General features: G+C 38.1%; 56 protein-coding genes (1 of these 56 running past the window's edge). 28 read left to right on the top strand and 28 right to left on the bottom strand.

The window, feature by feature from the left end:
- Window positions 1-210 (bottom strand): IS3 family transposase (locus F564_RS0109065; RefSeq protein ID WP_028122365.1); only part of this gene is annotated, 210 nt, incomplete at its 3' end.
- Window positions 211-355: 145 nt separating this feature from the next.
- On the opposite strand from F564_RS0109065, the gene F564_RS0109070 reads away from it, so the two are divergent.
- From F564_RS0109070 to F564_RS0109085, 4 genes are read left to right on the top strand one after another with little or no spacing between them, the layout of a single operon-like run.
- The gene (locus tag F564_RS0109070) at window positions 356-685 is read left to right on the top strand and encodes a hypothetical protein (RefSeq protein WP_028122366.1); all 330 of its coding nucleotides are present in this window, start codon (window positions 356-358) and stop codon (window positions 683-685) included.
- Between the two features lie 5 nt (window positions 686-690).
- Window positions 691-1,773: a hypothetical protein gene (locus tag F564_RS0109075; RefSeq protein WP_028122367.1), complete on the top strand. Its 1,083-nt coding sequence runs from the start codon at window positions 691-693 to the stop codon at window positions 1,771-1,773.
- The gene (locus tag F564_RS19000; RefSeq protein ID WP_034981198.1) at window positions 1,770-2,255 is read left to right on the top strand and encodes a thermonuclease family protein; all 486 of its coding nucleotides are present in this window, start codon (window positions 1,770-1,772) and stop codon (window positions 2,253-2,255) included. The genes F564_RS0109075 and F564_RS19000 overlap by 4 nt, the downstream gene beginning before the upstream one ends.
- Window positions 2,256-2,257: 2 nt before the next feature.
- Window positions 2,258-2,491, top strand: coding sequence for a DUF6804 family protein (locus F564_RS0109085; protein WP_316928795.1), 234 nt, complete (start codon window positions 2,258-2,260; stop codon window positions 2,489-2,491).
- 9 nt (window positions 2,492-2,500) lie between these two features.
- On the opposite strand, the gene F564_RS0109090 is transcribed toward F564_RS0109085, so the two are convergent.
- Together F564_RS0109090 and F564_RS0109095 are read right to left on the bottom strand one after the other, a co-directional pair.
- Complete coding sequence (locus F564_RS0109090; RefSeq protein WP_028122369.1) at window positions 2,501-3,979, bottom strand: lipopolysaccharide biosynthesis protein; 1,479 nt, start codon at window positions 3,977-3,979, stop codon at window positions 2,501-2,503.
- 88 nt (window positions 3,980-4,067) lie between these two features.
- Window positions 4,068-4,901: an FkbM family methyltransferase gene (locus tag F564_RS0109095; RefSeq protein WP_028122370.1), complete on the bottom strand. Its 834-nt coding sequence runs from the start codon at window positions 4,899-4,901 to the stop codon at window positions 4,068-4,070.
- Between the two features lie 150 nt (window positions 4,902-5,051).
- Here F564_RS0109095 and F564_RS0109100 point away from each other — a divergent pair, with 150 nt between their 5' ends.
- Complete coding sequence (locus F564_RS0109100; RefSeq protein ID WP_028122371.1) at window positions 5,052-5,585, top strand: glutathione peroxidase; 534 nt, start codon at window positions 5,052-5,054, stop codon at window positions 5,583-5,585.
- A 110-nt stretch (window positions 5,586-5,695) separates the two neighbouring features.
- Here the strand turns inward: F564_RS0109100 and gcvT are convergent, their stop codons facing one another.
- Entirely contained in the window at window positions 5,696-6,775 is a 1,080-nt protein-coding gene (gene gcvT / locus F564_RS0109105; RefSeq protein ID WP_028122372.1) for a glycine cleavage system aminomethyltransferase GcvT, read from the bottom strand.
- A gap of 148 nt (window positions 6,776-6,923) precedes the next feature.
- On the opposite strand from gcvT, the gene F564_RS0109110 reads away from it, so the two are divergent.
- Entirely contained in the window at window positions 6,924-7,256 is a 333-nt protein-coding gene (locus F564_RS0109110) for a zinc ribbon domain-containing protein YjdM (RefSeq protein WP_028122373.1), read from the top strand.
- A 257-nt stretch (window positions 7,257-7,513) separates the two neighbouring features.
- Here F564_RS0109110 and F564_RS0109115 read toward each other — a convergent pair whose 3' ends face one another.
- A complete protein-coding gene (locus tag F564_RS0109115; protein WP_028122374.1) occupies window positions 7,514-8,446 on the bottom strand; it encodes a sulfate/molybdate ABC transporter ATP-binding protein in 933 nt (310 codons plus the stop codon).
- A gap of 85 nt (window positions 8,447-8,531) precedes the next feature.
- On the opposite strand from F564_RS0109115, the gene F564_RS0109120 reads away from it, so the two are divergent.
- From F564_RS0109120 to F564_RS0109160, 9 genes are all read left to right on the top strand, one after another.
- Window positions 8,532-9,191 carry a YceI family protein gene (locus F564_RS0109120; RefSeq protein WP_028122375.1) on the top strand — a complete coding sequence of 220 codons (660 nt, stop codon included), beginning with the start codon at window positions 8,532-8,534 and terminating at the stop codon, window positions 9,189-9,191.
- Between the two features lie 119 nt (window positions 9,192-9,310).
- Complete coding sequence (gene pheS, locus F564_RS0109125) at window positions 9,311-10,321, top strand: phenylalanine--tRNA ligase subunit alpha (protein WP_028122376.1); 1,011 nt, start codon at window positions 9,311-9,313, stop codon at window positions 10,319-10,321.
- Window positions 10,322-10,541: 220 nt separating this feature from the next.
- Window positions 10,542-12,287, top strand: a complete 1,746-nt coding sequence (locus F564_RS0109130; RefSeq protein WP_028122377.1) for a sensor histidine kinase — start codon at window positions 10,542-10,544, stop codon at window positions 12,285-12,287.
- Window positions 12,284-12,928 carry a response regulator gene (locus tag F564_RS0109135; protein ID WP_028122378.1) on the top strand — a complete coding sequence of 215 codons (645 nt, stop codon included), beginning with the start codon at window positions 12,284-12,286 and terminating at the stop codon, window positions 12,926-12,928. The genes F564_RS0109130 and F564_RS0109135 overlap by 4 nt, the downstream gene beginning before the upstream one ends.
- Before the next feature lie 612 nt (window positions 12,929-13,540).
- Complete coding sequence (locus F564_RS0109140) at window positions 13,541-14,017, top strand: hypothetical protein (RefSeq protein WP_028122379.1); 477 nt, start codon at window positions 13,541-13,543, stop codon at window positions 14,015-14,017.
- A 177-nt stretch (window positions 14,018-14,194) separates the two neighbouring features.
- On the top strand, window positions 14,195-14,722 hold the full coding sequence (locus F564_RS0109145; protein WP_028122380.1) for an NADPH-dependent FMN reductase: 528 nt from the start codon (window positions 14,195-14,197) through the stop codon (window positions 14,720-14,722).
- Window positions 14,722-14,934, top strand: coding sequence for a (4Fe-4S)-binding protein (locus F564_RS0109150; protein WP_028122381.1), 213 nt, complete (start codon window positions 14,722-14,724; stop codon window positions 14,932-14,934). Before F564_RS0109145 ends, F564_RS0109150 begins: the two co-directional genes overlap by 1 nt.
- Window positions 14,935-14,938: 4 nt before the next feature.
- A complete protein-coding gene (locus tag F564_RS0109155) occupies window positions 14,939-15,334 on the top strand; it encodes an OsmC family protein (RefSeq protein WP_028122382.1) in 396 nt (131 codons plus the stop codon).
- Window positions 15,335-15,341: 7 nt separating this feature from the next.
- On the top strand, window positions 15,342-15,620 hold the full coding sequence (locus F564_RS0109160; RefSeq protein WP_028122383.1) for a GNAT family N-acetyltransferase: 279 nt from the start codon (window positions 15,342-15,344) through the stop codon (window positions 15,618-15,620).
- 282 nt (window positions 15,621-15,902) lie between these two features.
- On the opposite strand, the gene F564_RS0109170 is transcribed toward F564_RS0109160, so the two are convergent.
- Both F564_RS0109170 and F564_RS0109175 read right to left on the bottom strand, forming a co-directional pair.
- Window positions 15,903-18,317, bottom strand: a complete 2,415-nt coding sequence (locus F564_RS0109170) for a DUF5916 domain-containing protein (RefSeq protein ID WP_028122384.1) — start codon at window positions 18,315-18,317, stop codon at window positions 15,903-15,905.
- 148 nt (window positions 18,318-18,465) lie between these two features.
- Window positions 18,466-20,139, bottom strand: a complete 1,674-nt coding sequence (locus F564_RS0109175) for a glutamine--tRNA ligase/YqeY domain fusion protein (protein ID WP_034981206.1) — start codon at window positions 20,137-20,139, stop codon at window positions 18,466-18,468.
- A 203-nt stretch (window positions 20,140-20,342) separates the two neighbouring features.
- On the opposite strand from F564_RS0109175, the gene F564_RS0109180 reads away from it, so the two are divergent.
- From F564_RS0109180 to F564_RS0109190, 3 genes are all read left to right on the top strand, one after another.
- Entirely contained in the window at window positions 20,343-21,020 is a 678-nt protein-coding gene (locus tag F564_RS0109180; protein WP_028122386.1) for a response regulator transcription factor, read from the top strand.
- 49 nt (window positions 21,021-21,069) lie between these two features.
- On the top strand, window positions 21,070-22,140 hold the full coding sequence (locus F564_RS19005; RefSeq protein WP_051259628.1) for a sensor histidine kinase: 1,071 nt from the start codon (window positions 21,070-21,072) through the stop codon (window positions 22,138-22,140).
- Between the two features lie 131 nt (window positions 22,141-22,271).
- A complete protein-coding gene (locus tag F564_RS0109190; RefSeq protein WP_028122387.1) occupies window positions 22,272-22,856 on the top strand; it encodes an IS1096 element passenger TnpR family protein in 585 nt (194 codons plus the stop codon).
- 100 nt (window positions 22,857-22,956) lie between these two features.
- Here the strand turns inward: F564_RS0109190 and F564_RS0109195 are convergent, their stop codons facing one another.
- The 4 genes from F564_RS0109195 to F564_RS0109210 form a co-directional block, all read right to left on the bottom strand.
- The gene (locus F564_RS0109195; RefSeq protein WP_028122388.1) at window positions 22,957-23,790 is read right to left on the bottom strand and encodes a GLPGLI family protein; all 834 of its coding nucleotides are present in this window, start codon (window positions 23,788-23,790) and stop codon (window positions 22,957-22,959) included.
- Window positions 23,791-24,010: 220 nt separating this feature from the next.
- A complete protein-coding gene (locus F564_RS0109200) occupies window positions 24,011-24,649 on the bottom strand; it encodes a hypothetical protein (protein ID WP_028122389.1) in 639 nt (212 codons plus the stop codon).
- A gap of 127 nt (window positions 24,650-24,776) precedes the next feature.
- Window positions 24,777-25,568, bottom strand: coding sequence for a glucose 1-dehydrogenase (locus F564_RS0109205; RefSeq protein WP_028122390.1), 792 nt, complete (start codon window positions 25,566-25,568; stop codon window positions 24,777-24,779).
- A 149-nt stretch (window positions 25,569-25,717) separates the two neighbouring features.
- The gene (locus tag F564_RS0109210; protein ID WP_028122391.1) at window positions 25,718-26,071 is read right to left on the bottom strand and encodes a hypothetical protein; all 354 of its coding nucleotides are present in this window, start codon (window positions 26,069-26,071) and stop codon (window positions 25,718-25,720) included.
- A gap of 107 nt (window positions 26,072-26,178) precedes the next feature.
- Between F564_RS0109210 and F564_RS0109215 the strand changes: the two genes are divergently transcribed.
- Window positions 26,179-27,522 carry an alpha-amylase family glycosyl hydrolase gene (locus F564_RS0109215; protein ID WP_028122392.1) on the top strand — a complete coding sequence of 448 codons (1,344 nt, stop codon included), beginning with the start codon at window positions 26,179-26,181 and terminating at the stop codon, window positions 27,520-27,522.
- A 258-nt stretch (window positions 27,523-27,780) separates the two neighbouring features.
- On the opposite strand, the gene F564_RS0109225 is transcribed toward F564_RS0109215, so the two are convergent.
- From F564_RS0109225 to F564_RS0109250, 6 genes are all read right to left on the bottom strand, one after another.
- On the bottom strand, window positions 27,781-28,431 hold the full coding sequence (locus F564_RS0109225) for an NAD(P)-dependent oxidoreductase (protein WP_028122393.1): 651 nt from the start codon (window positions 28,429-28,431) through the stop codon (window positions 27,781-27,783).
- A 58-nt stretch (window positions 28,432-28,489) separates the two neighbouring features.
- Window positions 28,490-28,900 (bottom strand): RrF2 family transcriptional regulator, encoded by a 411-nt coding sequence (locus tag F564_RS0109230; RefSeq protein ID WP_028122394.1) that lies wholly within the window; start codon window positions 28,898-28,900, stop codon window positions 28,490-28,492.
- Window positions 28,901-28,977: 77 nt separating this feature from the next.
- Entirely contained in the window at window positions 28,978-30,444 is a 1,467-nt protein-coding gene (locus tag F564_RS0109235; protein WP_028122395.1) for a serine hydrolase, read from the bottom strand.
- 86 nt (window positions 30,445-30,530) lie between these two features.
- Window positions 30,531-31,103, bottom strand: coding sequence for a helix-turn-helix domain-containing protein (locus F564_RS0109240; RefSeq protein ID WP_028122396.1), 573 nt, complete (start codon window positions 31,101-31,103; stop codon window positions 30,531-30,533).
- A gap of 82 nt (window positions 31,104-31,185) precedes the next feature.
- Window positions 31,186-31,551 (bottom strand): hypothetical protein, encoded by a 366-nt coding sequence (locus tag F564_RS0109245; protein ID WP_034981209.1) that lies wholly within the window; start codon window positions 31,549-31,551, stop codon window positions 31,186-31,188.
- 28 nt (window positions 31,552-31,579) lie between these two features.
- Window positions 31,580-32,722, bottom strand: coding sequence for an acyl-CoA dehydrogenase family protein (locus F564_RS0109250; protein ID WP_028122398.1), 1,143 nt, complete (start codon window positions 32,720-32,722; stop codon window positions 31,580-31,582).
- Window positions 32,723-32,869: 147 nt separating this feature from the next.
- Here F564_RS0109250 and F564_RS0109255 point away from each other — a divergent pair, with 147 nt between their 5' ends.
- From F564_RS0109255 to F564_RS0109265, 3 genes are all read left to right on the top strand, one after another.
- Window positions 32,870-34,636: an AMP-dependent synthetase/ligase gene (locus F564_RS0109255; RefSeq protein ID WP_028122399.1), complete on the top strand. Its 1,767-nt coding sequence runs from the start codon at window positions 32,870-32,872 to the stop codon at window positions 34,634-34,636.
- 98 nt (window positions 34,637-34,734) lie between these two features.
- On the top strand, window positions 34,735-36,492 hold the full coding sequence (locus tag F564_RS0109260; RefSeq protein ID WP_028122400.1) for an AMP-dependent synthetase/ligase: 1,758 nt from the start codon (window positions 34,735-34,737) through the stop codon (window positions 36,490-36,492).
- Window positions 36,493-36,644: 152 nt separating this feature from the next.
- Complete coding sequence (locus F564_RS0109265) at window positions 36,645-36,881, top strand: hypothetical protein (protein ID WP_028122401.1); 237 nt, start codon at window positions 36,645-36,647, stop codon at window positions 36,879-36,881.
- A gap of 33 nt (window positions 36,882-36,914) precedes the next feature.
- On the opposite strand, the gene F564_RS0109270 is transcribed toward F564_RS0109265, so the two are convergent.
- From F564_RS0109270 to F564_RS19010, 7 genes are all read right to left on the bottom strand, one after another.
- Complete coding sequence (locus F564_RS0109270; protein WP_028122402.1) at window positions 36,915-37,109, bottom strand: hypothetical protein; 195 nt, start codon at window positions 37,107-37,109, stop codon at window positions 36,915-36,917.
- A gap of 11 nt (window positions 37,110-37,120) precedes the next feature.
- Window positions 37,121-37,723, bottom strand: a complete 603-nt coding sequence (locus F564_RS0109275) for a MarC family protein (RefSeq protein WP_028122403.1) — start codon at window positions 37,721-37,723, stop codon at window positions 37,121-37,123.
- 51 nt (window positions 37,724-37,774) lie between these two features.
- Window positions 37,775-39,508, bottom strand: coding sequence for a BatD family protein (locus F564_RS0109280; protein WP_028122404.1), 1,734 nt, complete (start codon window positions 39,506-39,508; stop codon window positions 37,775-37,777).
- Window positions 39,509-40,243: a tetratricopeptide repeat protein gene (locus tag F564_RS0109285; protein WP_028122405.1), complete on the bottom strand. Its 735-nt coding sequence runs from the start codon at window positions 40,241-40,243 to the stop codon at window positions 39,509-39,511.
- Between the two features lie 262 nt (window positions 40,244-40,505).
- Entirely contained in the window at window positions 40,506-41,351 is an 846-nt protein-coding gene (locus F564_RS0109290) for an ABC transporter permease (protein ID WP_028122406.1), read from the bottom strand.
- Window positions 41,348-42,247, bottom strand: coding sequence for an ABC transporter ATP-binding protein (locus F564_RS0109295; RefSeq protein ID WP_028122407.1), 900 nt, complete (start codon window positions 42,245-42,247; stop codon window positions 41,348-41,350). The genes F564_RS0109290 and F564_RS0109295 overlap by 4 nt, the downstream gene beginning before the upstream one ends.
- A gap of 112 nt (window positions 42,248-42,359) precedes the next feature.
- Window positions 42,360-43,253 carry an SPFH domain-containing protein gene (locus F564_RS19010; RefSeq protein WP_034981212.1) on the bottom strand — a complete coding sequence of 298 codons (894 nt, stop codon included), beginning with the start codon at window positions 43,251-43,253 and terminating at the stop codon, window positions 42,360-42,362.
- Window positions 43,254-43,415: 162 nt separating this feature from the next.
- Between F564_RS19010 and F564_RS19930 the strand changes: the two genes are divergently transcribed.
- Window positions 43,416-45,062 (top strand): peptide-N-glycosidase F-related protein, encoded by a 1,647-nt coding sequence (locus F564_RS19930; protein ID WP_051259626.1) that lies wholly within the window; start codon window positions 43,416-43,418, stop codon window positions 45,060-45,062.
- 92 nt (window positions 45,063-45,154) lie between these two features.
- Window positions 45,155-46,018: a tyrosine-protein phosphatase gene (locus tag F564_RS0109310; protein ID WP_028122408.1), complete on the top strand. Its 864-nt coding sequence runs from the start codon at window positions 45,155-45,157 to the stop codon at window positions 46,016-46,018.
- A 63-nt stretch (window positions 46,019-46,081) separates the two neighbouring features.
- On the opposite strand, the gene ccsA is transcribed toward F564_RS0109310, so the two are convergent.
- The gene (ccsA, locus tag F564_RS0109315; protein ID WP_028122409.1) at window positions 46,082-49,324 is read right to left on the bottom strand and encodes a cytochrome c biogenesis protein CcsA; all 3,243 of its coding nucleotides are present in this window, start codon (window positions 49,322-49,324) and stop codon (window positions 46,082-46,084) included.
- 275 nt (window positions 49,325-49,599) lie between these two features.
- On the opposite strand from ccsA, the gene F564_RS0109320 reads away from it, so the two are divergent.
- Both F564_RS0109320 and F564_RS0109325 read left to right on the top strand, forming a co-directional pair.
- Window positions 49,600-52,080 carry an FtsK/SpoIIIE family DNA translocase gene (locus F564_RS0109320; RefSeq protein ID WP_028122410.1) on the top strand — a complete coding sequence of 827 codons (2,481 nt, stop codon included), beginning with the start codon at window positions 49,600-49,602 and terminating at the stop codon, window positions 52,078-52,080.
- A gap of 157 nt (window positions 52,081-52,237) precedes the next feature.
- Window positions 52,238-52,684 (top strand): phosphohydrolase, encoded by a 447-nt coding sequence (locus tag F564_RS0109325; protein WP_028122411.1) that lies wholly within the window; start codon window positions 52,238-52,240, stop codon window positions 52,682-52,684.
- 113 nt (window positions 52,685-52,797) lie between these two features.
- Here F564_RS0109325 and F564_RS0109330 read toward each other — a convergent pair whose 3' ends face one another.
- The 3 genes from F564_RS0109330 to pdhA all read right to left on the bottom strand — a co-directional run bounded on the left by F564_RS0109330 (window position 52,798) and on the right by pdhA (window position 56,437).
- Complete coding sequence (locus F564_RS0109330) at window positions 52,798-53,430, bottom strand: DUF2490 domain-containing protein (protein WP_084406803.1); 633 nt, start codon at window positions 53,428-53,430, stop codon at window positions 52,798-52,800.
- A gap of 355 nt (window positions 53,431-53,785) precedes the next feature.
- A complete protein-coding gene (locus F564_RS0109335) occupies window positions 53,786-55,417 on the bottom strand; it encodes a pyruvate dehydrogenase complex dihydrolipoamide acetyltransferase (RefSeq protein WP_028122413.1) in 1,632 nt (543 codons plus the stop codon).
- A 15-nt stretch (window positions 55,418-55,432) separates the two neighbouring features.
- Window positions 55,433-56,437 carry a pyruvate dehydrogenase (acetyl-transferring) E1 component subunit alpha gene (gene pdhA, locus F564_RS0109340; protein ID WP_028122414.1) on the bottom strand — a complete coding sequence of 335 codons (1,005 nt, stop codon included), beginning with the start codon at window positions 56,435-56,437 and terminating at the stop codon, window positions 55,433-55,435.
- 206 nt (window positions 56,438-56,643) lie between these two features.
- On the opposite strand from pdhA, the gene F564_RS0109345 reads away from it, so the two are divergent.
- Window positions 56,644-57,243: a phosphatase PAP2 family protein gene (locus F564_RS0109345; protein ID WP_028122415.1), complete on the top strand. Its 600-nt coding sequence runs from the start codon at window positions 56,644-56,646 to the stop codon at window positions 57,241-57,243.
- Between the two features lie 13 nt (window positions 57,244-57,256).
- Window positions 57,257-57,671, top strand: the 5' portion of a protein-coding gene (locus tag F564_RS19020) for a BlaI/MecI/CopY family transcriptional regulator (protein WP_051259627.1). The gene runs 74 nt beyond the window's last position; only the first 415 of its 489 coding nucleotides appear in the window; it begins with the start codon at window positions 57,257-57,259; the stop codon falls past the right edge of the window.

Here is a 57,671-nt window from a genome sequence, read left to right on the forward strand (position 1 = left end):
GATCTTTTCCTGTTCAGCGGTCAATTTCAATTTACCATTTCCGGGGAAGCTTCCGGCTCCAAACTCCTCAAATTCCTTTCGCCATTTGTATAGCAAAGTCACTTTAATACCGAGTTCTCTGGCTAATTCTGATATATTATTTCTCTCTTTGCTCAATTGAACTGCTTGGGTTTTGAAAGCAGGATCATAGATTTTTCGTTCTTGTTTCATATCTTAAAATTAAGGTTTTATGCTTAACTTTTACTGGACGTTAAATTAGTATATCCATTTTGTTGTTTACGTTGTTTGGGGCTTCTTACTAAACTTTGTTTTAAGTCATTCCTATTTAAAAACTGAAAACGAAAAAGTAAAATTAATGATTGAAAACTTGAACAATAAAATTACAGAAAGAAGAAAAGAATTATCAGACATCATTTCAAAAATTTACAAATTTGAAAGTGATATTAATACATGTGATAATAAAATTCAGGAAAAAGAAAAAGATATTATTGGCTTTGAAAACGGAGTAATCCCAATAAACATAGCATCTTTAAAAGGCTCAATTGGCGAATTTATGGGTGGTTGGCAAAACTATACACATGGTGCTTTTTCATCTGATATTGCACTGCCATTAAATGATGAAGCAATTAAAGCACAAAACATTTGGCTAACCGCTAAAATTCAAAACTTAAATTCAGACAATTAATAAACATGGAGAGAGTTCGAACAAAACAAAAGAAGAAAAAAGATAAGAAGCCATTATATATTTTAGTGGGTTTTCTTGTATTTTTTGGTGTCTTTATTTTCCTAATAACTAGACCTTCTAACCAAAGTAAAGCGATAAAAGAACTTGAAACAAGTTTCAATAAAAAAGATGTTGAAATGGTTTGGTCTAAATATAAATCAGATTTATACCAAGATGAAGAATTTTTATTAGAAACAAGAAAAAAATTATCAAGTTTTAATTTAAATGAAGAAGAAATAAAGGAATGTAGAGACTGGCTTCCACCAGCTCCAACTAGTATTAATTTGATTATTATTCCAGATTTATCACGACGAATTGTAGACACACTAAATAATCCTAATCAAATAAGCAACGACATTTTTGTCTTAGAAACCATCTGGAAATCATTTGTTAATTACTCAAAATTAAAACAAGACACAAAAGATAAATTAGTCATTGATGTCACCGACATAGATCAAGCTAAAGGACAGTTTGGAGCAGTTGCAAACAATTTACAGTTTGACTTATCTAATCATAAAGGAAAAAGTAATCGTCTGTATTTTACAAATGTAAAAGACAAGCAGTTTGAAACAAACATAAAAGAAATGTATAATTTAGCCAAAGACAAACCGCTTGGAGCTGATTATAAGTTTTACTTACGGCGATACCTTATAAATCATCTTAAAAAACCAACTCTTTTTGATAATTACATTAATAAAGTTGTAATCATAACAGATGGATATTTAGAAGCTGAAGGAAAATCTGCTGATACAAAAATTACTGGCTTTGAAAATAAATTACATCAAGCAGTTTCAATAGGAAATATACTTGAAGTTATTACCTCCAATGGTTTAAATATTCCAAAAGTAAATATTGACTTATCAAATACTGAAATTTTAGTTTGCGAAGTAAATGAACGTAAGACTGGAAAAGGTTATGATTTCGAGATTTTAAAGACCTATTGGGAAGATTGGTTTAAAAGAATGGATGCGAAAAAAATCGTTTTTATTCAAAGAGAACAAGCAAACGATTTGACTGCAAAAAGAATCGATGAGTTCATGACAAAATGAGAAAGCTAATCTTCCTATTCTTTCCAATCCTACTCTTTTCCCAAACCTATAAAGTCATCGGAGTAAAAGACGGCGACACGGTAGAACTCTTAATGAACGGAAAACCACAGGTCGTGAGATTATCAAATATTGATTGTCCAGAGAAAAAACAGCCTTTTGGTAATAATGCAAAACAGTTTGTTTCAGATTTATGTTTTGGAAAAATGGTGAGAATGTCAACAGACGGAAAAAAAGATAGAAACAAAAGATTAATTGCCGAAATTATTTTAAAAAATGGTAAAAACATTAACAAAGAACTCGTTAAGAACGGACTAGCGTGGCATTTTAAAAAATATTCTAAAGACAATAGCTATGATACTTTAGAAAAACAAGCAAGAAAACTTAAACTTGGTCTATGGAAAGACAAAAACCCGATAGCGCCCTGGGATTGGAGAAAATCACGAAACTCCTCCTCGCCACACTCCTTCTCCTCTGTCTTCTAAAAATGCCTTACGGATACTACCAACTCGTAAGATTCTTTGCATTCGCAGGATTTGGATATTTGGCAATTGACGCAAACAAAAAAAATGATGGAAAAATGATGTTTATCTTTATTGCATTGGCCATTTTATTTCAGCCATTTTTAAAAATTGCTCTCGGAAGATTCATCTGGAATGTTGTAGATGTTATTGTTGCGGGGTTTCTCTTATTTTTATTAATAAAAAAACAAGGAAGATAAGCATATCATTTAGAACTTGAACAAACTCCTGATGAAATCCCTATTCAGAAATTTGTCCAGCGGATAGATCTTTAAAAAGTGATTACCGATGAATAGCAACAGCAAAACCACGCCCGGCTTATAAAAAAGATTCAGGATGTTGAGTTTAAAATCCGGTAAAAGTATAGCGACATTGATGGAAAGAAATCCTAAAATCAGAGCGTAGATCATCTCGATGCCTAGTGGAAAAACTTTGAACTTGATGTAATTAAATACAATCTTGATGATATTAAATAATGATAGAGAAATGGCATAGGCTACTGCAATACCAAGAATACAAAGGTCTGTGTATCTCAGGAAGATCATATTGAGGCTGATGGTGAGAACTGCCAAAATCAACATCACCACAATATTGAACTTATAAAATCTTGATAATGATATGATATGGCCGTTGAAACCTGTCGCCAAGTCGAATAACATTGCAAATCCAAGCACCCAAAGCACAGGCTCGGAAGTACGAAGATCTTCGCCATTCTTCATAAAATCTGCCAGGTAAGGAAATCCGACAACGATGCAGCAGAACAAAACCAAACCAAGAAAAAACAGACTGAGTGAGGTTTTCTTGTGAAACCTATCCAATTCTTCGTGATCACCAGATGCGAGCACTTTATTAATAATGGGCGCAGAGAGATTGAACAATCCCATCTGCGGAACAGTTATTAAAGAAATGATGGAATAGATATTACTATAAATTCCGTTTTCCTCAAAGCTGATGAATTCGCCAATCATCAGGTTATCAATATTAATCGCAATGTAATTTCCGATATTTCCTAGAAAGCCAAATAGACTGTAAGTTAATATTTCACGGTAAAAACTGTCTTTTTTGAAATAACCCAAATCAAAATCCGGTCTGATCTTCTCTAGCCTGTTGGTGTAAAATCCATAACCTAAAAGTGATATCATAAACATCAAAAAGAAGAATCCATAAGCCGTTTTCTCACCAAATCCAATGAAGAAAAACAAACAAAATGCGCCGATATTGGCAATCTTCGGGATGAAATTCTCGAAGACATTCGGGACAACGATTCTTTTATAATTGGTCAAAAATTTGTTAAAAACAGAAGACAAAGCCAAGACTAAAACCAGTGGCAGAATCAGTTTTTTCATTTCCCAAAGCTTGGATTTTTGCAGATCTGGGAAGATGTAGTTGATCAGGAAATAGCCGCCAAGAAAGATCAAGAAATTAATCAGAATGGCTAGTAATGACAGCGACAACATATTGTGATGTTTGCCATCTTCCTTTACTTTTGAGAAAAATTTGACATTGGAAAAACTCAAACCAAAAACCACAATTGGAACCAAAATCTCTGCAGTCGGCAAGATATAACGGAGCTTTCCGTAAAACGCCATATCGTACGGAAAGATAAAAATAGACGCAAATGTCCCTAGCAAAAAGCCAAGATAGCCAATGATAGAATATTTTATGCCTTGTCTTGCAACGACGCTCATAGTTTCGGTTTAAAGTTCTAATTTTCTGGTTTAATCCCCTCCGTTTCCCCAACTCTAAAACAGAGCGAAGAAACATAATTTACACCCTCTAGGCTTGGGGAAATAAATTAATTTTTGTTGGTAAAAATATAATGTTATTGATGTAATCTTTGTAATTCTTCACATCATCCGGATTTTGCTGATTCAGAAATTCTTCAGTTAAAGTTTTCAGTTGCAAAGTTTCTCTATCCAGATAATTAACCGAATAACCCCAATCTGCAATCTCCAAAATCAAGGTCCAAAGATGGTCCTCGTGGTGGCGCTGCTCCATCTCTACCATCAGGATCGGCTGATATTTCAGAATTGTTTTTTTGGCGCCTCGGAGCGTCTGCATTTCATTTCCTTCCACATCAATTTTGATGAAATCGAGTTTCTTCAAATGAATCTTATCTCTTTGAGCGGCGTCAAAAACCAAGTGATCCAAGGGTTTCACTTCTACTTTTTGAAGCATTGTTTTTTCTTCGTTTTTCTCTTTGATAGAAGTTTGCAACGTACCTCTCGTGTGCACTTTCTCACCATTAATGACCGGAATTTTAAACTCAGCCACTGTAGAAACATCAGACAGTGCTACAGAAGACAGATTGACTTTTGGGAAAAGCCTCTCCAGCCTTTTGAACAATTGTGGATTGGGCTCAAATGCGAAGATGTGATCTGGTTTCAAATGATCTTCCAACAAGAAAAGGTAGGCACCAACATTGGCTCCAACATCCATAAAAACAGCATCTTCCGCGAGAACATTTTTGATCCAAAGAAACTCAGGCTCTACTTTTCTTTCCAAAAGGTTATGCGCATTCAAACCTTTCAACTTCTTGAAAAATCGGCTTTTGTAGAAAGATGGCGAAATATATTGTAGGTTCTCAGCAAGCTTACTGTAAATACTCATAGACCGGTTTGATAAGAAATGAACGGCAAAGAAAATGCTTTTATTTCAAAAATCATAAAATTTGTTAAATTTTATTGAACCGCGAAGTTTTCAAATTCTTGGATAACTTATTGATAAACTTGTTTTACATTTGATTCTTAAATTAACGTTATGAAATATTTATTAGTAATCATGTTTTCACTTTTCGGATTTTCAAAAAACAAAGCGCAGGCAAAATCAATACACAGTTTCAAAGTAGAAGCTCTGGATGGTTCCACCATTGATTTTTCAAAATTCAAAGGCAACAAAATATTGGTTGTGAATACGGCGTCGGAGTGTGGATTCACGTCGCAATATGCCGATCTCGAAAAATTATACGAGAAATACAAAAACAAACTGGTAGTCGTAGGTTTTCCTGCTAATAATTTTGGAGGGCAAGAACCTGGTGCCAATCACGAGATTGCGACTTTCTGCCAAAAAAATTATGGCGTGACATTTCCAATGGCTGCGAAAATATCTGTCAAAGGAGGCGACATTGCTCCCATCTACAAATTCTTGACAGACAAAAAAGAAAATGGCGTGAAAAACACCACGATCCTTTGGAACTTTACCAAGATCTTGCTGGATGAGAAAGGGCATGTGATCGACAGTTTCATAAGCACTACCAAGCCGACGAGTGACAGTATAACCAAATATCTGAAATAGATTTTCAGAATTTAGAGCTTTGAATTTAGACCTCACTCGATAGCAAAAAAAAGCGTTCAAAATTTGAACGCTTTTATATGATCTATTAATTTCGTATCTCAAGTTTAACTCTAAACAAAAGGGAGTTTCACCACTTTCGCAGGAATGTCCTTATTTCTAATTCTGATGAAAATCTCAGAATCTAATTTGAAGTTTGGCTGATCCACGTAAGCCAGTCCCAATCCTATTTTCTTCATAGGAGACATTGTGCCAGACGTTACTTTTCCGATGACGTTTCCTTCTGCATCTACCACTTCATAATCGTGTCTTGGGATTGCTTTTTCCTGCATTTCGAAACCGACTAATTTTTTGGTAATGCCTTCTGCTTTTTGATTTTCAAGAAATGCCTTGTTCACAAAATCTTTGTCAAATTTTGTAATCCAACCTAATCCTGCTTCTAGTGGAGAAGTGGTATCATCAATATCATTTCCGTAAAGGCAGAATCCCTTTTCCAATCTCAAAGTATCTCTGGCAGCCAATCCGCAAGGAATCAATCCCGATTCTCTCCCAGCTTCTGTCAACGCATCCCAAATATTTACAGCAGATGAATTATTAAAATAAATTTCGAAACCACCACTTCCCGTGTAACCTGTATTTGAAATGATGACATCAGAAAAACCAGCCACAGAACCCACTGTAAAATGATAGTAAGGAATTGCTGACAAATCCGTCTCCGTCAATTTCTGAAGAATCTCCGTTGCTTTTGGACCTTGGATGGCAATCAATGACATCTCATCTGACGCGTTGGTCATCTCCGCTCCGAATTTCTCATTGTATTTTGCAATGTGGTTCCAGTCTTTATCAATGTTTGAAGCATTTACAACGACGAAATATTTCTCGTCATCCATTTTATAAACGATCAAGTCATCCACAATGCCGCCTGTTTCGTTTGGCAAACAAGAATATTGTGCTTTTCCATTTTCCAATGCGTCTACATTATTAGAAGTGACAAACTGCAAAAGGTCTTTCGCGGCTGCACCTTTTATGAAAAATTGTCCCATATGAGAGACATCAAAGATCCCCGCTTTTTCGCGGACAGCAAAATGCTCATCTGTGATCCCTGAATATTGCACAGGCATTTCAAAACGTGCAAAAGGAACAATCTTAGCCCCTAAAGAAACGTGTTTATCGTATAAAGCGGTCTTTTTCATTTAGCTTATTTATTAAGTTATTTGTTGCTCGCAAATCTAAAAATTAATTATGAGTTTTTGGTAAAGAATGATAAGTTACATTTTGAAAATAATTTCACTTTTAGATTAATACAATAATGTTAACTTTGCCGCTCAAAACAAAAAAACTATGAGTGATACAATCGTTTGCCCAAAATGCCAGTCAGAATTTACTTACGAACAAGATAATCTGCAAGTTTGCTCCCAATGTTTCTACGAATGGGATCCGGCGGAGGTTTCTACGGAAGGGAAAATTTTCGATTCTCTTGGAAAAGAACTTCAAAACGGAGATGCTGTGATTGTGATCAAAGATCTTCCCGTGAAAGGTGCTCCGAAAGACATCAAGGCTGGGACGAAGGTAAAAAACATCAGACTGAGACCGGAAAGCGATCACAATATCGACTGCAAAATTGATGGTTTTGGATCCATGGCTTTGAAGTCCGAATTCGTGAGAAAAGCTTAATTCAATCCATCTTAAAATAAAGAAATCCCGTCAATCTGATGGGATTTTTTAATAAAAAAAAGGAAAAATTTGGCAGGGTCGACTTTCAAAGACTTTGATTGCATAGCGCTAATTTCGGTCCTTAGGGGCAGAAAGAGAATTAACCAAAAATTTCCTGATGTATTTTCGTTTAGCAAAATTAGAAATTATTTTCAATTCAACAAACTGGAAATCTATAAGTTATCCATATTTTATCCACAATATGGAGATTTGAAATATTAAAAAGACAAATTAACCTGTCCTTCCAAAAATTCTGAAGAATACACGATGATCGACTTTTCATTGACCAACAGTTTATTTCTGTAATGAGAACCAGCAAAGCGGCTGTCAGAAACCCTTGCTTCTACTCCATTATCAACAATTTTGATCTGATGCGGAAAATAATGGGTTTTTGTTAAATTCAACTGGGTTTTTTCCTGTTCTGTAAAAATATTGACCTCACCCAAAAGTTTCGCCACGTAATCATTGTAAGGATTTTCGTAAGTTTCTTTCGGCGGATCATTTTGGATCAACCGGCCTTCCTGCAAAACCACGATCTTGTCTGCCCAAGGCAAAACCTCCTCCAGATCATGTGTGGAGATCATCAGGCTGAGATTATTTTCCTTCACATAATTGAACAGTTTTTCCCTCAATTCGAATTTTCTGGAAAAATCCAGATTACTGAAAGGCTCATCCAGCAGAAGCATTTTCGGAAGAATCGCTAAAGCTCTTGCGATTGCCACTCTCTGCTGCTGTCCACCACTCAGGAATCTTGGTATCACTTTCGCAAAATCTGTAAGTCCTACGATGTCCAGTAACTCCTCTACTTTTTCTTTCTTAGATTTTAAATTGATGTTGGAAATGAATTTGCCCACGTTATCATAAACCGTTGCGTAAGGCATCAGATCGTAGTTTTGGGCTACGAATTTCATTTGAGCTTCACCGGGAACCAGATTGCCTTTGGGTCCGAAAAGCTTTTGACCTTCAAAGAGAATGTCGCCACCTTGCCAATCCATCAAACCATAGATCAGACTCAATAAAGTTGATTTCCCACAGCCACTTTCGCCCACCAGCGCAATGATCTGACCTTCATCCACATTGAGATTAAGATTTTGAAACAAAGGTTTATCGGTCTGATAATTGAAATAAAGATTTTTGACTTCCAGCAGCATTTGGTAAAATTATTAGTTTGAGATAAGGATAATTTTATTATTTTAGCAAAGAACGTAAAAGTAACTAATAATTTAAAATTTAAATATGAAAAAAGCAACTTTAATCTCCGCTTTTCTATTGATCTCTGCCTCAGTTCTCATCATTTCGTGTGGAAAGGACAAACCCGTAACCAGCGAAAGCAATGAGGTTCTGACAACGGCGGACGGACAGGTTTACGTGGTAGATACACTGAACAGTAAAGCAGAATGGAAAGGTTTCAAAGTTGTAAAATCTGATAACACAAGCCACATTGGACATTTGAAATTCGAAAGCGGTGAAGTGACGGTGAAAGATAAAAAACTGGAAAGCGGGCAATTTGTCATCGATATGAATTCTATCTCAAACGAAGATCTGAAAGAAGAAGAATCCAACGGAAAATTACTTGGACATCTGAAAAGTGCAGACTTTTTCGACACTGCCAAGTTCCCTACCGCTTCGTATGAAATCACAAAAGTGACGGAAGCTGCAGCCGGAAGTGATTACAACACAGTCCTTGATGGAAATCTAACGCTGAAAGGGATTACAAAACCTTTCACCTTCAACGCCAATGTAAAAGTGGCAGACGGAGAGTTGACCATCGCATCGGAACCAAAAGACATCAACAGGGATGAGTTTGGGATCAAGTTCCAGATGCCTGCCGCAGAAGGTTTGATCAAAAATGAGATCAATATCCAAATCAAAATAAAAGCGATCGAAAAGAAATAATAAAAGATTCTGGAAACAAGATCAAAGAATCAAGATTAAAAATTAAAATCTGCTTTATGAAAAGGCAGATTTTTTTATTTTAAAATCGTATTTTTGCAATCTATATTTTATATATAACAATGCTAGAGAAAATTGATGACCTACTGGTAGAAGTACAGAATTTCCAGTCTTCTGCCAAAGATGAGATAGAACAGTTCCGATTAAAATTCAATGGTAAAAAAGGGATCATGAATGATTTCTATGATGCTTTGAAACAAATCCCTAATGAGCAGAAGAAAGATTTTGGCCAGAAAATCAATGTCTTACGAAACACTGTGAACGAAAAGCTGGAAGAACTGAAATCTTCTACAGAAAGCAAGATCATTCTTGAAAAGGAAGACCTTAGCAGACCTGCTTTTCCTTTGGAACTGGGTTCCCGTCATCCCATCAATCTGGTGAAGAACAGAATCATCGAGATCTTCAAATCTATCGGATTTGCGGTTGCAGACGGACCAGAGATAGAAGATGACTGGCACAACTTCACCGCACTCAACCTGCCGGAATACCATCCTGCGAGAGACATGCAGGATACCTTTTTTATAGAGCAGAATCCTGATGTTCTTTTGAGAACGCATACTTCATCTGTTCAGATCCGTTATATGGAAGAGAATGAACCGCCAATGAGAATTTTGGCGCCAGGAAGGGTTTTCAGAAATGAAGCCGTTTCTTCCCGTTCGCACTGTATTTTCCATCAGATAGAAGGCCTTTATATTGATGAGAATGTAAGTTTTGCAGACCTTAAACAAACCATTCAGTTTTTCACGACAGAACTGTTCGGAAAATCGAAGATCAGAATGAGACCTTCGTATTTCCCTTTTACAGAGCCCAGTGCGGAAGTTGATGTTTATTGGGGTTTGAATTCTGAAACAGATTACAGAATCACAAAAGGCACCGGCTGGCTGGAAATCATGGGTTGCGGAATGGTAGATCCTGCGGTTCTTAAAAACGTGAACATAGACCCTGACAAATTCTCCGGATATGCTTTCGGAATGGGAATTGAGAGAATTGTAATGCTGCTTTATCAAATGAGTGATATCCGCATGTTCTTCGAAAATGACGTAAGAATGCTGGAGCAATTCAAGACGTTATAAATAATTTTTAAAATTTCTTAAAATATAAATCCTGTGAAAATATTCACAGGATTTTGAACTATGATACTATACTAATGCTTAATAAATTATTTTTTTTAGCGTTTAAGGATTGTTAATTGCAATGGATTGTTTAATTTTACACATATAGATTTATCATTTAATAATATTCAATTAAAAGAGAGAGAGAAAGATTATAAAAATAAGCTTAACAGCTCAAACCATGGAATCAAAAAAAGAACTATCAAAATCAACTAACTTCAAATCAAGAAAATTTGTTCATTATTCTCTTATCGTTTGTATTTTACTGATACAGATCATCATTGCAGGTGTTTTTTATAATGAATTCAGCAACAAAAAAAATCTGGCTTTTATAGAAAAACAGTTGAAAGAAGTCTATAATCTGGAAAACCTTACGGACAATTCACGAGAAGAACTTATCAATTCTCAGAATTATTTCCAGAAATACCTTATCACAAATGATACGAAATACCTGGATTCGTACTTCACATCTGTCAATACACTTACAAAAGGGCTTAATAACATCGATGATCTGAAAGAAAAAAATCCAAGATTAAGAGATATCCTCAATTCGCAAAAATCGGATTCAGCCGAAATAAAAAAAATAAAACTTTTAACAGACTCTACCTATCAGACGACTACAAAATCAAATATAAAATTGCGGGACATCACCCTACCTCAATTCAAAAAATTTGATTTCAATTATAACTTTGACAAGTTCGATATAAAAACAGAAACAAAATCTGATACTGTAAAGAAAAAAGGTCTGTTTGGAAGATTAGGAGATGCCATTGCAGGGAAAGAAAATGTACGCACACAAAGCACCATTATCACTGTAGAAAAAACTAAAAAAGACGGTCTGTCCAAAATGAAATCTGAGCTGGACAGCATTTTCAACTCTATGAATAACTACTATTCTACAGAAATACAAAAAATACAGATCAATGTCGTCAAGAATAAAAATATCGGTAGCAACAGAAATCAATTTTTTGAATCCTTCAATGATATTATGCTCTACAGCAACAAGCTGATGAATGTTTATGAATTTGCGGTGAAAAAGTCCAAATCTGATTTGGAAAAAGAATACATCAAGCAGAATTCTTCCACCAGCACAATCAGAATGTATCTGGTATTTGGCGCTATGATTCTCATGTTTATCGTGTCCATCTTGATCATGTATTTTACCAGAATCGCTTTCATCTATGAAAAGAGACTGAATGCTGCGAATAAGCAGATCAGGGAGAATCTAAATTTCAAAAACAGAATCCTGGGAATGCTGAGCCACGAACTGCGGTCACCACTGAAAATCATAGGAATATTCATCAAACGAATCAACAGTAAGACAACAGATGAAACGGTGAAGGATTATTTGAAATCCATCAGTTTCACCAATAATACATTATTGATGCAAGCCAATCAAATCCTGGAATACACCAAAAACCAACAAGTGGAGAATAAACTGGTGCAGAGTGACTTCAACCTCAACAAAGAAATAGACTCTATTTTATATTCTATAGAACCTTACATAGAAACGAGAAACAACAGATTTGTCATCCAGAAAAACATCAGTCCTGATATCAATGTCTATTCGGACTGTACCAAGATCAATCAAATCTTTATGAACATTCTTGGGAATGCCAATAAGTTTACAGAAAACGGACAGATAACGGTCATCACAAAAGCCGAACAGCAAGATGATGACACTATTGCTCTGACGACGCAAATAACGGATACAGGCGCTGGAATCTCACAATCAGACTTAGAAAAAATATTCGAGCCTTATTATCAGGGGATATTATCGGAGGATGTAGAAAATCTGGGAGCAGGCTTGGGTCTGAGTCTCTGCAAAGAACTTGTAGAACTGTATTCTGGAACCATCTCTGTAGCAAGCGAGATCAACAAAGGCACTACGGTTTCTTTCTCTCTTAATCTTAATATGAAGCGATGAACCATTCAGATCAGAAAATAGTTACTTTTTTGTTGGCAGATGATCACAGCCTTATAAGGCAAGGGATTGTATTTCTGCTGGAAGATATGGAATTGGAATGCAAGATCTTTCACGCTTCTACTTTACAGCAGACCTTGGAATCTGTCAAATCCAATCCCGTTGACCTCCTGATTATCGACGCCCATTTTCCTGATGGAAACAGTTTAACAATTTTACAGGAAATTAAAAATATAAGACCAGAAGTCAAAATTCTTATCTTTTCTGGAATAGAAGAAAATACACAGTCCCTAAAATTCATTAATGCAGGTGCAAATGGCTTTTTGAGCAAATTGAGCGAAGAAGATGACGTAAAACAAGCCATTCAAAAAATGCTGAATTCCGGTGAATATATTTCACCAGTAACACAAGCCCTGCTAATGAGTTCTATGCATAACCGCAGTCTCATAAACCCACTTTTTTCATTAACAGCAAGAGAGCTGGAAATCGCTAAAATGTATGCCGAAGGTCTTGGAAACCTAGAAATAGCGAACAATCTGAACATCAAACAAAACACGGTAAGCACGATCAAAAAACGAATATTTGACAAATTAAAAATCGATCATATCGTAGATCTGGTGAAAATCATTACAGATCATCAGTAAACGGTGATTGATTAATTTTTCCTGGAAAAATTCTATTGGGCTGATCTTAACTGATCAGCCCTTTTTTTGTAGATAAATATCTACAAAACCACCGATATATATCTAACTGTTTTTAAAAAATAATGTGGGTGAAGTGTATAAATTTGTACCAACAAAAAAACACAAACACAGTTGGAATTTGGTTCTGAAAACACAAATGATGAAAATCAGATAAAACACAAATGATGAATTAAAAGTGTGACTTACGAACCCAGAGGATTTTGTGGGAAATACTTAAAATTCTAAAAACACAAATGATGAAATTTTGGTTCTGAAAACACCAATGATGAAGACCAGATGAAACACAAATGATGAATTAAAAGTATGACTGACGAACCGAAAGGATTTGTGAGAAAATACTTAAAATTCTAAAAACACAAATGATGAACTTGACTATCATAATTACAGATTCTCCGGATTCTGTAATTATGATTTTTTTAAATACAAAGCTATTTGCTTGTGCTATTTTCAGTCAGCAAGTTTTCATTATCAAAAGATTATAAGTTAAAATTAATCTCATTATTGCGTATAAATCGTTTTAATTGTTTAAATTTAGACAAACACAAATGAACAATGAAAATTAACAATCAAAAAGAAATCGCAACTGCGATGTACGGTTATTTCCTACTTATTTTGCTGGACATCCTATGTCTTCTATTTTTAAATAAATTTATCCCTATCAGTAAAACGACTCTCTACGGTTGTTTTTTTGGGATTTTAATATTTTCCATATGGAGACTTGTCAAGTTAAGACGCTTTTCTTTGGAAGTGACAGAGCATATTTTTTCAGTAAAATACACTCATCCACTGATGAAATCACGCCAACCGATATTAGAAGTACCCATACAAAAGATCATTTCTTTAAGAAGTGAAAAAGAAATCATTAATTATATTTTGATCGTAAGCATCAATACCAAAAGAGGAATCAGAAATTTCCACTATGACATCGGCCAACTTCCAGAAAATCAATTTGATAAATTTAAAAGTATTTCTGAATTTGTAAAGACTGTACATTTCAATGAAAAGGATGAACTCAATACGGTATATTAAAATCTAAGATTAATAAAAAATCAACTCTATCCTGCGAAACTTATTCGCAGGATTTTTTTTCTTCTAATCCAGATCGAACGAACATATCCTACATCAATTCCCGGCGTTTTTTGTTTTTATAATTTTGATTTAAATAATTACTACCTTTAAAAAGCTAAAATTTAAAAATCCCATCCTATGAAAATATTCGCCTTTGCAGGAAGCAACTCTTCCACTTCTATCAACAAAGAACTGGTCAAATTCGTACTGAAAAGCTTCCCCAATGAAGACATCCACCTGATCGACCTCAATGATTATCTGATGCCTGTTTTCTCTGTAGATCTTGAAAAAAAAGGATTTCCGGAAGAAGCGCACAGATTCCTGAAAAACATAGCTGATGCTGACGTCATCATCTGCTCTTTGGCAGAAAACAACCGCTCATACAGTGCTGCTTTTAAGAATATTTTCGATTGGGCATCCAGGATCAATGTGAAGGTTTTCCAGGACAAACCAATGTTTCTGATGACCACTTCGCCTGGCGGTTATGGCGGTGGCAATGTGATGGCAGAAGCTTCAAAATTCTTCCCAAATTTCGGTGCCGACATCAAAGAAACCTTTTCACTACCTAAGTTCTATGAAAACTTTGACTTAGAAAATGGCATTGTAGAACCGGAACTATTGCATTCACTACAATCTAAAATCGAAAATTTCAAAACTCAAATTTAATGGACACACACGAATACAATGCTGGTGAAATCACCGTTCTCTGGAAACCAAAAGTCTGCATACACGCAGCAGTTTGTGTAAAAATGCTTCCAAAAGTTTATAGTCCACAAGAAAAACCTTGGATAAAAACAGAAAATGCAACTGCAGAAGAACTGAAAAATCAGATCCATCATTGCCCGTCAGGTGCTTTGAGCTACAAAATAAATTCTTAATAAAATGGGAGTAAAAGTAAAAGCAACACTTGGAACAGAAAAATATTACACAGAGGTCATCGCCGGAGAAAACACACTGATCACAGACGAACCTGTTGACAAAGGCGGCGGAAACAAAGGTTTCAACCCTTTTGAGATCCTGGCTACATCTCTTGCAAGCTGTACTGCTGCAACATTACGGATGTACATCGACAGAAAAGGCTGGGATATTCCGGTCATCAATGTAGAAGTGGACCTGGAAAATTTTCCACAGACAAAAACGGCGCAGTTTTGCAGGGTCATAGACTTTGGAACAACCGCGATAAGTGAAGACATCAGGGACAAGCTTTCTAAAATTGCCGACGCCTGCCCCATCCACAAGATCCTTACCAATAACATAGATATCTTAACTAAAATCTAATAAAATGCTGGAAATAAAACAACATAATAAAGAAACAAAAGGAGAATTCGTAGCTTTTTCTGATGACCTACAAGCCGGACTGATGACCTACTCCTGGGCCGGACCGGACAAATTCATCATAGACCATACAGAAGTAGTAGCTGATTACAATGGCAAAGGTGTGGGAAAAGAATTGGTATACAAAGCTGTAGAATTTGCAAGAGCAAACAACCTGAAAATCATTCCGCTTTGCCCTTTTGCAACAGCAACTTTTAAAAAAAATGAAGAGATCAGAGATGTCCTTTGATGACAGATGATGATTGACATCAAGAAAGACTGACCGTCAGCATTATTTTTGTCATTCCGAAGGAATCTAAACGGCTTAGATTTCTACGAAATGACAAAAGTGATTTTAAAAAATGACCACAATTGGTATTCAATCTGCAGCCTACTTCGACAAGCTCATTATAAACTTTTTGAGTGGATTTCATTTTGTGGTTGGAAAAAGTGGAGGTAAAAAAAAAAAAACAACGTCGAACCACTTCTTTAAGTTTGGGAACGGAAGGCGGATAAAGTTGCCCAAAATATTTTAAAACCAATTTTTGACTCTGTTGTAATCCAGGAAGTAGGTGATCCTAAGGGAAACATTGTTGATCATCGGCTCATTGAAAAGTTCATTAAAATTATTTTTGAATCGCATTCTGGATACCTCCAGATAATTACTGGTTGCATTTCTGTAAAGCAAAGTCAACTGACTGCCCGGCGCAAACCACCACGAATAACGCAGATCTACGTTCCAGGAGTTGTAGGTCGTGGCTAGATTTGGGTTATAAGTCATATTATTTTCCAAGCTGCCGTCATCATTCAGACTGTAAAATTTTTTGTATGTGACATCGGAAAAATAATGACGGAAAGCGAGAGACAAAGACATCTTCTCATTGAAGGTGTATTGTCCTGTCACTGCATTCTCATAAGTATTCCGCTGGCGTTTCCCCATATAGATCTGACCGTTTTCTTTCCCTGCAAAACCCACTTCATTATTGCTGAAAACCGGGTTGAATTTCCAAATGAGATTCAGTTTGTCAGAAGCTCTGTAACGCAGATACAGCGACGGAATTACTTTGTTTCTGCCTTTCTCATCATAAGCGTAATAGTCGATATTGATATTGTACTGAAGCTTTTTTCGACTGTCACTCTCAAACCAAAGCCAACTGTCAAAATACCCGGGCACTTTCAAATACCGCCCGAAAGTCCTGGGTTCATAGATATCATTCTCGCCAAGGGGCGTGAACTCTACACCACCCCCAAAATTCTCAAAATTCTTGGTCGTAAACTGGTTGTTATGATTGAATCTCAATGTGCTGTACAGAAACGGCTCCAGACGGTGGTCATAATTAAGATTAAAATTTAGAAAGATATTATTAAAGTTCTTGGTAGGCTGCAAAATCCGGTAACCATACCAGGTAGAATAGGACGCATAATTGGTCTTTGTCGAGAATCCAAGATCATTGATATCCCAGTTTTTGTCGACATAATTCCCGACGATCTCGAAACGGTTTTTACCTGAATATTTTCCGATGCCCAGGTTACCTCTGTTTCCAAATTTGGTATCCCCATCTCTTACCCAACTCCCTTTGAAGTTCCCGAAGTAATTGTAAGTATTCTTCTTATTGGCGATGTTCCAAAGTAATCCTGTAGCATTAGCATCACGGAAATCCCCCATTCTCAAAGTACTGGTATTGACAAAGGTGACAGATGAATTCCCGCCAAACCTCTGATCGAAAACCAAAACATTATAGTTGGTCCACGGCTCCACGGTTTCTTTTCTGGTCGTGCCGGTTTCCGTATTTTGGATCGTGGCTTCCATTTTTTCTGTGACACCATTGAAGATCCCTATTCCCAAACCTTTCTTTGTTCTTCCAGAAATTTTAAAAGCGTTGAATAATTTCACTCTTCCAGGATATTCTCTGACGGTTTCATTTTCAGAAACCGTTGGATAAAGCGATGGTTCGCCACCTACTCTTCTGGAATAGAACATATCGCCCTTACTGAAGAGTTCTGTACCTTCCATAAAAAAAGATCGCTGTTCCGAAAACTGCTGTTCAAATGGGCTTAAATTTAAAATTGAATTATCAAAATTGGCCTGACCGAAATCCGGAACCAAGGTCATATCGAAGGTAAACGCATCATTGATGCCATATTTAAGATCCATTCCGCCGTTGACATTCATTTCGGTTTTGCCATCAAAACTGTTGACATACGTCGAGAAATAAGGAGTGAAAGAAAGTCTTGTTGGTGTTTTTATCTCCGTCACACCGCTCAGAACGCCATCGTACAAAGTATAATTTCCTTTTTGATTGTCAACGTGGTTCCAGTCGTACATCGTGTTGGTTCTTTTGATCTTTCTGATCATATTAAGACCAAATTCCTGTCTGTCTTTTTTAGGAAAACGAAGTTCAAAAAACGGAATTTTAATCTCCACTGCCCAACCTTTGTCATTAATCTTCACTGCGCTGTACCAGACAGCATTCCAGGACATATCTTCATTTTCAGTCGTCAGTTTTCCATCCACCTGAACGCCCGCAGCGGTTACTATAAATTCCAAGCTCTGCTGATGATCATTATAACCATTGATGATGATCCCGAAAAAATCGTCATTGGCAATGTTGTCCCGCTCTGTGAGTTCCTTTAGAATTTTTGAAGGATCCGGATCATACATCTGTGCTGCAATATACAATCCGGTATCGTCGTAGAGCAACTTCACTTCGGTCTTCAGGCTGTCGGCCTGTGGTTTTCCGTTGTTGGGCTGGCGTTCTACAAAGTTGGTTGCAACGGGAATGTTTTTCCAGATCTCATCATCCAGGATTCCGTCTATTTTCAGTGCCTGTTCCTTTTTGACTGCCTGGATATTTTTCCGCGTAATACTATCAGAAGCGGTCGTTTTCTGGGCAGAAACCTGTCCAAAACATAGGAGTAAAACAAGAATGCAAAAGTTCGTTTTCATAGTAAAGCTTATTCCTGAGATTAGACAAATCACAGAACAACTCTGTTACATCAAAACAAAAAAAATCAGACAAAAGCCTGATTTTCAATTTAATATAATTTAATATCCAAAATATACCTGGTACATTTTACAACTACTTTTTACAATTTTAAGGTTTGTAACCGTCTTTCAAAGTCACTGTTCTGTTGAACACCAAAGTCTCGTCAGAAGAGTCTCTGTCTTTTTTGTAATAACCAATTCTCTGGAACTGGAAGTGGTCTTCCAAAGTGGCTTCCTTCAGACTTGGCTCAGCAAATCCGTGAGTCACTCTCAGAGATTGAGGATTGATGAACTGTACAAAATCCACTTCTTTTTCCGCATCGGGCTGTTCCGTTGTGAACAGTCTTTCATAAGTTCTGATCTCGATTGGTAAAGCGTGTTTTGCAGAAACCCAATGCAACGTTCCTTTCACTTTTCTAAGACTCGCCTCTGTTCCGCTTCCCGATCTTGAATCTTCATCATAGGTGGCATAGATGGTCGTGATCTCGCCATTGGCATCCTTCTCAACACGTTCTGCTTTGATGATATATCCAGCTTTCAGCCTTACTTCTCCATCCAGTTTCAGACGGAAGAATTTTTTGTCTGCTTCTTCTTTAAAATCCTCTCTTTCAATATAGATTTCTCTGGAAAAAGGCACCTGTCTTGTTCCTGCATTGTCGTCCTCAGGGTTATTTTCCGTTTCCAACCATTCCTCTTTATCTTCGGGATAATTTTCGATGATCAGTTTTACTGGATTCACAACCGCCATTACACGTGTCGCCACTCTGTTAAGATCTTCTCTTACACAGAATTCCAATAACTGGATATCAATCAGATTCTCTCTTTTTGCAACACCTACTTTTTCAATGAAGTTTTTGATGGCAGTTGGTGTATAACCTTTTCTGCGCAGTCCGGAAATAGTCGGCATCCTGGGATCATCCCAGCCAGTAGTGATATTTTCCTGAACCAGTCTTTGCAGCTTTCTTTTGGAAGTCACCATATAGGAAACGTTCATCCTGGCAAATTCTCTCTGCTTTGGTGCCACGCTTTCTTTATCATAGACCTGATCCAGATACCATTCGTACAACGGACGGTGATTTTCGAATTCTAATGAACATAAAGAGTGCGAGATCTGTTCAATATAATCAGATTCTCCGTGCGCCCAATCGTACATTGGATAGATCTTCCATTTCTCACCCGTTCTGTGATGCGGTTTTTTCAGGATTCTGTACATCACAGGATCTCGCATATTCATATTCGGGGAAGCCATATCGATCTTTGCACGCAGACTCATCGCACCTTCTTCGAATTCTCCGTTTTTCATTTTCTCAAAAAGTGCCAGACTTTCTTCGGTAGGACGCTGACGGAAAGGCGAATCTACACCTTCCTCAAACGGATTTTTCCTCTGGGCCGTGATGTCTTCAGAAGATTGCTCATCCACATAAGCTTTGCCTTGTTTGATAAGTTCTACAGCCCAATTATAAAGCTGCTCAAAATAATCTGAGGTGTATAATTCCTGGTCGTATTTGAAACCCAGCCAATCGATGTCCGCTTTGATAGAATCTACAAATTCCTGCTCTTCTTTTGCGGGATTGGTATCATCAAAACGCAGGTTCACAGGCGCATTGTATTTTTGCCCCAAACCAAAGTTGATACAGATGGCCTTTGTATGACCAATGTGAAGATACCCGTTAGGCTCGGGTGGAAATCTGAAACGGAGCTTGGACGATTCCAAGCCACTTTCCAAATCATCTTCTATAATTTGCTCTATAAAATTGAGTGATTTTTTTTCTTCTTCTTCCATAATCTGAACGTGAAGTGCAAATTTAACTTAATTTCCTCAAAAAATAAAACGAATATCGTCTATAAAATTAGATGGTTTTCAATATAAAAAAAGCTTCCGTAAACCCCGTTTATTAGCTTTTAAATGTTAAATTTGTGTGAACTTTAAACATTTGGTCATATAGAGTTCATTTTTTTTTAATTTTGACATATTAATAAATCGAAATGAATCGTAAAAAAATCCTTTTAATTGATGATGAACAGGACATCCTGGAGATCATCTCTTATAATTTGGAAAAAGAAGGCTATCAGGTTTTCACCGCTGGTAACGGAAATGAAGGAATCGCAAAAGCAAAAGAGATTTTGCCGGATTTAATTTTATTGGACGTTATGATGCCCGAAAAAGACGGCATCGAAACCTGTCAGGATCTTCGCAAGATCAAAGAATTACAAAAAACCTTAATTGTATTTTTATCCGCAAGAAGCGAGGAATTTTCTCAATTAGCTGGCTATCAAGCCGGAGCCAATGATTACATTGTCAAATTGATCAAACCAAAAGTTCTGATCTCAAAAGTAGCCGCGCTGCTGCAGCTGGGTGCTAATTCTCAGGAAAACTCCAATTACATCGAGATCGGTGATCTGATCATTGATAAAGACAACTTCAAAGTGTCCAAAGCGAAAGAAGAATTTTTGCTTCCTAAGAAAGAATTTGATCTGCTTTATCTATTGGCTTCCAACACAGAGAAGGTCTTCAAAAGAGAAGAGATTCTTGAAAGAGTTTGGGGAAATGACGTGATCGTAGGCGAGAGAACGATTGATGTTCACATTAGGAGATTACGGGAAAAGCTGGGAATCAACACCATCCAGACCCTCAAAGGAATAGGTTATAAATTAGTAGTTTAAGATTTTCTTTTTAGAAAATCTTTTTTTTGAAATGAGATTTAGAAATTCGATCAAAATCAACTGGATATCGGCAGCCGCATCATTTTTACTGGTGGCTGTGGTTGGCGTTGTGGTTTTACTTTTTGAGTTTTACACGGACGACATTTACTTCAAAACCAGAGATTTCAATCTATTTCTGGCGTTTACCCTTTGGTTTCTGTTTGTTCTCAATTATTTCGTTCTGGAATTTCTGTTCAGTTTCTACAGCAAAAATCAGATCAGAAGAATCACGAATATATTGCCGGAAGACATCATCCACGATTACGATACCGATCTTGGCTTCAAAGAACTGGGTGAAAAGATGCACGAGATGAACCAGCGAAACGCTGAAATGGATCTGATGAAGGAAATGGAAGATTACCGTAAAGAATACATCGGCAACGTCTCCCACGAGCTGAAAACGCCACTGTTCTCTATCCAGGGTTACATAGAAACATTGCGCGATGGCGGTGTAGAAGATCTTAATATCCGGGACAAGTATCTCCAGCGGATAGACAGCTCTGTTGAGCGGTTGCTGAACATTGTGAAAGATCTGGATATGATCAACCGTTTCGAATCCGGACAGATCAATTTGAAGTACAGTACTTTTGACATCAATCATTTGGTCCAGGAGATATTTGACCTCCTGGAGATGGAAGCAGAAAGACAATCTATGACGATGCAGCTGCAGACCACCCAATCCCAATTGTTTGTGTTTGCAGACAAACAGAAGATCTCACAGGTCCTGATCAACCTAATTTCAAATGCTGTGAAATATGCCAACCGGGAAGAAGCACAGATCATCGTTTCTACGAGAGAAGGCACCAAGAGCATTCATATCTCCGTAGAAGACAACGGAATGGGCATCAAACCTGAAAATCTGCCAAGGATATTCGAACGTTTTTACCGTGTAGAATCCAGCCGGAACAGAAAAGAAGGTGGATCTGGTCTGGGTCTTGCCATCGTAAAACACATTATGGAAGCCCATAAACAGATGATCAGCGTGGAAAGTGTTTATCTTTCGGGAACCAAATTCAAGTTCAAACTGGGGAAAGCTGCTATAGAAAAAATCAAAAGAAACAGGGCCAATTTTAGCGAATAATCTGCAGTTTCAAAAACGCTGAATTTATAAAAAACTTTTTTGAAAAAAAATTTACTAGAAATTTTTATGGAATTTCATTTGTTTTATATTTGCATCATTAATCAAGCTAATAAAGTTAAAGTAAAACAACAATGGTTTATAAGATAAGAGTAATTCTAGACGCCAAAGAGACGATCTTCCGAGACGTAGAGGTCAAAGGGAAACAAACACTTTGGAATCTGCATCTGGGCATCAAAAGCGCCTTCAATTTACCTGGTGAAGAGTTGTCTTCTTTTTATTTTTCAGATGATGAATGGAATGAAGGCCGTGCGATTCCTTTGGAAGATATGAGTGATGACGGCGATGGTGAGATCATGTCTGACATCTATCTGCCGGAAGGTTTCCCTGCAGTGGGCGAGAAAATGAGATTCCAGTATGGTTTCATAGAGCTTTGGGACTTTTTCTGTGAACTTTTGGAGATCATAGATGAGAAACCGGCAGTTAATTACCCCATCACGGTTTACAGATTTGGGAACGTGCCTTTGAAAGCGCCAAGCAAAACAGGAACGAAGAACGGGAAAAGCAAAAATTCTGCATTACCGTTTATGGATGATGATTTTGGAGACTTCGAATCTGAGTTCAAAGCGACAAGCTTTGCTGATGAAGATGATGACTACAATGATGATGAGGAAGAAGATGGTTACAACGATGTCTTCGAAGAAGATGACGAAGATTAAGAATCTTTTCTAAACATATCAAAAGCCCGGGTTTTTTCTCGGGCTTTTTTGTATCCTGTATTCTCCATCACTCTTGATTGTAAAATATCTACTACTCTATTTATTTTTCTTGATATGTAATCGCTTTACTTATTTCAATTGGATTGTTATTTTTTAAAAGTCGATTTCGGACATCTTTTGAAATAGTGTTTAGTTCTTCTGCTTTTGTATATTTTTTCCCATAATATTCAAAATTTTTTATTTCACCGTTTCGTAATCTTTGTTTGGTAGAATAATAGGGATCATTGTAATACTGTAAAGCTTTTTCTACATATTTTTTTTCTGTAGTAAGGATTGGACTGCTTCCGTATCTTACTTCCAAAATATTAGATGTATCGTAAGTTTCTGATAAATTCTGACTTCTAAGCAATGTGAATTTATATTGCCCTTTTGTATCTTGGATTTCTAAAATTAATCCCGGTAAGCCTTTGAATTTGTAAGGTCCTTCATTAAAAGGAATTTCTCTGGTGAACCAGGCAGTCCATTCGCGTCCTCCAAAACTTGCACTCGCTTTTTGAACATCAAATGTTTGTACTTTCCCCGTCTCCTGCTCTAACTTCCAATCTATCTTATCTACCGTGGTATATTTGTAAAAATCAAATCCTACGGCTACAAAATTCAAGTTTTCAAACGAGTTAATTTTTCTTGTCACAGGTACTTGCTTTGTCCAGCTCACATTCTGCGAATTAGTAGTCTTATTAATAGAATCCTTCTCCAGGAAATGATAGTCGTAGTATTTTACATTTTCTGGATTAATATCTAACACCATTATCCTTTTTTCAGGCTCGGTCTGTAATGAATCTGATTTGTAATCAAGTCTGTAAAAAAAACGATGTGTTTGACCATCCATTAAACTGATAGTCAAAATACTTATGATGTAGAAAATCCCTTTCATTCTTGATTTATTGCTTTATACATTTCAAAAGTATAAAAATCACTAATTACCTAAAAACTTTGAGAGGCCTATTTTAATTTATCTTTTCAAATTTTATCAAATACGGCAAAGTGAATTTTTCTAAAACACATTGGAAACCAAAGGAAAAACTGGACTTTTTTATTCATTAAACCAAATGATAAGATTATTTCTAAACAAAACCGCCTCCTTAGTGAAGAACTTACAAACACTTCCCACCATCTCTCCTATCCTTATTCTTCATCAGTACATCAAAACTCTTCTGCAAGTCCGCAACCGAACAATTCTTCATCTCTTTATTCGGAACATTTTCGGATTTTGGATTATCTGGAGAATTGGATTTCAAAGTATATTTTTTTTCAAGACACTGGACAGATTGATCGTTTACAATGTAGTAGCGTTGCTCGGTTACATCATCTTTTGTGATAGGTTTTTCTGGTGTACCGCCATCAAAGCTCCAGACTGTATCATCTTTGAAGATAAAATACGGCTTTCCTTCATTAATGAAATAACTCTCCGTCGAAGAGAAATGACTGTCTGCCTGGAAATGCCTGACCACCTTCAATTGTCCTTTTTCAGAAAAATAAACCACATTTCCCGAGATCTCGTTACACTCATAGTTGAAGCCAGCAGAATCCAGCTTTTTCGCCGTCAATTGGGAATTCACCTTGCTGTATTCCTGTTTGATGCCATTTACAGAACTCAAATCCTTCTCAAGACTCAGGGAGTGTGTCTTTACTTTGGAAGTGATGGCGTCAGAAGAATTGGAAACTTTCTCATCTATTCCTTTTTTGCAGGAAAAGATCAGAAGCACAGCGGACACTAAAATTGCTTTTTTCATAGGAATATTGTTTAGGTTGCAGATGAACAAGCAAAAAATGTGCAAGCAAGCTCCAAAACAAAAAATGCCTGCATTGCTGCAGACATTTTTCACTAACTAAAACTAAACTTAAAATTCAAATATTTTCTTAAGGATTCCCATACATATTGGATTCGCCACCGTCGATAGCAATCACCTGTCCGGAAACATAACCATTTTCGTCACTCAACAGATACGCTACAAGATTTCCGACATCTTTCGGATCTCCCAGTTTTCTCGTCGGGTTGTGGGACGCATATTCTGCTTCAGCCGCTTTCGGATCACTTGGATTCACCTGGTTAAAGGCTTCTGCAACCATCGGTGTCAGAATTGCTCCCGGCGCAATGGCGTTGGTCAGGATATTATATTTACCATATTCCAAAGCCGCATTTTTGGTCATCCCTGCTACTGCGTGTTTTGTTGCCACATATGCCGTCTGATTCAGCACACCACGGATGCCGCCTACAGACGCTACATTTACGATTCTTCCGCCGCCATTTTTCTGAAGCTCCGGGATGATGTATTTCATACCGTAATAAACGCCCAAAAGATTGATATCAATGACCTTCTTGAAAACGTCGATATCATAATCTACAAGCGATGCCTGTTTCCCCTCAATACCAGCATTATTATATAAGCCATCTACCTTCCCGAATTTCTTCACGGTTTCATCTACATAATTTTTCACCTGTTCCTCTACAGAAACATCCGCTTTCACCGTTAAGAATTGACTTTCCGGATATTTTGACTGGAGTTCTGATTTTGCTTTTTCAAGTGCCTCCTCATTATAATCTACCAACGTGATGTCTGCACCTTTTGACGCAAGAGACTCTGCCGCAGCAAGACCTAATCCCATTGCTGCACCTGTAACTATGATTGTTTTTCCTTTAAAATTTGACATGATTTTGTATTAATGTTTCATTGCTTCATTATACAACAATGATACCTTTTCATTTTAATTTGTATTAAAGTTTTCCTAAAATTTCAATAATTATTTCAAACCTTCTAATTCACAAGTGAAACCTCAATGATCTTTGAGCCCGATAAAAATCACACATAATGATCGCAAATTCCAATGGCTAAAAAGATTAATAGACCGGAACGGTAACAGGAAAACACAAACTCTAAAGAAAGAAATATCCTTCCTGCAAATGGAACAATCGTTTCCACAAAAAGAATGATGCCTCCTGTGGAAAGAACTATTGCTACTGCGAAAAGAATTATTACTGCTGCAGGTAGAATTACATCTTCCACAAAAAGAATTATTGCCACTGCAAAAACAATTATTGCCACTGCAAAAAGAATTACTGCTCCTGCAAAAAGAATTATTGCTCCTTCGAAAAGAATTATTATTCCTTCGAAAAGAATTACTGCTCCTGCCAAAAGATCCTCGAGCGTAATCAAAGGGAATATTTATCAAACATTAACAAACCCATATTTTTTGGGCTTTCTTATTTTTATTACATTTACAAAATAGACCAAAAGAATTCACAACCTCAAGAGAAACTAAAATGAAAAAGCTGATTCTTATTCCCGCGCTCGCCGCCTTATTATTATCCTGTAAAACCCAGAATCAAACTATGGAAAACCCACAAGATTGGAAACGAACCACGAATATATATGAAGTCAACGTCCGACAGTACACCAAAGAAGGCACTTTCGCAGCGTTCGAAAAAGAACTGCCGAGACTGAAAAAAATGGGCGTGAAAACACTTTGGTTTATGCCAATCACTCCAATTGCGCAGCTCAACAAGAAAGGAAGTTTGGGCAGCCAGTACGCTGCTTATGATTATACGACCATCAATCCTGAGTTCGGAACTTTGGAAAACTTCAAACATCTGGTGGATGAGGCTCACAAAATGGGTTTCAAAGTCATCATCGACTGGGTAGCGAATCACACTGGCTGGGACCACGTCTGGACCAAATCTCATCCGGAATATTACCTGAAAGACGCCGACGGCAGTTTCCACAAAGCCAGCGGAATGGATGACATCATAGAACTGGACTACTCCAATAAAGAAATGCGCCTGGCCATGATAGATGCGATGAAGTACTGGGTAACAGAAACCAATATCGACGGCTTCCGCTGTGACCTTGCAAGCTGGGTAGAAGTAGACTTCTGGCAGCAGGCAAGACCTGAAGTAGAAAAACTGAAACCTCTTTTCTTCCTGGGAGAATTTGATGAGTTGGAAGCACCTGAATATGGAAAGGTTTTCGACGCCAGTTACAGCTGGAAATGGATGCACCTTTCTCAGGATTTTTATCAGAAACACCTGCCACTTTCTGACCTGAAGAATCTCCTGGAACAATATTCCAAAATAGGCGATAACTCTATGAGAGCTTGGTTTACCAGCAACCACGATGAAAACTCCTGGAACGGAACCGAATATGAAAAGTACGGCGATTTCGCACCAGCACTGGCCGTTTTTTCTGCGACCTGGAATGGCGTTCCTTTACTTTACAACGGCCAGGAATTGCCGATGAAAACCAAACGACTGGAGTTCTTCGAAAAAGATCCTATTCCGTGGACAGGCAAATATGACCTGGAAGACTTTTATAAAACATTATTTGCTTTAAAATCAGAAAACCCGGCGCTGAGAGGCGGCGATCCTGCAGTGACAACATTTTGGATCAACACAACAGCGAATGACAAGATCCTGGCATATCTCAGAAAAAACGGTGACCGTGAGGTTCTGGTGATTCTCAATACGACAAAAGATCCTGTGAACTTCAAGTTAGAAGATGACAACTCGGTGGGAAGCTTCAAAAATGTGTTCACAAAAAACAAAGCTGAATTGATCAAAGGTTCTGATGTGAATCTGGAAGCTTTCGGATATTTGGTTTACGAAAAATAGAGTTTGCAGACTTGCAGATATTAGACCGATAGATGATAGATTTTTTCATCTGTGTCTAAATCATAAAAAGCCCTTTCAGTTGGTAACTGAAAGGGCTTTTATTTTGTATTGGGTGGCTAAACGTCCTGTCTGGAACTGAATTGCCGCAGCCCGGCTTGAACGGAGCTCTTTTTCTTTTGTTGCCTGAGCGCAGTCGAAGGCAAAAAAAAGAAAAAAGCGGGAGTGGAAGACGGAAAAGCTGCCCAAATCATTTTAACATTAATAAGCCGCGGTAAAACGCTGTCTCACGAAGTTATTTTGCTCCAACTCGTCTACCAAAGCCACCGCAACGTCTTCTACAGATAGGATGCTTCTGCCTTCTTCATTGAAAACCGGATGTTCCAAAGCTGTTCTGTATGTTCCTTTTCTCACGCCTGCTGTTCCTGGATGCATCTCGATGGCCGGAGAGAAGAAGGTCCAATCCAAAGTTTCATTCTTCTTGATTTCGTTCAGATAATCTCTCGCTGCTGTCGCGCCTGGTTTGATATCAGCAGGGAAATCTGGCCCGTCTACCAACTGGTTGCCGTCTATGAAAAGACTGCCTGCACCACCTACGGTGATGAATCTCTTCACGCCTGACTCCTCCACTGCTTTCTCGATGTTCTTGCTACCGTTCAGAAAGTCGTTGTAAAGATTCGGATTCGTCCAGCCTGCGTTGAAAGTGTTGATTACTGCGTCGTTTCCTGCAAGAAACTGCGCCAGTTCTTCTACATTGTTCACATCTGCGCTGATGGCATTTACCTTATCCTTCACCTCTACTTTTGAGCTGTCTCTTGCGATGGCAGTCACTGCGTAACCTCTGTTTGCTAATTCGTTTACGACTTGTTTTCCTACGAAGCCTGTTGCTCCGATTACTGCTACTTTTTGCATCTGTTTAAATTTTATGTTAATTGTAATATAATTTGTTACATTTTTAATCAAATTTTTTTTAATCGAATTGACTGGTAAAATCTGATAACTTTTTGTTGCTCAAAAACTGCAGAACCAAACCGTCAGTTTCTGAGAACAGGAGATTCAGGTTTTTGTTGATATCTTTGCCAACAGCACACAGAGGATTCGGTTTTTGATTTTTCTTTCCGAGTATTTCTGCACTTTTTATGGCTTCATAGATCTCTGCAACATTGATATCTTCTGCATTTTTGCTGATCCTCACGCCGCCGTCTTTACCTTGCCGGCTTTCTACGAGGGCTGCTTTTTTCAGATTACCCAATTCTTTCCGAACGATCACAGGATTTACGTTAATACTTCCGGCGATCCAGTCAGACGTCAGCCATTCCTGCGGATCTTTCGCAAGGAGGGTCATAATATGGATGGCGGTTGCAAATCTTGTGTTGCTCATAATGGTGCAAAGTTATAAATTATTTTAATTGTAACAAAATCAATTACAGTTAAATTTTTCTTAATTGTAATTATAGCTTACTTTGTCTCAATTTCTACAATTCTCTTTCCTACTTCTCCAAAGTATTGATTCAAAATAGATTCATATACTTTGTAGCCATCATCCACATTGGTAAAGATCACCAAACCTTGTTTGGTTTTGGGCAAAATAATGATAATCGTATTCACGCCCTTGTCGGAACCGCCGTGAGACAAAGCGATCTCATTATTTCCCAAGTCATAGATCTCAAAACCAAGTCCGAAAAATTTGTTCTTTCTGGTTTGTACCTGCTTCGTTTTCAAATCTTCAAAAACTTTTGAAGAAAGTAAATCATTATTCATGACAGCAACTAAAAACTTACTGTAATCTTCTACAGAAGTTACCAGATCATCTGCTGCGCTTGCTGTTTTATTCTTTACTATATCGTAAGATTGTCCATTTTTACCGTAGCCAATGACTATTCTAGTGGCCTCTTTTTTCTCATTCCAGATGTAATTTGTATCGTTCATACCCATTGGCTGGAAAATATGTTCCTTCGCTAACTGTTCTATATTTTTATGAAATTTGATCTCAATTGCTTTTCGCAGATATTCAAAACCTTCGCCGGAATACTGGTATTTGGTTCCTGGCTCGAATTCAAATTTTAGTTTATTGTCATTATTCACCGACCTCCAATTCGGGAAACCTGTCTGATGGCTTAATACCAATCGCGTGGTCAACTTTCTATTTCGAGGATCATTTGCAACATCGGGATCTGTAAAGTAGTTGTAAAGCGGTTCGTCCAGATCCCATTTCCCTAGGCTTACCAAACGTAAAATGGTCATTGCGGTTACAGGTTTTGTCAGAGATGCAACATTGAAAAGACTGTTATACGGTGCTATCCTTTTCCCGTCTAACGTGCCATAAATTTTTATCTGTGTTATTTTTCCATCTTGGATCACACCCAACCCCAAAGTAGGTATATTGTTATCTCTTAGCACTTTATCGATATTGTCCGTCATTTCGGTTCTGTTCGGTTCGCCGTGATCATAGCTCAGGATATCACTCATCCACCACTTTCCGTCATTCTTGGTCCAGACTGTCGTGAATTTGGCTTGCCCACCTAATACTTCGGCTTTATCCTTTTCCCGAATATAAAATTGGTGATCACCGGTTTGGATGGCGCCGTAGAGCTCGCCATCTTTGTACAAAGGAAAAACCTCCAGACTGTTCTCTATCACTTTACGGATGGGTTTTTGGTTTGGATTGGAACAGATATTTTGTTTGGTTCTCTCCAGGAATATTTTTTTATCCTGAAAACCACCTTTGTCGTGGTAAAACTTCAGATCATCAGCAACCGTTTTTTCCATGTAAACCATATCACAGCCATTGAATCCTCTCTCGAAGAAAAGGCTGTCCTGTTTTTTCAGTTCAAGAAATAAGGCTGAATTTTTATCAATCTGGGCTTTCAGACTACCGATGAAGAGGAAGAGAATAAGCAGGCTTGAGCAGAATTTTTTTGTCATTGGTTCTTTTTTGACAAAGATTCTGACTTTATCAAATTTAATTCAAAAAATAAGCCCGACAAAAACCCGACAAGCGCCCGACAATTTTATATAACACTGAAATTCAGCTTATAATGAAGGCTGCCATCCTTATCGATTTGGTAAGCATTTCTTAGAATAACATAAACATTAGCCAATACCAAAAGTACCATTGTCATCATAACGGATGTTTTCCCGAGTTTTAGTAAAATGACAATCATCAAGATGATCGGTAATATGACCGCTAAAATGATCTGGAGAGAAATGATCTGCTTCACGATTGGCGATCTCTCTTTTGTAAAATACATTAACAATACGGGAGGCAAAAAATTAGCGACAGGAAACCAGCACAAAGGAAGTGAAGAAAGGTTGATGATCTTGATCAAAGTATGATTGATTAATTCATGATATTCTATTGGCAGAATTGGTTCTTCAGTTTTGATTTCTTCTCTCGCAATACTGGAAACTGACAAATCTTTTTCTGAGATATCAAGGGCTGATGCTAAGGTTTTCAAAGTATAACCTTTGGGTGCTGTTCCGGCTTCGATGCGTTGGATGGTTCGCACAGAAAGTCCTGACTTTTCTGCCAATTCTTCCTGCGTGAGATTCTTTTCTTCCCTTATTTTTTTTAATTCCGACATTGGTAAAGCTAACAGAAGCAAATTTAATATTTCATTTTATGAAGTATAAAAAAACCTTTCTAAAAAAAGAAAGGTTAACTGTTTATTTCATATTAAGCACTTTGTCCACAACATACACTGTGTTTCCGCGCCAAGGCAAAGTCCCGTGGTATTCTTTGTAGTGCAGGTCAAAATATTTTCCGCTGTTCAGTTCCAATTGCTTGAATACTGAATCATTTTCTATGGAAAATTCAAATTGATTACTGCCAATTGGCGCGCCCGGTTTTGCCGCTCCAAATCCTTCCTGAATCAACTTGCCTTCGTAAGTTTTGAAGACGTTTCCTTTGTTTACAGCATAATTGAGATATCCGGATTTGACGCCTTCTCCAAACACAAAGTAATACTTCCACCAGACAAAAACGCCCAGAAATAAGAAAATTACAGCCAAGGTCATCCAAAGATATTTCATATGATGTATGTTAAGTAATCAAAGTTAATTATTTTTTTGATATCGCTCTGGAAATCACAATCTTTTGAATTTCAGAAGTTCCTTCGTAGATCTGAGTGATTTTGGCATCACGCATCATTCTCTCCACGTGGTATTCTTTTACATAACCGTAACCACCGTGGATCTGCACTGCTTCTATTGTTGTATCCATCGCTACCTGAGACGCATATAATTTTGCCATTGCTCCACTTTCTGAGATATCTTTGCCTTCGTCTTTTTCAGCTGCCGCTTTGTAAACCAGCATTCTCGCCGCCATAATACCCACGTGCATATCGGCTAATTTGAAAGCAATTGCCTGGTGGTTGATGATCTCTGTCCCGAAAGATTTTCTTTCCTTGGCATATTTAAGAGACAATTCGTAAGCACCGGAAGCGATGCCTAGAGCCTGAGAAGCAATCCCAATTCTGCCACCGTTCAGGACAGCCATCGCAAATGCAAATCCAAATCCATCCTCTCCTATTCTGTTTTCCTTAGGTACTTTCACGTCTGTGAACATCAAGGAATGGGTATCACTTCCTCTGATTCCCAACTTATCTTCTTTTTTTCCTACCTGGAAACCTTCCCAACTTCTTTCTACAATGAATGCGTTGATTCCTTTGTGTTTTTTCTCCGGATGGGTCTGGGCAATCACCACATAGTAAGTGGCGTTTCCACCGTTTGTGATCCAGTTTTTGGTTCCGTTTAACAAGTAGTAATCACCTTTGTCTTCAGCAGTCGTTGATTGTGATGTGGCATCAGATCCTGCTTCTGGCTCTGACAATGCAAAAGCACCTATTACCTCACCACTTGCAAGCGGTTTCAGATATTTCATTTTTTGCTCTTCACTGGCAAATTTTTCTATCCCAGCGCAAACCAAAGAGTTATTAACTGACATTACCACGGCAGCTGATGCATCTATTTTGGCGATTTCTTCCATTGCAAGAACGTAAGAAATGCTGTCCAGACCGGCACCTCCGTATTTTGGGTCTACCATCATCCCCAAAAACCCCATCTCGCCCATTTTTTTTACGGCATCGTAAGGAAATTTCTGTTCATTATCTCTTTCGATAACCCCTTGCAAAAGTTCTGCATGTGCAAAATCTCTTGCGGCCTGTTGAATCATTTGCTGTTCTTCTGTAAGATTGAAATCCATAAGTTTTTTATTATATTTTTCGTTCGTAAATATAAACTTTTTGCCAAAAAATCAAAGAAAAATGCGGCATTTTGTTATCTGAGAAAAAAAAATTATATTTACGATAATGTAAATTTAATTTTAACCCGATATTAACAAACACAATTTATGAACGTTAAAAGAATATTTGACTTTTCTGCATTAGCATTAGAAAAATTCCCGAATGAAGACTGTCTTGTTACCAAAAAAAATGGGAAATGGGTTAAAACTTCTACGATGGAATTCGTGAATCAAGGGAACAAAATCTCTCGCGGACTTTTGAAATTAGGGATCAAGCCAGGTGACAAAATTGGTCTCGTCACCTCTAATAACAGAACAGAATGGGCAGTGATGGATCTGGGTATTTCCCAGATTGGTGTTGTAACAGTTCCTGTTTACCCAACAATTTCTGAGGAAGATTATATTTACATCTTCAACAATTCTGAAATCAAATACTGTTTTGTTTCGGATAAAGACCTGTATAAAAAACTGACAAATGCAAAAGCCGAAATCCCCTCTTTGGTAGGTGTTTTTACTTTTGATGATATCGATGGCGCTCCCAACTGGAATGAGATCCTGGATCTAGGTGAAAATGACCTGACACAAGAAGAAGTAGACGATCTTGCAAGGGCTATCAATCCCGAAGACATTGCGACCATCATCTATACTTCCGGAACCACAGGAAAACCAAAAGGCGTTCCGCTGACCCATAACAACCTTGTAGCCAACGTCACGGCAAGCACACCGAGAATACCGAAAGATAAAAGTCTGGATTATAAAGAACTGAAAGCACTCAGTTTTCTTCCGATCTGTCACGTTTTTGAAAGAATGATCTTTTATCTGTACTTAAGTAACGGAATTTCTATCTACTTCGCTGAAAGTATAGAGAAGATAGGAGAAAATGTAAAAGAAGTGAAACCGCATTATATGACGGTGGTTCCGAGATTGATAGAAAAAGTTTACGATTCTATCTATAATAAAGGAACTGCTGCAGGCGGACTGAAATCAAAGATATTCCTCTGGTCTGTAGGCATTGCCGAAAAATATGAGATTGAAAAACCCAAATCTTTGATGCATACCATTGCAGATAAATTGGTTTTCAAAAAATGGAGAGAAGGCCTGGGCGGAAATCTCATCACGCTTGTTTCCGGATCTGCCGCTTTATCAAAACGATTAAATGTCATGTTCCACGCCGCCGGGATCCCGATCTTGGAAGGTTATGGATTGACGGAAACTTCGCCGGTCATTTCTGTCAACAGTTTTGGTAATGTCAAAGCGGGATCTGTTGGAATCCCTCTTGAAAATGTCACTGTAAGAATTGAATCCGACGGCGAAATAGTGGTAAAAGGACCATCTGTTTTCGAAGGTTATTATCAGGACGAAGAAAAAACGAAGGAAGCTTTCACAAGTGACGGTTATTTTAAAACTGGAGATATTGGAATGATAGATGAAGATCATTTCCTCTTCATCACAGATAGAAAAAAAGAAATGTTTAAAACTTCGGGAGGGAAATTCGTTGCCCCTCAAGTCATCGAAAATCTGGCAAAAGCTTCCAAATTCATTGAACAGATAATGGTGGTTGGCGATGGTGAAAAAATGCCTTGCGCGCTGGTTCAGCCTGACTTTAATTACGCCAAAAACTGGGCAGAGCTTCATCACGTTAAGATATCAGATTCTCATAAAGAAATCGCTGCAAATCCTGCGGTGAAGTCCAGAATCGAAAAAGAGATAGAAAATATAAACCAACATCTTGGTAAATGGGAACAGATTAAAAAAATTGAATTGACCCCAAAAGTCTGGTCCATAGATGACGGACTTCTAACGCCAACGCTGAAACTGAAACGAAAAGCGATCAAAGCAGAATTCCAAGATCTCTATGACAGAATGTACAAATAAAACCAAAGCTATCCAATGGATAGCTTTTTTTATAGAATTATTAACAGCATCAACCTTAAGTTTTATTTATATTTGCTTTGAACGTAAGTTAAAAAACTATGGAAGTAAAAAGGATTTTCGACATTCCTTACTATTCGAAAAAAAAATACACGAAGGACGATTATCTATGTGATAAGAGAAATGGGAAATGGGAAAAAGTATCCACAGATCAATATATTGATATCACCAATCAGCTTTCCCGAGCTCTTTTGAAATATGGTTTGAAAAAAGGCGATAAAATCGCTATCATCACCTCTACCAACCGCGTAGAATGGTGTTTCTTTGACCAAGCCGCTTTGCAGATTGGATTAGTTACGGTTCCTATTTACCCTTCCATATCGAGTGAAGATTGCATTTACAACTTAGAAAATTCCGATTCCAAAATTTGTGTCGTTTCAGATGACAAATTGTTTGAGAAGATCAATTCCATAAAAAATCAACTCCCAGATTTGAAAGATATTTTCGCTTTCGATCCAGTTTCTGGTGCAAAAAACTGGAAAGAATTATTGGATCTGGGAAAAGAAAGCGAGAATCAAAACGCAGTGGATGATCTTAGAAATTCGATTTCTGAAGATGAATTAGCGTCAATCATTTACACTTCCGGCACTACTGGCAGACCAAAGGGTGTGATGCTCACGCATAAAAACATCGTTGCTGACGTTCTGGGATGTGAAGACAGAGTTCCGCACAAAGATTCTAAAAACCGGGCTCTGAGTTTCCTTCCACTTTGTCATGTTTATGAGAGAATGATCCTGTATCTCTTCACGATGAACGGCATTTCTATGTATTTTGCAGAAAGCAATGAAAAGCTGAGCGAAAATCTGAAAGAAGTACAGCCACAATACATGACCGTGGTACCAAGAATGGTAGAAAAAGTATTTGACGCCATTCATAAAAGAGGAACAGAAGCGGGCGGAATCAAATCCAAGATATTTCTGTGGTCGCTAAAAGTGGCTGAGAATTATAAGATGGGAACTCCAAAATCACTCTCACATATCATTGCAGACAAACTGGTTTTCAACAAATGGCGAGAAGGATTGGGTGGTCATCTAATCACTTTGGTTTCCGGTTCTGCAGCTTTATCAAAACGCTTGAACACGATGTTCCACGCTGCCGGAATCCCGATTCTTGAAGGCTATGGCTTGACGGAAACGTCACCGGTGATTGCGGTGAATAGTTTTGGTCACACCAAAATAGGTTCGGTAGGAAGACCGATTGAAAACATCGATGTGAAGATCCAAGAAGATGGTGAGATCACCGTGAAAGGACCAACGGTAACGCAGGGCTATTACAAAGATGAAGAAAAAACGAAGGAAGCATTTACAGATGACGGGTATTTCCGGACTGGTGATATCGGCATACTGGATAAAGATCATTTCCTGTTCATCACTGATCGAAAAAAGGAAATATTTAAAACGTCCGGCGGAAAATATGTAGCACCTCAGGTCATAGAAAATTTGGCCAAAGCTTCCCACTTCATCGAACAGATTATGGTCGTAGGTGATGGCGAAAAAATGCCGACCGCCCTCGTACAACCCGATTTTGAATATGCGAAAAACTGGGCTTCCAAAAACAAGATCAACATCGGAACTACGCCACAGGACATTGCCAATTGCAAAGAACTGAAAGACGAAATCCAAAAAGAAATCGAAAAAATAAACGCACATCTTGGCAAATGGGAGCAAGTAAAGAAAATAGAACTTACGCCTGAGATCTGGACAGAAAATAACGGTCTGCTGACTCCTACCCTAAAACTGAAAAGAAAAGTGGTAAAAGAGCGTTTTATAAAGCTGTATGAGAAGTTGTATGACAGGTAATCCAAGATCAATGTATTCCTAGTGAATCACAGCAGCCCGGCTTGAACGGAGTTCTTTTTATTTTTGATGTTTTGGGCGATGCGCAGGCCACAAAAATAAAAAAGCGGGAGTGGAAGGCGGAAGTAGCTGCCCAAAAAATTTAAAAATATATAATGAACATCACGCGACAAGAATTAATAAAAATCTGCGACAGATTCCTGGAAGATAAGATCAGTAAGGAAGAGATGATCCACTTTGCAACATCGGTGATGTTTGATGATGAGGACCAATATGAATGTGAAGATGAGATCGTAGAAGAAATCCTTGCACAGTGGGACAATGTACAGACCCAACATAAAATCAATACGAGAAGTATTCGGTTTCTGAGGGATCACCTCTTGACCATTTGAAACGAAAAACGTCCCAAATTCGGGACGTTTTTTTTATTTTTTCTCTGCCAGTTTGCTCCAAGAATGGAGAATGTAAACGACAATAATTCCTAAAATTCCTGATGAAATAGAAAATAAGAATTTCGTATTCTCATCATCCATAAATCCTGCCTGCCAATCTATTGCGTAAATACTAATTGCAATGGATATGATGAAAATGATCAGGAATACTTTATAAAATGTTTTCATTCTGAGTAAATTTAAAAATGGACATAATTCTGAAATAGCTGTGCAAAGTTAGCGGTAAATAATTTAATAGAGATGGCCAAAAGTATAATTCCGAAAACTTTTTGCAAAACCTGCAAAGAGCCTTCGCCCATTTTTCTCTCTATCCAAGGTGCTAATCTTAAAACAATGTAAACTAAAATGGTATTGAGTACAATGCCGCAAATGATGTTGATATCGTGATATTCTGCTCTTAAAGACAAAGTGGTAGTTAGCGTTCCGGCTCCGGCAATCAGTGGGAACGCAATAGGAACGATAGACGCCGCCTGTGGCTGGTTGGTTTTGTGAATTTCTATTCCCAGAATCATTTCTATAGCGATAATGAAGATCACAAATGCGCCTGCAATTGCAAAAGAATTGACATCTACACCAATGAATTTCAGAATGTTATTCCCGATGAATAGAAATGAAATCATCAGCAATCCCGCGACAATTGCGGCTTTCTCTGACTCTATCTTACCAAACTTCTGGCGCAGTGAAACGATGATAGGAACGGATCCCAATATATCAATAACCGCAAACAAGACCATAAAAGCCGTCATTGTTTCTTTGATTGAAAACTCTTCTAAAAACTCCATAACATTGATTTTAAAGATTTCGCAAAAATATGAAATATTTTTGAAAATTTGCTAAAGTTGATGATAGACTTCTTCTATTTCATTTAAAATTTCAGTTTGATTCTCTTTGGAAGAATACGGGGAATATTTTTCTATATTCACCTTAGCGATCAGCTGATTGTATTTCTCCAACTGATGTAAGCTGAAATTAGATTTAAGATAATCCACAAAATTTAATGAATGTTTGGTTTTGCAATACGCATCAGCATCTGCTTTCAGCTCGTCAAAACCTTGGAAAAATCTGGATGTTTCGCCTTGCTGGATCATTTTTTTTAAGTAATCGAAATGAGAGTCTGCATCAAAAGAGTGGTGATGCTTGAGTAGTGCTTCGGTTTCGGCGATCGTCATAATTGGTCTGGATGCGATCTTCTTTTTTTCCAGTTGCTGTTTCTTTTTGTCTTTAATTTTTTTGTTGAAATAGAGGAAGAGCATCGCACCAAGTCCTACAATGAGGAGATTGCCAAGAATGACTATCCAACTGATCTTTTTGTGCTCTTTCACTTTCAGTTTTTGCGTGCTCATTACCGGAGAGTCTACTTTTTCCAGAACATTGTTGGTGTACTCGTTTACTTTTTGCAAAGTTGTTTTGGCATTGGCAATATCCTGTGCGTTCACAGCATTAAGCGCCAAAAACTGAGGTCCCAATTCAACATATTTTTCTTCATTGGGATCGAAATAAGAAAAATCCTCTGTGGTAATTTTCAGGTCGCCTCTTTTCTTCGGGATGATCACATACTGCGCTTCTACTTCGCCCTCTATGCCCTTTTCGGTTGCAATGGCATTATTGATGATCTTCGGTTCAAAAATCTCATAATCCGGCGAAGGCATTATTTTCGGGACAATGGACGGCGAAAGATTTCCCTTGCCAGAGATTTTCACAGAAATATTGAAAGCTTTGTTGATCTCGAAATTCTCTTTGCTTTTGTCGATCATTTCTATCTTAACATCGTATTTTCCAACGGCATTTTTAAAGTTTTCAGGCGCACCTTCTGGTAATCTCTTGACGTTGAGTCTCGCCCTGTTGGAAACCAATACATTTTTATGATTTGTAAATGGGACTTCCATCCCGGGAATATCCAGTACACCGGATACTTTTGGAATAATGACAAACATCCCGACGATCTGTGCGGAATAATCGTTTTCAGAATCCTCTATCGACTCGTCAAAGTTCGCAATGGAACGGATGGCCATGTTTTTTGTAGGTTCAAACTTTGCGGGTTCTAGATGTCTGAAACTGGAAATATTTCTGGAGAAGGCTTTCAAAATGACAACAGCAGGTTCATCTTTGTACACTTCCCGCTCTTCCAGCTGCATGTTGAGGTACATATTTTTGGCAGGATTATAAGCCAACGGCTTTTTATCTGCTTCTTTTACATAAATATCGATTGGTTCTGTTTTGTAGATCTTCCCATTGATCTTTACCAGCGCAGAGCCGATTTTCACAGTTCCAGTTTGTCTTGGATTGAGGGCAAACTGATACACCATCTGGTTGATCCTGATCTTTTTTACGGGATCTATCAAGGTATTCTGTTCAGAAGAAATTGCGTATTCAAACTTGGTAAGATCGGGAAGCTTCACTGGTGTTTCCTGGATCAGATCCTCACCAAAGATCTCCAAAACTACGGTAAACGTAATGGGACTGTTCACACGGGCATCCTGTGTATTGACCTCAGAGTACAGATTGACCTGAGCAAAGGAAAAAGCCGATGCTAAAAGGAATACGATGTATAAATTTTTCTTTATCATTTACCAATCCTTTTCTTTGCTTTGCGGCATCGCGTTGGATTTTTTGTTTAAAATTCTTCTTGCAGTTTCTTTTTCCCGGTTTTCGATATCTTTCAGGATCTGTTTTTCTGCTTCTTCCGGTATTTTATTTTCTTCTTTTTTCGGCTGATTTGGTTTTCCCTGATCTTTTCCTTTTTGGTCTTCACCTTTGCCGTCCTGCTGATTTTTTTTCTGGTTGCCTTTATCAGAATCATCTTTGTTTTTCTGATCTTGATCACCGCCTTTTCCTTTGTTTTGTTTTTGCTTCTGCTGTTCTTTCTTCTCTCTGTCTTTCAGCATTGCGATCTCATAATTCTTGCGAATAGCCTCGTTGTAAGGATCTTGTTTGAGAGCTTGCTTGTAATAGTCTGCTGCTTTTTCCGGATTATTGGCTTGGATAGATACATTACCAAGGTTATAAAGCGCAGCAGCTTTCTCATATTTGCTTTTGGTAAGGGTTGCTGCCTTCTCATATTCAGCGGTTGCTTCTTCGTATTTTTTGCCTTTGTACAGTGCGTTGCCCAGATTATAGTGGGCTGTATAATTGCTGTTTTTTTCTGCAATGGCCTGCAGATATTTGCTAGATGAGGCATCGTATTCCTTGGCATCAAATTTTTTATTACCCTCATAAACCAATGCATTGTAACTCTTCTGCGCAAGGAGAAACTGCGAGGAAAAAAACAATACAATCAGGCGCAAAGTAATTTTAAAATTCATTGATACAAAAATATTCGTTTTAATGTTAAAATCAATACTTTAAAAGTTAAAGTTGGGTTAAAAATAAGCTTGCTAAAAGCCTTTAAACACAGTAATTTTTAACAGTTTGTTTGCCAATTTAACATAATAAAACCACTAAAAATGAATTTAGTGGTTTTCAAACTTCAATTCAAATGGTCATTTTAGACTCAATTTTACTTTTACTAAAAATAAATATAACACTGTATTACAAATGTTTAAACAAATTCAATTAAAGCCAAATCTACCAATCTTTTTTCTTAAGAATCCAGTAACTTCCTGCAATGAATACGATTGACCAGACAACACAAGCTAATACACTCTCCCACGGGTATTCAAATTTGAACTGCATCCCAAACATTTTCCCCATATTGGTTCTAACTGCAGGGTTAGGAATCAAAGCAGACATACTTCCCAATGGCAGAAAATCTGTCAAATAGGTATGATCCAAGACCATTGTGGCTTTGTTTTTCGGATCAAAATCCTTCATCACGGTAAACTTTTCCAAACCAGACAAAATGCCCTCTCCAAACCAAACCATAAAAAAGCCAAGGAATACGAATATCGATTTTCTAAACAAAATTGATAAAAACATCAGAAATGAAAAGAACGTAAACAACTTTAAGAAGTAATTGAAAATGAAATAGATCTCTTTGAAAACCAAATCACTCGCCTGCGTTACAGAGTAACTTTTTCCGAGAATAAAAGCGATGATAAAAACAAACAAGGTAGAAAAACTGGTAAAAACCAATATCGTCAAAAGCTTTGACATAATGAATTCTTCACGGCTCAAGCCATCAATCAAATTCTGCTTGAACATCCTGTTGCTAAACTCCTGACAAATTGAAAAAACAATAATGCAGCCTAAGAAAATCTTCAGTAATCCTACAATGTAGGTGGTAAAATTCCATACACCGGGAAAATCATACATTCCCTGCTCTTTCAAATTCACCTTAGCTCCTAACACATCAAAATCTACCAATCCAATGAACAACAACGCAGTCAAAACAATAAAGTACAAGGCCGCAAATATCTTAAATGGCTTGTAATTCACATTTTTGAGATATTCTAATTTTAATAATCTTATCATGAGTTGGCGTGTTTTACAAGTTCTAGGAATTGGGTTTCAAGGCTTTCTTTTTTCTTCATCAGGTGCGACAAAAAGATGCCTTTTTCATATAATCGTTTATTAAGTTCTGAAGCCGAAATATCTTCTGAAATCTGAGCAATGACCAACTGGTCTTTTTCTTTCACACTGGAGAAAAGATGCAGCCCAGTCAGAGCAGAAATGAGCGCATTGCTGTCGTCAGACTTCAATTCGAAAAAACCTTTTGTATTGGTCATTGCATCCACCGCTCCGGAATAAATAGCCGTTCCATGCTTAAGAACAATCACGTGACTACAGATTTTTTCGATCTCATCCAAGAGGTGACTTGCAACGATAATCGTTGTTCCGGATTTTGCAATCGAATTTATAATATCCCTAATCTGAATAATTCCCTCAGGATCCAAACCATTGGTCGGCTCGTCCAGGATCAGCACATCGGGATCCGCCAACAAGGCAGAAGCAATGGCCAGACGTTGCTTCATTCCCAAAGAGTAAGATGAAAAAGCGTCCTTTTTCCTTGCTAAAAGATTGACAGTTTCCAAAACCTGGTCTATCCTTTGTTTAGGCACACCTTTGATCGTTGCAACAACTTCAAGATTTTTTTCAGCACTCAGATAAGGATAGAAATTGGGTTGCTCTATGATGGCGCCAATTCTCTTGAGTGTATCGGTATCAGTTCCTTCTTTTCCAAACCATTTCCAGTGACCAGAAGTTGGATTGATTGTCGAAAGCAACATCCCGAATGTCGTAGATTTCCCGCTTCCATTGGGACCCAGCAGACCATAGACATTTCCTTTTTCTACGTCGAAGGAAATATGATTAACCGCAATCTGTTTAAATTTTTTGGTTAAATTTTTTACTTCCAGAATTTTCTCCATTTATTATTTTTTTTTAAAATAGTCTGCAAAAGTTAATTTTAGTTACAGATACCATAATAGAAAAGCCCGAATCGTCGGACTTTTGTTTACCAAATTACACCGCCACACAATCCTAATTTGTCTCTTCTATTTTCTTGGACACAGCCATAGAGGTTACCAGATCATTTAGTAATGAGCTTGCTGCAGTGGGAGAATTCGGTAACAAAACCAGATTCGATCTGTTATTGGCTCCAATAGAATGCAAGGTGTCATAATGCTGCGTCACAACGATCAAGGCAGATGCTTCGTGCGCACTGATTCCTGCTGCATTCAGCATTTTTACAGATTCTTCCAGACCTTTTGCAATTTCGCGTCTTTGGTCTGCAATCCCTTGTCCTTGCAATTTTTTGGATTCTGCTTCCGCTTTTGCAACGGCTACAATTCTGATTCTTTGTGCTTCTGACTCATATTCAGCTGCTGTTTTTTCACGTTCAGCTGCGTTGATCCTGTTCATCGCATGTTTTACCTGATCATCAGGATCGATATCCGTCACCAACGCTTTGATGATATCGTAGCCATAACTTTGCATTGCCTCCTGTAATTCTGCTTTTACCGCCACTGCAATATCATCTTTTTTAAGAAAAACATCATCCAGTTTCAGCTTTGGAACTTCCGCTCTTACCACATCGAAAACATAAGATGTAATCTGATCGTGCGGACTTTCTAACCTGTAAAAAGCATCTGCAACTTGGTTCCTGATGACTTGAAACTGAACAGAAATTTTCATTTTCACGAAAACATTATCAAGTGTTTTGGTATCGATCATGACATCCAGCTGTTGGATTCTGAGATTCATCCTTTTGGAGATCTGATCTATGAAAGGGATCTTCAAATGCAAACCCGCATGCCTGGCCGAATGAAATTTCCCCAAACGTTCCACAAGTGCCGCCGTCTCTTGTTTGACGGTAAAAAAAGAAGCAAAAAGCGTGATCACTCCGAAAAAAACTATAGCGCCTAAAAATATCATAATTTGTAAATTTGTCTAAAGATAGGATTTTTATCAACGCTCACAAAGTCAATCGTAAGATTACGCACTCGCTAATCATTAAGGTTAAAAATTAACGAAACCATATTAAAAGTAAAATATGAGTGAAGATTTATTAAATTTGTTATAAATAATAAATCGAGTATGAAGAAAAAACTATTTTTTGCCGTTGCTGGACTTTTCAGCAGTTCCCTCTTTTTGGCTCAAAACATGACCGTTTTCAACGATGTCCCGTTTTACAGTATGTATCATTATCTGGGCGCAGGAGAAACAATGCCAGCAGAAGCTTATTCACAAATCCCTGCTGGCGCCATCCGCCTCCATGCCTATGAGCAGGATATCATTTCCAGAAAACTAACGGACGCAGAGATTGCGACTATCGGAAGTAGCGTCACCATGAACATCACGCTAAAGGCAGCTTGTGATAATTATGACAGAATTGCCGGCGTGAATCTGGTTTTAGTTCCAAAGGGAAGCGCCTCCTACACTTTCAATCAGGCCAATATAAAACGCATAGAACTCGGACGTTTCATCACGCCTTTTATGAACAAAAATGCGACGATCAAAGAAGTGCCGTACAGTTTTAAAGTGGATCATATTTCCAATATCCCACACGATTTTTCTTTATCCTCACTTTATGACTTCTGGATCGAGTTCCGGGCTGATGGCTATTCTGCAGCTGCCAATACTCAAGTCGCCGGGTGCGCAGACCGAACCGATGTTTTCCGAGGTAACCTAGAATTTGTCACAAGCGGAACAGCTACACCTGCACAAAATTTCTTTTTACCAATCTCTTATCGTGATAATCTCAATAACTACAATGCAACTGATGTTGTGGGACAAACTACCCGAATTGTCACTTTCATTTTGGATCAGCCTGTCGAAAATGTGATTTTGCATTTGACAAGTTCCAATCATGGCTCCAATTCTGCCGGAGAAGAATATGTAAGAAGAGTACATTACGTTTATCTTGACAATCAATTGGTTCACGAATACGAGCCAGGCGGTAAAAACTGCGAAGCCTACAGACCATACAATACCCAAAGCAATGGCATCTATGGCACTGCGCCTAAAACTTTGAGAGCTTGGATTTCTTGGAACAACTGGTGTCCAGGTGATGCGATTCCCAACCGTGAAGTCAGTCTCGGAAACCTATCTGCAGGAACACATACGATCAAATTGGATGTTCCTGACGCCAGGTTTGCTGCCGGACAAGGATATTTTCCTATTTCTATGTACCTTCAAAATAGCACAAGCGGGCAGATAATCTGTGCTGAACCAAGTAATTTTAAGATCACAAATCAATTTGGGCCAACTGTCAATATTGGCTGGAAAGAGAACGGAAATTCTTCACAGTGGGAAACCATCTGGAGCAGAAAATCTGTTTACACGCCATTGTACGAAGACATCCATCAAATTCAAAACACACCTGTAGATTCCAGAAATGATTTGACGACCAACTGGCTTTATGAGATGTATGTAAAATCAAAATGCACAAGTGAGCTGAACAGCATCTGGAGAGGCCCCATATTCTCAACTGTAATCAGGCTGGGAACAGATGAAACTTCTCGGAAGAAAGTATCTGTTTACCCTAATCCAACAAAAGATTTTGTAAATATTACCGCTTCATCAGAAGTAAATAAGCTAACTATTTTCGGTACAGATGGTAAACAGTTATTAGACACAGCTTCTTCTAAAATTGACTTGACACAATTGCCAACAGGCGTTTATATGATGAAAATAGATTTTGCTGATGGAACATCATCGTTTCAAAAAATGATGAAACAATAGATTTCTCATTTATAATCATTAAATTCCCATTTGTAAATCATTGGGGATTTTTGCCCATGATATCTCCACCTTACCAATAGCATTTTTATGTCATGAAGAATTTTGGAATTATCAGCGTCTGCCTATTTGCGCTTTCATGCCACACATATACTCCTATAAAACCGGAATTCTCTCATCTTTCTCAAAAGAACGATATTGACATTCATAAGGTCAATAATTTTAGATTTTTGGGTGGACTCAAGAATTCTCAGGGAAAAATCATGAAAGACAGTTTGATCTACAGAAGCGCTGATCTGCACAAATTAAAATCAAAATCTTTTGCCGATTTTGAAAAACTGAAGATTATCAAAGTCATTGATCTCAGAACGAAACAGGAAATCGGAAAAGCGAAAGATCATTTGCCCAACACTGTAATTTACAAAAATTATCCGGCCTACTTAGATCAAAATAACGAGATGGCGAATGCCAAAAAAAAAGCCCTCAGAGGAAAGATCAGCCAGGGAGACGCCGACAAAAGAATGTTACGATTCTACACAGATTATGTATCAGAAAATCCTGAAGTCATCAAAACCATCATCACAGAAATTCTGGATTCTGACCAACCCATACTCTACCACTGCAGTGCCGGCAAAGACAGAACAGGGATCATCACAGCATTGATCCTGAAAATACTTAAATTTGACCGTGATGTCATCTTTGAAGAATACTTGGTTTCAAATGATCTTAGAAAAAGAGTGATCGATCATAGATTGAGTCTCGCCAATCATTTGCATTTTATCTATCCAAAATTAGACATTGGTGTCATAGAAAAAAGCAGCTGGATAGAGCGGCCTTACCTGACGGCCGCTTTTGATGAGATTGATAAAAAGTACGGCTCTATGGATCAATATATCAATCAGGTTTTGGGGATTTCTGAGGAGCAACGGGAGGTTTACATCCGTAAGTTTTTAAAATAAACAAAAAGAGCAATTCAGATCTTGAATTGCTCTTTTATGATGTTAAAAAATGATCTTTGTCAATTAAGGCTCTACCTGCGTTCTCTCGTCTGATTTAATTTGAAGATCACTATGCAGTTTTTTGTACTTAAACCAAGCTGCCACAGATAATACAATCATATAAGCTAAACTGATGTAAACCCAAAGAGGAAGCGGAATAGGATCTCCTTTTGCATAGGAATGCAATCCTGACAAATAGTAATTCACCCCGAAGTATGTCATTACCATAGAGCAGAAAGCAAACATCGTCATGACATGGAACGTATATCTGCCTCTAAGTCCCGGAACGAGTCTCATGTGGATCACAAATGCGTAGATCATAATAGAGATGAAGGCCCAAGTTTCTTTCGGATCCCAGCTCCAGTAACGGCCCCAAGATTCGTTGGCCCAGATTCCTCCTAAGAAGTTTCCAATCGTCAAAGCCAATAATCCGATATTAAGCGACATCTCGCTTACGATGGCTAATTCTTTCAGTGTTGTATTATTTTGTATTCTGAACGTTTCTTTGTCGGCGATGATGTAGAAAATCAAAGAGATCATCGCAATCAGCATAGACAGTGAAAAGAATCCATAACTGGATGTAATGATCGCCACGTGAACCACCAGCCAATAAGATTTCAGAACCGGAACCAAGGGTGTGATTTGTGGATCCAGTGCGGAACCACCGTGCGCAAATCCCATCATAATCACCGCAACCAAAAATCCGGCTGCAGGTATCAGGGTATTGGAGTTTCTATACAAGGCATATCCTGCCGTAATTCCCACCCAAGAGATGAAGATAATTGCCTCATAACCATTACTCCACGGTGCGTGTCCAGAGATGTACCATCTGGCTACCAATCCTAAAAAATGGAAGACATAACCAACGGCACCGATATAAATCAATGCTTTAATAACTGCATTTAAAATCTGAGTTGGTTTGAACAAGTGTACAAAACCTAAAACCAAAAGCAGACCACCTATGATGGTGTAGAAAATCAACAATTTGAAGTTGATGTCCAGTTTGTTTACCAGAACCTCCAGTTCTATTTTAGTTTCAGAAGGCACCACATTTTTGCCCCATTTCTGCTGATACGCCTCTACTTTTTTGAGTTCCGCGTCTGCTTTTGCCCAGCTTCCGCCTTGGGTCGCCAACAGTACACTAGATAGATATGGACCTAAAACGGACTGTGCATTCTCATCCGATTCAAACGTAGGTGTCATGACAGAACTCCAAGTATGATTTGGATCGTTTTTGACAGGAACTGTTCGGAAATATTGGTAAGACATAATACCATTGAGCACCTGCACCTTGTCATTCAGTTTGATGACAGCTTCATCATATCTTGTTCTTTCAGACGCTTTTTTACGGAATGCATCGTTATAATCATCTTCCAAAACAAAGCGGAGATTTCCGTTTTTGTCTGCAGGAAATAGTTTGATCAAACTTGTAAAACCTTCTTCTGTAGCTTTAGTTTTGATCCTAAGGTCTTTTCCTACTTTACCTGCCGTTTCAATCTTGATGATATTGACCTGCGCCCAGAACATTGGATCTATCGTAGCAGCCAAAAACCACTGATTGGCATCCAGATTTTGAAAAGAAGAGCGTAAAGTTAGTTTATGTAAAATATCAAGAGCCTGTGTATTCGCAGGAACAATACGACCTTCATAATTTTGAACCAAAAGAGAACCAAATTTGTCTGCGTGTTCTTTGTTGATTTCGATGTTTTTCACCATCGCATCTGCGTCTATTACTGCCGGATTTTTGTTCGGAGACGTTGGTTTTGCTTCAGTGTGAGAATGCCCTTCGTGGCTTCCGTCTTTGCCGTGCATATCAATTTCCTGAGCATGAAGTCCGAAACTTAATAACAGTAAAACAATAGCCGTCGCTTTTTTCTTACTAATGGTTTTCAGCATTTGGTTGAGACTCCAGAATCGGGATCCTTTCCAGAACATTGTTACAAACATCCCGATGAATAAGAATGCATAACCGATGTAACTGATCAGCGTCCCCCAGAAATCGTGATTCACAGAAAGAACGGTTCCTTTTCTGTCCGGATCAAAACTAGCCTGGAAGAATCTGTAACCTTTATAATTAAGAACGTGATTCATATAAATATGATAAGGCGTTTCCTTGCCTTCATCCACGATTTTGACGTGAGATTCATAAGCAGAAGGCGACGAACTTCCCGGATAGGTTTCCATCACAAATTTTTCTAATTTTAAGGCGAAAGGCTGCGTGAAATAAATCTTCGGACCGAATCCAAGCATAATGTCCAACCCATCTATTTTGATCTGCTTATAATTATTTGGATTTCCTTTTTCTACCACCAGATCAACCAATTGTTTTGTTTTTGGCCCTGCGATTTCTACTCTTAACAGATCCGGAACGTCTTTGTCTTTTTGTTTATCACCTTCGTAACTTACCAGCTTACCTTGTTTCGTTCCTTCAGGAATGACCAGTTTCAATTGATCGATGGTATAAAGACTTCTCAGCACCAAAGGCTGGAACACTTCTTTTGTAGTGGTTCCTGTCGCTTTGGTAGCCATCGTCATAAAAGCTCCGTCAACAGGTGTTTTGATGTAAAGTTGCCCGTTTTTCTTTTGGAATTCTACAGCACCTGCAATCGCCGTTCTGTTATAACTGACCAAAGTTCCGTTGATATTCTGAACATCGCCCTGCGCCAAATAGATATTTTGACGGCCACCCATATCGCTTGTGGAAACCAGATGCAGATATTCTTTTCCGCTTCCTACGACCAGACTATCTTTTTTTCTTTGAATATAGTCTAACGCCTTCACCACAATTTTTTCTTTTCCTAAGAAATCATAAGTCGCCTGAAAATCGTAATGAAGAGGCGACATCAGGTATGGCACATCTCTGTAATTCTGCTGTTCTCCTTTTTCCTCGATCTTAATTTTGAAAAAATGTTTGTCGGTGATGATCTCATTATTGGTTTCGCCTTCACGGATGTGCATCGTCCCTTCAAAACTGATATAACGAGTGATTGCACCACCAATAAAGATCAGAACAAAAGCCAGGTGAAATACCAAAATTGGCCACTTTTCTTTTCTAAAAAGCCTATATCTACTAATGTTTCCAATGAAATTTAAAATCAATAGAAACATCACGGCTTCAAACCATTTGGCTTCATAAATTAATGCCTTTGCAGTTGGCGTTCCGTAATCATTTTCGATAAAAGTGGCAACCGCCATAGAAATAGCGAAAACCATTAGCAGAAGAGCCATCGTTCGCGTGGAAATAAGAATATCCTGAATCTTTTTCATTCTGAAATTTAATAATTCACAAAAATAAGGATGATATTTTGATTGGGCGAATGAAAAGCAGTATTTATGATTTTATTCAGACTCATTTCATAGAAATTATTAGAAAGGTGAATTTTCTATCACATCAGTACTTTTTTTTAAAGCCACAAATTGCATCCATGTTCAGTTGACAATTTCCGCCTTTGCGATAAAAAAAATTCTTTCAAACAAAACACCCGCATAATTTTTAACAGAAAGAAAAAACCTTAAATTTGCATCTATTGTCGATTTTTAAAATGAATAAGGAACAAAATAACAACGCTGCCGGGAGCAAAATCATCTCGAAACCAAGAATTATTTCTGGAATCACCTTCATCCTATTGTCCATTGTACTCTCGCTGTCTTTCGTATCATATCTCATGAATTGGAAAGCGGATCAAAGCCAAGCAGGAACTATGGCTGACAAAACTGTACAATCTTCCAATGTTTTTGGAAAGATCGGCGACTGGCTGGGGAATCTTTTTATCTTCGAAAGTATTGGTGTTGCAGCGTTTGTGGTGGCCTTTTTGTTTTTGGTCTTTGGCACTTTGATTTTTAAGAAAACTTATTTCAAACCTTGGAAAACCATTTCGCACAGTTTATTTTTCATCTGTTGGACACCTATTTTCTTTGGGGCACTCACTGGTGGAGAAGGTGTTCTGGGTGGTGTTTACGGCTATCAGATTATGGATTATCTGAAATCTTACATCGGTTCTTTTGGACTTTGGATGGTACTTCTGGTCAGTTTTGCCCTGTATTTTGTGTTGGAATTTAATTTAAGACCCAGTTCTATTAAAAATAAACTGAATGACATTAATGATCAGACATTCGGAAAACTGAAAGGTCTGATGCCGGATTCTGCAGAAGAATTCGAAGCGGATGAAGAACTGGAAAAAGAAATTGCGCCAGAAAAATTAGCCGTCAATGAAACGCCTGTAAAAATGGAAAATGATTTCAGTAACATCAAGGTGACTCAGGATATTGAGCCCATCAAAACGCCTAACAAAACCACTTTTGTAGAAGAAATCACAGTGACTCAGCCAGAACCCATCGTTTTATCGAAGGAAACGCCGGTGCAAAAACCAATTGCGGAAAAGCCCGTCACAGAAACGCCACTTGCAAAACCTGCTGATGATATTACTTTAAATATTGAAGTCAAAAAAGAGGAAATCTACGTTCCGAATGCAGAGCAACAAAAATCAGACGAGCTTGTCAGCAAACACGGATTGTACGATCATAAATTAGATCTTGCCAAATTCCAAATGCCTTCTGTCGATCTTTTGAAAGATTATGGAAACGAAGAAATCACCATCAACCACGACGAACTCGAAGAAAATAAAAACCGAATTGTTGGCTTGCTAAAAACCTTCAACGTTGGGATTTCTGAAATCAAAGCAACGATAGGACCCACGGTGACACTTTACGAAATTGTACCGGAAGCGGGAATCCGGGTTTCTGCCATCAAAAAACTTCAAGATGATATTGCTTTAAACCTTTCCGCTTTAGGAATTCGTATCATCGCACCAATGCCGGGGAAAGGCACCATCGGAATTGAGGTTCCAAGAAAAAATCCGACCATGGTTTCTATGAAATCTGTGATTGCTTCACCGAAATTCCAGACAGCAGATATGGATCTGCCTATCGTTTTTGGAAAAACCATTTCAAACGAAGTTTTTGTCGCCGATCTTGCAAAAATGCCCCACCTTTTGATGGCTGGTGCAACGGGACAGGGAAAATCTGTTGGAATCAATGCCATCCTGACTTCTCTTATATATAAGAAACACCCGAGCGAACTGAAGTTCGTCATGGTAGATCCTAAAAAAGTAGAATTGTCGTTATATTCAAAAATCGAAAGACATTACTTGGCAAAACTGCCTGACACAGAAGATGCGATCATCACAGACAATGCAAAAGTAATTAATACTCTGAACTCGCTTTGTATCGAAATGGATCAGCGGTATGATCTTTTGAAAAATGCTTTTTGTAAAAACATCAAGGAGTACAACGCCAAATTCTCTCAAAGAAAACTGAATCCGGAAAACGGACACCGCTATTTGCCATACATTGTTTTGGTGGTGGATGAGTTTGCGGACCTTATCATGACCGCAGGAAAAGAAGTTGAACACCCCATTGCCCGTCTGGCTCAATTGGCGAGAGCCATTGGAATCCACTTGATCGTTGCGACACAAAGACCTTCTGTAAACGTCATTACTGGTATGATCAAAGCGAATTTCCCTGCAAGGATTGCTTTCCGAGTTATTTCTGGCGTCGATTCCAAAACTATTTTGGATTCGCCTGGCGCAGAACAATTGGTTGGACGTGGTGATATGCTGTATTTCAACGGAAACGATTTGACACGTTTGCAGTGTGCCTTTGTAGATACACCGGAAGTGGAGAGAATTGCAGAATTTGTAGGTGAGCAGAAAGGTTATCCGGACGCTTATCTTCTACCGGAATACTCCAGCGACGAAGGCACTTCTACAGTTGGCGCTTTTGACCCAAACGAGAAAGATCAACTTTTTGAAGATGCAGCAAGAATCGTCATTTCGACACAACAAGGTTCAACATCAATGCTTCAAAGACAGCTTAAATTGGGATACAACAGAGCCGGCAGAATTATGGATCAGTTGGAAGCAGCTGGCGTAGTGGGCGGTTTCAACGGAGCGAAAGCGAGAGAGGTGTTGATCTCTGATCTTCATTCTTTGGAAAGGTTGTTTGATGAGTTGAAAGGGAGATAATCAAGATTAATTTAATATATAAACGCTAAATATTTTTAGCGTTTTTTCTTTTGATTCATTACAATTTCAGACATTTATAATTAAGTAAAACCTTATTCAGAGACATCAGATGACATTCAGAATTAAAAATAAAAATATTAAAAAACGATACAATTACATGTCCACACACGAACTACTCTACAAAGCCATAAAAATCGCGACCAAAGCACACAAAAAACAAACCGACAAATACGATGCACCATATTTGGGTCACGTTTTCCGGGTGATGAATGCCGGAAAAACCATCGATGAAAAAATCGTCGGCGTTCTGCACGATGTGGTAGAAGACAATCCTGAATTCCCATTAGAATTTCTCCGTGAAAAAGGTTTCCCGGAACACATTCTGGAAGCGGTAGAATGTCTCACAAAACGTGAAGAAGAACACATTGATTATGATGCTTTCGTTGCCAGAATCGAGAAAAGTCCATTGGCAGTTGCTGTAAAACTGAATGACCTTCGCGACAATATGGATCTCACGAGATGTACAACATTACTGGAAGAAAAAGATCTGAAACGCTTCAACAAATATCTGAAAGCCTATCTGTATCTGATAGAGAAATATTAAAATCATTAAACCACATAGGCACATAGATTCTCTTGCAGCTATCATAAAAAGGTCAAATAAAATATTTTCCATTTGACCTTCTTTTTTTAAACTGTGTTCCTATTTGGTAAAAATCAATCCACCATCGGAATTACAATATCTTTCTCGTCATCGGTTCCATCAATCGTGAAGTTGAGCGCAAAATAAAGAAAATGAAAATTATCATTCCCCTTCAACGCAAATTCCCGCTGAAACATATAGCCTGAAGTCACAGATAAGTTGTTATTGAACTGGTAACCAAAACCGGCAAAAGTCCTATTACGCTTCAAAATCGGGTCCTTTGATCCAAAGAACAATTCTTCAAAAGCATTCACAAAAAGCGTTTTTTCCTGCACTTTATCTTTATTAATCGGTAAGGTGGCGCTAAGTCTGTATCGGAAACGGTTGGCCTCGGTACGTTCGCCCGTTTCGTTGGCATAGAAAAACCGATGTTCTGCCCTACCCCTGTGATCCAGCTTCAGCCTCCCGAACCGCTGCGTAAAAGAATATTGCAGCCATATCCGGAATTCTTCCTGCGTGATTTTCATTTTCTCATAAGTCCCATAGCGGCCTACACCTAAAAAAATCTGATTGTTTTTTGTGATATTGTAACCCACACCACCTTTGGTCTCATAATAGTCAATCACCGTGTAATCCCTTCTCGCTCTGGTCTGCAACTCTGTGTAAACCATCCATTTCGGATCTATTTTATACGTAAAAGATATCATATTGAACCCCGAAAGATGATCTTGTCCAAAGGCAAAACTGCCTATAAAAACTAATAAAAATGCAAAATTTTTCACGGCACAAATATAATCAAATCACAGATTAATTCGGATGCTTTTTTGGGCGTAACCCTTTGTTTTTGCTAACACCTTTAGATTTTTAAATAGCATTTCCAGATCAGCAAAAACAAATGGTCGGGCTGTTCGTTCCTATCTTTTTGTCTACAGTGCTTTGTAACAGAATCGACTATATGTCCAAGACAAAAAGGATAACCACTTCCATCCCTTACGCAATTTGGTCAACAAAAAAACCTTTCAACAGAATTGAAAGGTTTTATAAAATATTTCGAACAAGTTTTTATCCCAGTAAAAGCGTCAATGGACTTTCCAGGTAAGTTCTCAACGTTTGCAAGAACTGTGCACCAGTTGCGCCATCAATGACTCTGTGGTCACAAGCCAATGATAATTTCATGGTATTTCCTACGACGATCTGTCCGTTTTTCACGATCGGTTTCTCAACGATTGCGCCTACAGATAAAATTGCAGAATTAGGTTGATTGATGATCGACGTAAACGTCTCGATCCCAAACATTCCAAGATTAGAAACAGAGAAAGTAGAACCTTCCATTTCGTTAGCTTTCAGCGCTTTTGTTTTCGCTCTTCCTGCCATATCTTTTACAGAGGCTGAGATGTCGTTATAACTCATAAAGTCTGTATTCTTCAGTACCGGAACGACTAATCCATCCGGAACAGCTACTGCTACCCCAACGTTGATATTCCCGTGGTGGATGATCTTGTCACCTGCCCAGGAAGAATTCACCTGTGGATGTTTTCTCAGCGCTACTGCAACCGCTTTGATCACCATATCGTTGAAAGACACTTTGGTATCTGGCACAGCATTCATTTCCTTTCTCGCTTCGATGGCCTTATCCATGTTGATCTTAACAGTCAGATAATAGTGTGGCGCAGTGAATTTACTTTCACCCAATCTCTTCGCGATGATGTTTCTCATTTGAGAATTAACCGTTTCAGAATCTTCACCCGGCGTAAATGCTACACTTGGCTGAGCAGAAACCGCTTTCGGAGCTGAAGCTGCTGCTGCTGCTGCTGGCTGTGCAGACGGCTGATAATTTTCAACATCCTTTTTCACAATTCTTCCGTTTTCACCAGAACCTTTGATGGCGGAAAAATCTACACCTTTATCTTCAGCAATTTTTTTTGCTAAAGGAGAAATCGCGATTCTTTCACCTACAGAAGATGCAGCCACTGGTGCTTCTTCCTTTTTCTCTTCAGATTTGGTTCCGGTTGTAGCTTCTACTTTCGGAGCAGCCGCTTTTTTGCCGCCACCGGAAACAATGCTGGAAACATCTGTTCCTGCAGGGCCAATGATTGCCAATATTTTATCAACTTCCGCAGCATTACCTTCGGCAACACCTTGGTATAATAAAGTTCCGTTCACTTCAGATTCGAAGTCCTGAACAGCTTTGTCAGTTTCAATTTCAGCAAGGATATCACCTTCTTTTACAGTATCACCCACGTTCTTTTGCCATTTGGCAACTTTACCTTCGGTCATTGTATCAGAAAGACGAGGCATTGTGATCACCTCTACACCTTCTGGGATATCAGAAGATGAACCTTCGTCAGCAGTTTCTACAGCTGTAGATTCGCCTTGCGTTTTGGATTCTTCTTCAGATTTGGTTTCAGAAGTTTCAGTTTTTGCACCGCCACCAGTCAAAGACGAAATATCTTCTCCCGCTTCGCCGATAATTGCCAAAATAGAATCTACCGGTGCAGCTGCGCCTTCTTCTACACCTACGAATAGAACTGTTCCGTTGATTTCAGATTCGAAATCCTGAACTGCTTTATCTGTTTCGATTTCTGCAAGAATATCACCTTCCTTCACAGTGTCACCAACTTTTTTGTGCCATTTTGAAACTTTGCCCTCCGTCATCGTATCCGACAAACGGGGCATCGTAATTACTTCTGCCATAATTTTTTTATAAAATTAATTATTTTCTAATTTGTTGATGAACGGATAATCCGGCGTGGAATAGACATAATCGTAAAGTTTAGAAGCATCCGGATACGGAGATTCCTCCATAAACGCAACGCATTCTTCTACGAAATCTCTTGATTTTTCTTCCAAAGCATCCAATTCTTCTTGAGTTGCCCAATTGTTTTCAAAAATTCTGTGTTTCACAATCTCGATTGGATCTTCCAATTTATATTGCGCCACTTCATCTTTGGATCTATAAGGTTCTGCATCTGACATAGAGTGACCTCTGTAACGGTATGTTCTAGCCTCTATGAAAGTAGGTCCGTCTCCTCTTCTTGCTCTTTCGATAGCTTCATAAGCAGCTTCAGCCACTTTTTCAGGATCCATCGCATCTACAGGAAGACAAGGCATCTCATAACCTAATCCTAATTTATAAATATCTTCGTGATTGGCAGTTCTTTTTACAGAAGTTCCCATTGCGTAACCGTTGTTCTCACACACGAATACCACAGGAAGTTTCCAGTTCATTGCCATATTGAAAGTCTCGTGTAATGCACCCTGACGTACCGCACCATCACCCATGAAACAGATGTTAACGGCTTTTCTATCAAAATATTTGTCTCCAAAAGCGATACCAGCACCCAAAGGAATCTGACCTCCAACGATACCGTGTCCACCATAAAAACGGTGTTCTTTGCTGAAAATATGCATAGAACCTCCCATTCCCTGAGATGTTCCTGTAGCTTTTCCGCAAAGTTCTGCCATAATTCTTTTTGGATCTACGCCCATCGCCATAGGATGGATGTGACATCTGTATGCCGTGATCATACTGTCTTTGGAAAGATCCATCGCGTGGGTAAATCCAGCGGGAATCGCCTCCTGACCGTTATAAAGATGTAAAAAACCTCTGATTTTTTGTTTTAGATAAAGAGAGCGGCATTTGTCTTCAAACCTTCTCCACATCGTCATTTCTTCATACCATTTAAGGTAGACTTCTTTAGAAAATTCTTTCATTGTAATTTCGAAATATGTAGCAAAAATAAGAAAAAAAATCTTTCTTTATTGTATGCATATTATCATATTTTTTCAAGTTATGAAATCACCACCTTAATTTAATATAAAAACTTGCGCAATCGATTGCATTAGGATTGGATTTAATTCAGATAGAGAAATTTGGAGAAAATGATAAATGTTGTATATTGAGGTCGAAATTTTTCTGAATGGAAATCAAAAACCCGCTTATTCTCACCTTATCGAAACTCATTTCGAACTTCTTCAACCCGTTGGTTTCTTTGGTAATGTACTTTTTTTATTACAGCTACCAGAATTATACTTGGGAAGAAGCGTCGAAAAAGTTTTTACCAATCCTGTTGTTACTGATTATTCCTGTAGCACTTTGGATTTACAGAAATGTAAAGAATGGAAATTACTCCAATATGGATGTCTCAAACCGCAAGCAGCGACATTCACTTTACATCTTCATCATTATGGCAACCGTCATTTTTTTAGCCGTCGATTTTTATTTACACCAAGAAATGGACTGGGCAATATTTATGCTCTGCATCTTACTGATTTTGATGCAGATCAGTAATTTCTTCATCAAAAGTTCAATGCACACAGGCCTTAACATTTATGTCGCAGCTTTGTTTTTCACCATAGAACCTGCGATTGGTATTTTCTGGTTTGGGTTATCATTAATCATCGGACTTACCAGAGTGATCCTGAAAAGACATACACCCAAAGAAGTCTTGTCTGGTGCAGCGATCGCCATTTTTGTATCTTTAATCTATCTCATAATGGTAAAAGCCATTATCTTCTAAACTATTTATCTTTATGATGTTACAAACTTTAACACCTTCTGAGGAAGACATAATGCAACTGATCTGGAACAAGGGAAAAATCTATTTCCGTGAACTGATGGATGTTTTTCCTGAACCGAAGCCACATCAAAACACCGTTTCAACCTTTCTGAAAATCTTGGTTGACAAACATTATCTCATTACAGAAAAACAAGGAAGGATCAACCTCTACGCGCCAGCTATCGGTTTCGAAGAGTATAAAAAATATGTACTGAAGCGATTTCTGGAAAATTATTTTGATCATTCAGGAAGTGAACTGTTGAAAGTTTTGGTTGAAGAAAAATATCTAGCACCCAAAGATTTTGAACAGTTTACAGAAACAAAGAGCAAAAAAAATTCTGTAAAAGTGAACAACGAAGAAGACAATCACATTCAGGAATTTATCAAAG

The organism is Epilithonimonas tenax DSM 16811 (genome assembly GCF_000428485.1).
Classification (GTDB): Bacteria; Bacteroidota; Bacteroidia; order Flavobacteriales; family Weeksellaceae; genus Epilithonimonas; species Epilithonimonas tenax.

Excerpts from the sequence above, each read along its gene's own strand:
- F564_RS0109250 (WP_028122398.1), bottom strand. The coding sequence starts at position 32,722 with ATGGATTTCAATCTTACAGAAGAACAGCAAATGATTCAACAGGCCGCA.
- pheS (WP_028122376.1), top strand. The coding sequence starts at position 9,311 with ATGCTAGAGAAAATTGATGACCTACTGGTAGAAGTACAGAATTTCCAG.
- F564_RS0109180 (WP_028122386.1), top strand. The coding sequence starts at position 20,343 with ATGAATCGTAAAAAAATCCTTTTAATTGATGATGAACAGGACATCCTG.
- F564_RS0109230 (WP_028122394.1), bottom strand. The coding sequence starts at position 28,900 with ATGAGCAACACAAGATTTGCAACCGCCATCCATATTATGACCCTCCTT.
- F564_RS0109225 (WP_028122393.1), bottom strand. The coding sequence starts at position 28,431 with ATGCAAAAAGTAGCAGTAATCGGAGCAACAGGCTTCGTAGGAAAACAA.
- F564_RS0109240 (WP_028122396.1), bottom strand. The coding sequence starts at position 31,103 with ATGTCGGAATTAAAAAAAATAAGGGAAGAAAAGAATCTCACGCAGGAA.
- F564_RS0109255 (WP_028122399.1), top strand. The coding sequence starts at position 32,870 with ATGAACGTTAAAAGAATATTTGACTTTTCTGCATTAGCATTAGAAAAA.
- F564_RS0109170 (WP_028122384.1), bottom strand. The coding sequence starts at position 18,317 with ATGAAAACGAACTTTTGCATTCTTGTTTTACTCCTATGTTTTGGACAG.
- F564_RS0109135 (WP_028122378.1), top strand. The coding sequence starts at position 12,284 with ATGAACCATTCAGATCAGAAAATAGTTACTTTTTTGTTGGCAGATGAT.
- F564_RS0109345 (WP_028122415.1), top strand. The coding sequence starts at position 56,644 with ATGGAAATCAAAAACCCGCTTATTCTCACCTTATCGAAACTCATTTCG.
- F564_RS0109325 (WP_028122411.1), top strand. The coding sequence starts at position 52,238 with ATGTCCACACACGAACTACTCTACAAAGCCATAAAAATCGCGACCAAA.
- F564_RS0109310 (WP_028122408.1), top strand. The coding sequence starts at position 45,155 with ATGAAGAATTTTGGAATTATCAGCGTCTGCCTATTTGCGCTTTCATGC.
- F564_RS0109120 (WP_028122375.1), top strand. The coding sequence starts at position 8,532 with ATGAAAAAAGCAACTTTAATCTCCGCTTTTCTATTGATCTCTGCCTCA.
- F564_RS0109260 (WP_028122400.1), top strand. The coding sequence starts at position 34,735 with ATGGAAGTAAAAAGGATTTTCGACATTCCTTACTATTCGAAAAAAAAA.
- F564_RS19930 (WP_051259626.1), top strand. The coding sequence starts at position 43,416 with ATGAAGAAAAAACTATTTTTTGCCGTTGCTGGACTTTTCAGCAGTTCC.
- F564_RS0109100 (WP_028122371.1), top strand. The coding sequence starts at position 5,052 with ATGAAATATTTATTAGTAATCATGTTTTCACTTTTCGGATTTTCAAAA.
- F564_RS0109110 (WP_028122373.1), top strand. The coding sequence starts at position 6,924 with ATGAGTGATACAATCGTTTGCCCAAAATGCCAGTCAGAATTTACTTAC.
- F564_RS0109175 (WP_034981206.1), bottom strand. The coding sequence starts at position 20,139 with ATGGAAGAAGAAGAAAAAAAATCACTCAATTTTATAGAGCAAATTATA.
- F564_RS0109155 (WP_028122382.1), top strand. The coding sequence starts at position 14,939 with ATGGGAGTAAAAGTAAAAGCAACACTTGGAACAGAAAAATATTACACA.
- F564_RS0109235 (WP_028122395.1), bottom strand. The coding sequence starts at position 30,444 with ATGACAAAAAAATTCTGCTCAAGCCTGCTTATTCTCTTCCTCTTCATC.
- F564_RS0109115 (WP_028122374.1), bottom strand. The coding sequence starts at position 8,446 with ATGCTGCTGGAAGTCAAAAATCTTTATTTCAATTATCAGACCGATAAA.
- F564_RS0109070 (WP_028122366.1), top strand. The coding sequence starts at position 356 with ATGATTGAAAACTTGAACAATAAAATTACAGAAAGAAGAAAAGAATTA.
- F564_RS0109275 (WP_028122403.1), bottom strand. The coding sequence starts at position 37,723 with ATGGAGTTTTTAGAAGAGTTTTCAATCAAAGAAACAATGACGGCTTTT.
- F564_RS0109140 (WP_028122379.1), top strand. The coding sequence starts at position 13,541 with ATGAAAATTAACAATCAAAAAGAAATCGCAACTGCGATGTACGGTTAT.
- pdhA (WP_028122414.1), bottom strand. The coding sequence starts at position 56,437 with ATGAAAGAATTTTCTAAAGAAGTCTACCTTAAATGGTATGAAGAAATG.
- F564_RS19010 (WP_034981212.1), bottom strand. The coding sequence starts at position 43,253 with ATGATATTTTTAGGCGCTATAGTTTTTTTCGGAGTGATCACGCTTTTT.
- F564_RS0109150 (WP_028122381.1), top strand. The coding sequence starts at position 14,722 with ATGGACACACACGAATACAATGCTGGTGAAATCACCGTTCTCTGGAAA.
- F564_RS0109320 (WP_028122410.1), top strand. The coding sequence starts at position 49,600 with ATGAATAAGGAACAAAATAACAACGCTGCCGGGAGCAAAATCATCTCG.
- F564_RS0109145 (WP_028122380.1), top strand. The coding sequence starts at position 14,195 with ATGAAAATATTCGCCTTTGCAGGAAGCAACTCTTCCACTTCTATCAAC.
- F564_RS0109215 (WP_028122392.1), top strand. The coding sequence starts at position 26,179 with ATGAAAAAGCTGATTCTTATTCCCGCGCTCGCCGCCTTATTATTATCC.
- F564_RS0109290 (WP_028122406.1), bottom strand. The coding sequence starts at position 41,351 with ATGATAAGATTATTAAAATTAGAATATCTCAAAAATGTGAATTACAAG.
- F564_RS19000 (WP_034981198.1), top strand. The coding sequence starts at position 1,770 with ATGAGAAAGCTAATCTTCCTATTCTTTCCAATCCTACTCTTTTCCCAA.
- F564_RS0109335 (WP_028122413.1), bottom strand. The coding sequence starts at position 55,417 with ATGGCAGAAGTAATTACGATGCCCCGTTTGTCGGATACGATGACGGAG.
- F564_RS0109190 (WP_028122387.1), top strand. The coding sequence starts at position 22,272 with ATGGTTTATAAGATAAGAGTAATTCTAGACGCCAAAGAGACGATCTTC.
- ccsA (WP_028122409.1), bottom strand. The coding sequence starts at position 49,324 with ATGAAAAAGATTCAGGATATTCTTATTTCCACGCGAACGATGGCTCTT.
- F564_RS0109195 (WP_028122388.1), bottom strand. The coding sequence starts at position 23,790 with ATGAAAGGGATTTTCTACATCATAAGTATTTTGACTATCAGTTTAATG.
- gcvT (WP_028122372.1), bottom strand. The coding sequence starts at position 6,775 with ATGAAAAAGACCGCTTTATACGATAAACACGTTTCTTTAGGGGCTAAG.
- F564_RS0109095 (WP_028122370.1), bottom strand. The coding sequence starts at position 4,901 with ATGAGTATTTACAGTAAGCTTGCTGAGAACCTACAATATATTTCGCCA.
- F564_RS0109090 (WP_028122369.1), bottom strand. The coding sequence starts at position 3,979 with ATGAGCGTCGTTGCAAGACAAGGCATAAAATATTCTATCATTGGCTAT.
- F564_RS0109285 (WP_028122405.1), bottom strand. The coding sequence starts at position 40,243 with ATGAATTTTAAAATTACTTTGCGCCTGATTGTATTGTTTTTTTCCTCG.
- F564_RS0109200 (WP_028122389.1), bottom strand. The coding sequence starts at position 24,649 with ATGAAAAAAGCAATTTTAGTGTCCGCTGTGCTTCTGATCTTTTCCTGC.
- F564_RS0109245 (WP_034981209.1), bottom strand. The coding sequence starts at position 31,551 with ATGAAATATCTTTGGATGACCTTGGCTGTAATTTTCTTATTTCTGGGC.
- F564_RS0109270 (WP_028122402.1), bottom strand. The coding sequence starts at position 37,109 with ATGAAAACATTTTATAAAGTATTCCTGATCATTTTCATCATATCCATT.
- F564_RS0109130 (WP_028122377.1), top strand. The coding sequence starts at position 10,542 with ATGGAATCAAAAAAAGAACTATCAAAATCAACTAACTTCAAATCAAGA.
- F564_RS0109280 (WP_028122404.1), bottom strand. The coding sequence starts at position 39,508 with ATGATAAAGAAAAATTTATACATCGTATTCCTTTTAGCATCGGCTTTT.
- F564_RS0109085 (WP_316928795.1), top strand. The coding sequence starts at position 2,258 with ATGCCTTACGGATACTACCAACTCGTAAGATTCTTTGCATTCGCAGGA.
- F564_RS0109265 (WP_028122401.1), top strand. The coding sequence starts at position 36,645 with ATGAACATCACGCGACAAGAATTAATAAAAATCTGCGACAGATTCCTG.
- F564_RS0109330 (WP_084406803.1), bottom strand. The coding sequence starts at position 53,430 with ATGATATCTTTTACGTATAAAATAGATCCGAAATGGATGGTTTACACA.
- F564_RS0109295 (WP_028122407.1), bottom strand. The coding sequence starts at position 42,247 with ATGGAGAAAATTCTGGAAGTAAAAAATTTAACCAAAAAATTTAAACAG.
- F564_RS0109075 (WP_028122367.1), top strand. The coding sequence starts at position 691 with ATGGAGAGAGTTCGAACAAAACAAAAGAAGAAAAAAGATAAGAAGCCA.
- F564_RS0109205 (WP_028122390.1), bottom strand. The coding sequence starts at position 25,568 with ATGTCAAATTTTAAAGGAAAAACAATCATAGTTACAGGTGCAGCAATG.